A 49959-nucleotide genomic window follows, 5' to 3' on the forward strand; every position below is an offset into this window, starting at 1 on the left:
CTCTGGACCATGATCCAGCGCCGCCAAACCTTCAATCCCCTCACCAATGCTGCTTGACTTCCGCATTACGCAGCCTCCTTCGCCTCGGAGCCCTGGACCAGCGCGATAAAGGCGTCCTCCATCGTCGGGTCGGGCAGGTCTGGGCTTGTTACCTTGGCCTTCAGTTCGTCCGGCGAGCCGAGTGCGATCGACCGACCGCGATAGATCAGCGAGATCCGGTCGCAATACTCGGCCTCGTCCATGAAATGGGTGGTGACGAGCACGGTCACGCCCTTTTCGACCAGGCCGTTGATGTGGGTCCAGAATTCGCGCCGGGTGATCGGGTCGACGCCGGAGGTCGGCTCGTCGAGGAACAGGGCTTCCGGCTCGTGCAGCACCGCACAGGCGAGTGCCAGCCGCTGCTTCAGACCAAGCGGCAGGTCCTTTGCCGACATGTCGAGCAGGCGGGCGAAGCCGAAGATGTCGATCATCAGTTGGATCCGGTCGCGCTTGCGCGCGCCCGAAAGCCCATAGACGCCGGCGAAGAAATTCAGGTTCTGGGCAACGCTGAGATCGCCGTAGAGCGAGAACTTCTGGGCCATGTAGCCGAGGCGATTGCGCGCTTCGGCCGCATCGCGGCGCAGGTCGAAGCCGGCAACACGTCCTTCACCGGCCGTCGGCTTCAACAATCCGCACAGCATCTTGAAGGTTGTCGACTTGCCGGCGCCATTCGGCCCCAGAAGGCCAAAGATCTGGCCGCGTGGAATATCGAAGGTGATGGCGTCGGCTGCAGTGAAATCGCCGAAGCGCTTGGTTAGTCCGTGTGCTTCGATGACCGGCTTGCTTCCTTCGATTGCAAAGGGCTTTTGTGCTTCCGCGAGCTTCGAGCGGCCGCCCGGGCCGCCACCGAGCATGTCGATGAAGGCATCCTCAAAGCGCGGTGCAGCTGTCGTCACAGTGACAGCCGGCAGGCTGTCTTCCATCGTCGGCGGCTTGGCGTCGGGTTTCATCACCAGGCGGATGGCTTCGCCCTGGATGACGCCGTCGACGACCCCGTCTTCGTCGAGATAGCGTGCAAGCCCCTGCCGGCGGCCGCTCTTGATGCCGGAGATCTTGAAGACGCGATCGTCGACGCGGCCGGTGAGTTCGGCCGGGCTGCCTGAAAACAGCAGCTTGCCCTCGTTGAGCAAAAGCACGCTGTCGCAGGCTTCCGCCTCGTCCAGATAGGCGGTCGACCAGACGACACCGATGCCCTCGGCGGTCAGGTTTTCGACCATCTTCCACAGCTCCCGGCGCGAGATCGGGTCCACGCCGACACCCGGTTCATCAAGGAGCAGTAGCCGGGGCTTGCGCAAGAGAGCGCAGGCAAGGCCGAGCTTCTGTTTCATGCCGCCGGAGAGCTTGCCGGCGAGCCGAGCGGTGAAGCGCTTGAGGTCGGTGAATTCGAGCAACTCATCAAAGACGGCGGCGCGTTCCCCGAGCGGCAAGCCACGCAGATCGGCGTAGAGATCAAGGTTCTCCTGAACGGAAAGATCCTCATAGAGCCCGAAACGTTGCGGCATGTACCCGATCGAAGCCTGGATGTCGGCGGCGTGGCTGACCGTATCGAAACCGAGTACCTCGACCTTGCCCTCGTCCGGCACCATCAATCCGGTCATAAGACGGATGAGCGTGGTTTTGCCGGCGCCGTCGGGGCCGACGAGCCCGGTGATCCGCCCGCCGAGGATCTCGCCATTGATGTGATCGAGTGCAGGCGCGGCCTCGCCGAAGCACTTGACCACATCCGAGATCCGCACGAAGGGCGTATCGTTGTTCATCGGCTTGCCTCAGTCGTTTCCGGCAAATGCACCGTGACCGGCATGCCTTGCCTCAGATCCGGGCCGGGCTTGTCGACGATGATGCGCAGGCGGTAGACGAGATCCGTGCGCAGTTCCGGCGTTTCCACGGATTTCGGCGTGAATTCAGCAACCGGCGAGATGAAGCCGACCTTTGCCTTGTAGGGCCGATCCGGAGCACTGTCGGAGGTGACTTCGACCGTCATGCCCGGGTGGACGCGGCCGAGATCAGGCTCGGCGACATAGGCGCGGACCCAGACCGGCTCGTTGAGCGATACGACATAGATCATGTCCGACGGCGCAGCGATCGCGCCGACTTCCCGCACGCGGGAAAGGATCGTGCCTGCGTCCGGCGCAAGCAGGCGCGTGTCGGCTAGGGACGTGCGTGCACTCTCGAGCTTGGCTTCCGCCGCCCGTACCTGTGCTGCCGCTGCGTCAATGTCTTCGACCCGGCTGCCTTCTTCGAGCAGAGCCAGCGCTTCGCGCGCGGAGGTAGCGCGTGCTGCGGCTGCGGATCGCGTGGCGTTTGCCTCGTCGAGATTGGCCTGGGAAATCGTGCCGTTCGGGCGCAATTGGCGGGCGCGTTCGTAGGCCAGTTCGGCGTTTTCAAGATCGGCCAGGCGTTCGGCGTGGGCGGCGCGCGCCTGGGCGATCTCCGTTGGTCGGGAGCCGGCCTTCAGCTTGGCGAGGTTGGCCTTGAGCGCGCCGAGCTCAGCTTCGGCCGCTGAGACCGCCTGCTCGAAGGGAACGGGGTCAAGGGTTGCCAGGACGTCGCCGGGCTTGACCACGTCGCCTTCATCGACGGCGAGGCTGGCAATGCGGCCGCTGACGCGGAAACCGAGCGATACCTGCCGGATGTCGACATTACCATAGAGGACGGAGGTCCGTTCAGAGTCCATCCATCCGAGCTTGCGCGGGACATCGAACCACCAGGCACCAGCCGCGGCACCTGCAACAAGGAGGAGAGCGATCAGTGGCTTGTTCATCACCGTCCTGCCTTTTCGCTGCCAAGCGCTGCGACGAGGTCGGCGGCGTGGCGGCGCAAGATTTCGAGTTCATCGGGGCCGATGGTCTGCCACTCCATTTGTCTCAGCATCGCTGCATGGGCCATGCGGAAGACCAGAATGCTGCCGACGAAGGACATCGTTTTCAGCCGGACGTGCTCCGACTGAGCCGTTTCGCCGAGGATGGTGGCAATCAGTCTGCGGGCCATGCCGATCATGGGGCCCATCACGTTGGCATAGACCCGCTCGAAGGCTTCCGTTGGCTCCATCTGCTCGCGGATGATGAAGCGCGCCCAGCTTTCAGATTGGCGGCTGACGAAAAGTGCCACCATGCGCTGTGCCATCTGGGTCAGCAGTTCGCGCGCTTCTGTTGGCTCCATCGCCTTGCCGTCGTGGTCGATCTGGGCAAGACGCTCGATGATCGCGGTTCTAAGTTCGGCGACGTGGCCGAGGATCATCGACGCCAAGTGCTCGGCGGCGGCGATATAGAGGCCTTCTTTTCCCCCGAAATAATAGGGGATCGCCTGCAGGTTCACGCCGGCCGTTTCTGCGAGCAAACGCGTGCTGGCACCATCGAAGCCGTATCGGCCGAAGACGTCGATGGAACTCGTCAAAAGCTTCTCGCGGGTGATGTCGCCGCGGTCTTGCTTCGTTGGTTGGGGGGAGGTTTCTTTTTTCATCATGTCCTGAAATTACATCATTCCAATGATTAAGTCAATCGAATGAATTTTAGGCAGCTCTACTACAGACGCGGATGCTCCGTGAGCTGCGTCCAGCCGCCGGATGGGGCCAGGAAAACGTCGGTGTCCGAAGCGCTGCCTTACGCGACGTCGCGTTCATCGGCCCGCTCGAGGCGGCGCTGGAACAGGGCTGCGATCAGGTCGGATTGGGTGACGATGCCGACCAACCTATTGTTGGCATCAACGACGGGCATATGATGCAGCCCCATATCTGCCATCGGCGGCACGAGCTTGGCGATCATCGTCTCCGGCAGAGCCGATTGCACCTGACGGGTCATGAGGTCCGATACCAGCCGCGGAGCCTTCGCGCCAAGGCCGATGACATTTCCAAGGCTATGGCGCAACCCGCCTTGCGGCGTGAGCATGGCGTGCTTCATGAAGTCGGTCTGCGTGATGATGCCGACGAGACCGTCTTTCTCGGTGACAACCGGCAGGGCCTTGATGCGATGATTGAGCAACGTTTGCCACGCCTGGCGCAATGAAGTCTCAGGCGTCGCCGTGGCAACGTCGCGCGACATGACTTCAGCGCAGGTGATTTCGCCCGAACGACGGTTGAAGGCGCGAATCTGTGCCTGGTGGATCAGGGCGTCGAGTTCTTCCGGGCTGACATCGACCACTTCGCCGTATTGCGCCAGCACGGCCTGCAGGTCCTCAGGCACGATGCCGAGGCGTTGCATCGGCGCCGGGTCGGTGGTCCCGTGCGATGTTGGCGCCGGCGCAAGATGTGGATAGCGCCGGCCAGTGGCATTGTTGAACACCAGCGCGATGGCAAGGATCACGAACGAGTTGATCGCGACTGGAGAGAGAACGAACCAATATCCAGCGTCGTGGATTGCAGTGCCGCCGAGTACCGCCGTCAGTGCCACGGCGCCGCTTGGCGGATGAAGGCAGCCGAGCAGCAGCATCACGCCAATTGCCAGCCCCACGGCAACCGCGGCTGCAATGACCGGTTCCGGTATCAGAAGCGCAGCAGTCACACCGATCAACGACGAGACGAAATTGCCGCCAACAACCGACCAGGGCTGAGCGAGCGGGCTTGCCGGTGCCGCAAACAGCAGAACGGCCGAAGCGCCCATCGGCGCAATCAGGAGCGGCAGATTGGCGTTGGCGCCAAGTGCGTAGCTGCTGACAAATCCCGTAAGAAGGATGCCAAGAAGGGCGCCGAGCGACGAACGCAGGCGCTCAAGATGACTGACAGGAACGAGCGACGGAATGAAACGCTTGAGGTAGGCGCTGGTCTTCGACATGGGCACTCACGGCTGACGGAAGCTACCGATTGCCGAGGCCAATAGCATATGATGCGAAATTGGGCAGGAAATTCGCATCCAAAAAAGCTCGCCGGATTAAAATATATGCATTGCGCCTAAATTGGATGCGCGCGGTGGTCCGCAGCGCCATGCCCGTCAAGCTCCGGCTGCAGCCGAAAAATCGATGGAGATCTTCGTCCCGCGCTCGGGCGCGGTGTCGACGGCGACGGTCGCCTGATGAAGCTCGCTGATACGCTGCACGATCTTTAGACCAAGCCCGAGCTGGCCGGAGCTTTTGACATAGCCGAGGTCCTCGTGGTGTTCCGGTAAGTCGACAAGCCCTCGGCCATCGTCTTCGACGCTGACCACGGGCCCGGGTCCGCAGACGAGGATGATGCGCGTGCCGGGCGGGTTGTGCTTGACGGCGTTCTCGATCAGGTTGCGCAGCATGTTTTCAACGAGCGCCGGGATCACGGTGACAGGCGGTGTGCCGTCGTCGACGAACTCGATCGACTTGTCATGGTCGAAGACGAATGGCGCGATGGTCTCCGCAATGCTGGCGCCGATTTGCGACAGGCTGGCGCGCTGGTATGCCGAGGGGTCGACGGCATCGGCGCGGGCGAGCGACGTCAACTGCTCCAGGATGTGCGTCAATGCATCGAGGTCGCGTTCGGCATTGCGAGCCCTCGGATCGTCGATGCGGCTCAGTTCCATCTTGGCGATCGATACCGGCGTGCGGATCTCGTGCGCGATCGACGACGAGAACAGCTTCTGCGACTGGATGAGATCGGCGACACGCGAGAGCATGCGGTTGACGGCGGTCACCAGCAGCGCGATCTCCTGCGGCATGCGGGTCAGCGGCAGGCGCGCATTGCTGTCGCGCGGATCCAGCGCGTCAGCCGCCTTGGCGGCCATGGCAACAGGCTGCAACGCACTGCGGATCGACCAGATTGTTGCGCCGATCACGAGGCAGAACAGCAACGTCATCGGCACGATCATGGAATCGAACATTTCGTGCAGCAACGCGCTGTACATGAAGCCATGTGGGTCGTTGAGAATTGCCAGTTCGACAAGCACCGTCGTTCCAGCGCGTTCGAAGGTCTGTCCGCCGGCCACACTGAAAGGTTTGCCCGGGGCGATCAGACGTTTCCAGAAGCTGGGTGCGTCGACGCTGAGCGGCAGGAAATGCTGCGCGCACTCGGTCGTGCAGTTGGAATAGATGATGGCGCCCGCCGCCGTGCGGATCCGCAGATAGATCGGGCCGCCGTCGTCATGCCGATTGAGGTATCTTTCCCGCGTCTCGTGATCCGGAATATAGCGCACGGTTCCGTCGCGCAGCTGGATGTAGCTGGCAAGAGTTTCCGTCTCCTGCTGCAGCATGAGCACGCTCAGCTTGTCATCGTCGAACCAGTAATCGGCGAAGACGACGCCGATCTGAATTGCCATGGCGAGCAACGAAAACGCGACGATGCGGCGTGCGACAATACCGATCAGTGACGGATTGCCCCGCTTCATGAGGCCTGCCTCAGCAAGTAACCAATGCCACGCACGGTTTCGATCTGGACGCCGGTGTCGAGCCCTTGCAGACGCTTGCGCACGCGGGAAACGGCGAGCTCCAGGGCGTTGGGGCTGATCTCCTGGCCATATTCCGACAGTGCGGTTTCGAGCTTCCGCTTCGGCACGACGCGGCCGACTTCCCGCATCAGGATTTCGATCAAGGACCGTTCGCGCGGTGGCAGCGGCACGACTGTTCCGTCGCAGGTGAGGTCGGCCGTCGCCGGATCGTAGCGCAATGCGCCCGCTTCAAGCACCGGCTGCACGGCCTGGGGATTGCGCCGCAGCATCGCGCGGCATCGAGACAGCAGCTCGCGATGGTGAAACGGCTTGACGAGGTAGTCGTCGGCACCTGCATCGAGCCCGGCGATGCGCTCGTCGACGGACCCCTTTGCCGTGATGATGAGCACCGGCAATCCGGGGTGCTCCTGACGAATGCGGCGCAACAGGGACAAGCCGTCGCCGTCGGGCAGGCCGAGATCGAGCAGGATCAGGTCGTGCTCGCGGGCGGCGACTGCCGTCTCGGCGTCAGTGACCGTTGAAACGGCATCGAGCCGCCAGCCTGCGTCGCGCATGGTTTCTCCGACCAGTTCTACCAGTCGCGGACTGTCTTCAACCAGGAGCAGGCGCATTGATTCGTCTCGGTATTTGCAGGGACCGTGCCGACCATATGGGCTTTCACGGGGGCTGCCAACTCTTTCCAAACGGGGCCTACTCCCGCGCGCATCTGATGGCCAATCAGCAATCTTGACGGCGTTTCGACAGCTTACCCGGCGTATCTCGATGCTCGAGGAGGAGGCTGTACCGAACCGGGGGCGGCGGATGCGTCACCGCCTTCGATGAATGCCCGTAATCGCGCGGCCCGTTGGCTCAACGTGGTCACCGCAGGAGACCGCTGTTTTGATCCTTTTAAGAATTCGCCGGCCCGAGATCGGCGGCATTGCCCTCAGCGCTGTTGTAACCGCCTATCTGCTGCTGGTTACCAACCGGTCTTTCTGGACCCATGCCTTCGCCTATTTTGACGATTCCGCTGTCGCTCTGGTTTCGTTCGGAGCTGCGCTTTGCCTGTTGACCTTCGCCGGACTGACGTTGGCCTGTGTCCGCTACGTCATGAAGCCCGTCCTGATCTTCCTGATCTTGGTTTCGGCGTCCGCCTCCTATTTCATCGACACCTTCGGTGTGATCATCGACAAGGATATGATTGGCAATGCCGCCGCGACGACACAGGCGGAGGCCAGCCACCTTTTGACCCTCAGCCTTGCCGTGCACCTGTTCGTCTATGCCTTGTTGCCGTCGCTGTTCGTTGTCTGGGTCAAGGTCCGCCATCGCCGCTTCATGCGCAATGCCGCGATCAATTTCGCGGTTATCATTCCGTGCCTCTTGATCAGCGGCGCCCTGGTCTATTCCAATTTTGCGAGCGTCGCCTTCGTTATCCGTGAACACAAAGACCTGATGAAGCGCTTCAATCCGACGGGCCCGGTCTCGGCCGCGGTTCGCTATGCGACTTCGACCTACAAGGAGCGCAACATCGTTGTGCAAGCGCTCGGCACCGATGCCCGCCTGGGCGCGCGTATAGCCGCTGCCGGCAAGCCGGTGGTCGTGGTCGTCGTCGCCGGCGAGACCGCCCGCGCCATGAATTTTTCTCTCAACGGCTATGGGCGGGAAACCAATCCGGAACTGAAGGCGCTCGGCGTGGTGAACTACACCGACACCACGAGCTGCGGCACGGCGACCGCGATCTCGCTGCCTTGCATGTTCTCCGTCTACCCGCGCGAGGAGTACAGCGACTGGAAGGCACGTTCGACCGAGAACCTGATGAATGTGCTGACGCGCGCCGGCGTTTCCGCCACCTGGTGGGACAACAATACCGGCAGCAAGGGCATTGCCGACCTGATCAGCTTTGCCAGCATGACCAACCAGAAGAACAGCCCTTTGTGCAAGGACGGGGAGTGCCTGGACGAAATCTTCCTGGGCGAGCTCGACAAGAAGCTCGGCGCAACTACGAAGAGCAGCGTCATCGTGCTGCATCAGCTTGGCAGCCACGGCCCGTCCTATTATCTGCGCTATCCAGAGAAATTCCGGCGTTTCACGCCCGATTGCCGCACGCCTGAGCTGATGAATTGCTCGGTCGCGGAGATCACCAACGCCTATGACAACACCATCCTCTATACCGATCACGTGCTGGCAAGTGTTGCGCGCCTGTTGGAGAAGCACCAGGACCGCGTTGCCGGGGCGATGATCTACATGTCCGACCATGGTGAGTCGCTCGGCGAAAACGGCATCTATCTGCACGGCGCGCCCTATGCTATCGCCCCGCGCGAGCAGACCCAGGTGCCGTTCATCGCCTGGTTCTCAACGCCCTACCAGGCGGCGATGGGGGTCGATCCGGCCTGCCTTGCCAGGGACACGAGCCAGCCGAAGTCGCACGACAACCTCTTCCACACCGTGCTTGGCATGATGAATGTCGAGAGCAAGGTCTACGAGCGCGACCTCGATGCCTTTGCGAAGTGCACGGGGAAGATGCCCGGCGGCGAACCGGCGTTTCAGTCTGCCGACACTGCCAAGGATCTGCCTGCAAACGCCATGTCCACCAAGCCCGGCGCGCTCTAACGGGGGACCATGTGCCGGCGCGCACATATTCTTCTCGATCGCCGGAACAAATGCCGATCTCGGCGCTTCCTTTGATGCAGGTTAGCGATCGGCTGGCGGGCGGTGGTGGGCTTGCGCCCGTTCCCAACGCCCACCGTCAAAGGAGGGTCGGATGCGTGTCGTCGGTTTGCAAGTTTCCCCTGAACGGGCCGGATTTACCGTCGAATATGTCGGTGATGGCGGGCAAGTGGTGACGGTCACGTGCCCGCAGGATAGCGCCGGCGGGCTCAACCGGATGAACGCTGTCACAAAGGCACAAGAAATACTCGCTGCCGTGCTCGCCGCTGATTTGGACGAGACCTTTGGTAGCAGGGCGGTGCCTGGCGGCGGCGTGAGGGCGAACGCCCGCCGCGCCCACGACTATGACGCAATGGAAGAGCAACTCGAAGAGGGGCTGGAAGACACATTCCCGGCCAGCGATCCGGTTTCCATTGCCAGCTCGGCGATAGCCAAGGGCAATTCTCGGCGCTGACATGGGCACGGTGCGCTCCGCGAGCCCGGACTGGCTTTGCTGCCTTCGTCCGCGCCGCCCATAGAGAATCCGATTGTTACGTCACCCTTGGAGCGGGCCGGCAAGGCGGCATAGAGTAGGGCCAGGAGAAACATGCCATGGCCGTCCGAAATCTCACCTTCGCCGTCGGCGACATTCACGGTTGCCTCGATGAACTGCGCAGCTTGCTGGACCAGATCGAAGCCTACACAGCGACGGGCAGGGTGATCTTTCTCGGCGATCTGATCGACCGGGGGCCGAACAGCCGCGGCGTCGTCGAATTGATCATGGCAGGGCCGAAGAGGCCGGGCTGGATATGGTCGACGCTGAAGGGCAATCATGAAGAGATGCTGCTCGGAGCGGCAAGCGGCGAGAGCGACGTCGACTGGTGGCTGATGAATGGTGGCGAAGAGACACTGGCGTCCTATAGAGGCGTTGTTTCGGGGCGCCATCTGGCGTGGATGCAGAGCCTTCCACTGATCCTGGTCGAGCGCTTCCGCATCTTCGTTCACGCCGGCGTCGACGAGACCCAACCCCTTGAACGGCAGGACGCGGAGATCTTTCTCTGGATCCGGCGCCCTGACGACCATTCGGGCGACTACTGGGGGCGCCACCTTTGCCATGGGCATACGCCAAGCCGGGCCAATCCGCGAACCGTCGGCAACCGAACCAATGTCGATTCCGGCGCCGTATTTGGTGGGCCGTTGTCCTGTGCGGTCTTTGACGACGACACACCCGGCGGCCCGATCGACTTCCTGAAGACGAGCAGCAGGCTCGAGCGGGAATGAGCCGCGCGGGCTGGCGGTGTGGACCTGGGTCCTGAAAGGCCTGGGCGTGAATTGCTTGTGCGCGCGGCCATCAGGCTGTAGGTGTGCGTTCTCCGGCGTGCGAAGTGCAGACCGCCCGCCTCACCACAGCAGGGGATCGCCTTGGACGCCGTGCCTTCATCCGTTTTCACGAAGAATTTTGCCGCCCTGCTGTTTGACATGGACGGCACTCTGTTGAACTCCATGGCCGTAGTCGAGCGGGTCTGGGGCGCATGGGCAGAGCGCAATGGTCTCGATCGGGATGAATTCATCAAGACGGTTCATGGCGTGAGGGCCGTCGACACGATCCGCAACCTCGATCTGCCCGGCGTCGATCCCGAGCAGGAAGCCTATGATCTGGCTCTTGCCGAGATCGGCGACGTCGAGGGCATCATCGAAATCCCTGGCGCTGTTGCCTTCCTGAACTCCTTGCCGCCGGAGAGGTGGGCGATCGTCACGTCGGCGCCGCTCGACCTCGCCGTGCGCCGCCTGGCGGCCGCCGGCATCCCGACGCCGACGCTGATGATAACGGGCGAGGACGTCGCTATTGGCAAGCCCGATCCGCAGGGTTACCGTCTTGCGGCCGAGCGGCTCGGCGTGCGACCTGAGGATTGCCTGGTCTTCGAAGATGCGCCGGCAGGTATTCTCGCCGGTCTGGCAGCCGGTGCAGACGTCGTCGTCGTCACCGGTGCGCATGAGGCTGCCGCCGACACGCCGCATATGACGCTTGCCCGCTACCATGACATCGAGGCCGATATTGCAGGCGATGGCACGGTATCGCTGCGCCGCGCGATCTGAACTGACGCCTGAGTCGCTCTTCTTTCTTCTGATCTTCAAAGGCCCGCAGGTCGTACACCGACCTGCGGGCCTCCAAGCGCGCCTGATCAGGCGTTCAGCCAGCACTTCGTCAAGGCGTGGCCGCCCATCAGTTCGCCGTTCGGGTCGTCGACCCAGCCGCCGACCTTGTCATTCGTCGCGTCGATGTAGTTGTTGAACATCGGTACGATGACACCGCCTTCATCGCGCAGGATCATCGCTGCCTGGCGATAGAGCGCCTTGCGCTTGGCCTGGTCGAGTTCTGCGCGCGCCGCAAAGATCAGCTTGTCGAAGTCTTCGCGGAAGAAGCGGGTATCGTTCCACTCGGCCTTGGAGAGATAGGCGATCGAATAGACCTGGTCCTGAGTCGGTCTCCCGGTCCAGTAGGACATGCTGAACGGCTGCTTGTTCCAGACATCCGACCAGTAGCCGTCGCCGGGTTCGCGCTTCAGGTCGATGGTGATGCCGCATTTGGCCGCGCTCATCTGGAAGAGCTGCGCCGCGTCGACGGCGCCCGGGAATGCGACATCTGACGTCCGCAACAGCACCGAGCCGCTGTGCCCGGACTTCTTGTAGTGGAACTTCGCCTTGTCGGGGTCGAAGGCCCGCTGCTCGATGTCGTTGTCGAAGAGCGGATAACCCTTGATCATCGGCGTGTCGTTGCCGACGGTGCCGTAGCCGGCGAGCACCTTGGCAACCATCTCTTCCCGGTCGACCGCATACTTCAGCGCCAGGCGCAGATCGTTGTTGTCGAACGGGGTCGTGTTGCAATGGGCGATGAACACATAGTGTCCCTTGCCGGGCACGTTGCGGATGACGACGCCGGGCAGGCGGCTGATCAGCGCGACGACCTTCGGTTCGATGCGGTTGATCATGTGAATCTGGCCGCTCTGCAGGGCCGCCGTGCGGGCAGTCGAGTCGTTGATGACCACGATCTCGATCTGGTCGGCATGGCCCCGCTCGGCCGAGCCCCAGTAGCCTTCGTGACGCTCGGCGATATGCTTCACGCCAGGCTCGTTGGAAACGACCTTGTAGGGGCCGGTGCCGATGCCGGCCGTCGGGTCGTCCTTGCCGCCGTTCGGCTGGATCATCAGGTGGTAGTCGCTGACGACATAAGGCAGGTCGGCATTCGCCTGGCGCAGGGTGATGACGACATGGTCCCCGTCCGCCTTGATCGTCTCGAACTCCTGCACGAAAGGAAGTGCTGCCGACTTGGAATCGGCATCGCCGTGGCGCTCGAGCGTTGCCACGACGTCGGCCGGCGTCAGTTCCTTGCCGTTATGAAAGGTGACATCCTTGCGGATCTTGAAGCGCCAGGTCTTGGCATCCGGCGTTGCCTCGTAGGCCTCTGCCAGACGGTACTCGATTTCGCCGGTCGGCGAGACTTCGAGAAGCTGCTCCCCCCAGCAGCGCCCCAGTGTATAGGGGACCTGGCTCGCCCAGGTTGCGGGGTCGAGGCTGTTGGTCGATTCGCCGCCGACCAGGCCTGCCTTCAAGATTCCGCCTTTGACCGGACCGGCGGCGCGCGCCGCCTGACCGAGCAGCAGGTTTGCCGACGCGACGGTTACGCCGAGCGCTGCGGCGCGCCCGAGAAACTCCCTTCGCGACAGCCGACCCGCGGCAACCTGATGGCTCATGAATTCCAGTTCTCTTGGCATGGCTCACTCCCTCTCTTGTAAGACCCGCCCGGCGCACCGGTATCGTTGCAGGATATTGGAAGGAGAAGTGGCCAAGGGATTCTTGGCCCGCGACAGTTCGTGCCGCAGATCGACGAAGGAACGTCGTATCTTCGAACGCATTTGCGACCGGCGCGAAGAGCCGCTCAGTCTTTTCTGGCCAACGGCCGCCTTCTTGCAAGGGTCTCCGGCTCGCACTTGTCACTGCCGGCTGCGGTCACATCGCGATGTTTGCACACGGTTTATTCAGGCGCGATCGGTTCCGGCTTGGCACGCACGGGTTGCTTCGAAACGCGCCTGCACCCATGCGATAATATTGTATACAATAATGTTGATGTTTGTGTTCTCTTATCGTATGCAATTGAAAGGCGCGGCAATTTAAGGCTGGAGCCCATCGGTTTGGGAGGAGGCGTGTGGAGAGGAATCGCACGGCCCGAACCGGCAAGAACGAAGACAGCCAATGGGAGGGAAATCATGAAAAGCAGAATTCTGCAGCTTTGTGCGACGGTTGCCGGCATCGCTGTCGGACTGGTGGCGGCGACGAGCGCAAACGCCGCAACGACGCTCGAGACGGTGAAGGCGCGCGGCAAGCTCATCTGCGGCGTTTCGATGAGCACACCGGGTTTTGCCACCGCCGATGCGAAGGGCCATATGCAGGGCTTCGACGTCGACGTCTGCCGCGCCGTAGCATCGGCCGTGTTTGGCGACCCGGAGAAGGTCGACTTCGTCCTGACGAACATCAACACGCGCTTCCAGGCGCTTCAGTCCGGCGAAATCGACATGCTGTCGCGCCAGACGACCCACACTTTCTCGCGTGAAGTCTCGCTCGGTCTCGATTTCGGGCCGACCGTCTTCTACGACGGGCAGGGGCTGATGGTGCCGAAGTCGCTCGGCGTCAACAGCGCGAAGGAACTGACGGACGCGGCGATCTGCACGCTGCCCGGGACGACGACCGCCCAGAACCTCAGCGACTTCTTCCGCTCGATCGGCGGCAAATTCGAACTGGTCGTGTTTGAGAACCCGGACGAAAACCGCAACGCCTTCTTTTCAGGCCGCTGCGAGGCGATTTCGTCCGACCGTTCGGACCTTGCCTCGATCCGCGCGGTTGCCAACAACCCCGATGACTACGTGGTGCTGCCGGAAACGATCTCCAAGGAGCCGCTGGCCCCGTCCGTTCGCCAGAACGATTCCAACTGGCGCGATATCGTCTCCTGGTCCGTCTGGATGCTGATGGCAGCGGAAGAGCGCGGCATCACCCAGGCCAACGTCGACGAAATGGCGAAGAGCGAGGATCCGGAGATCCAGCGCATGCTCGGCGTCAGCGAGGAGCTCGGCAAGATGCTGAACCTCGACAACAAGTGGGGCTACAACATCATCAAGGGCGTCGGCAACTACGGCGAAGTGTTCGAACGCAACCTCGGCACCAAGACCGCACTTGGCCTGACGCGCGGCCCGAACACGCGCTGGAGCGAAGGTGGCCTGCTCTACGCACCGCCGTTCCGTTGAGGATTGACGGGCCCGCGCGCCGGCGCGGGCCCGCCTCCCCACATCCTGCCTAATGGATGGGTGCCATGCCCCTGTTTTATGATGCGCGCATCCGCGCCTATCTCTATCAAGCGATCGCTGTCGGTGCCGTCGTCTTCATTGCCTGGGTGATGTTCAGCACTGCCAGTGCCAATCTTGCCAAGCAGGACATCGCAACCGGCTTCGGATTCCTGGCGCGCCAGGCCGGCTTCGTGATTACGGAAGCCGCGATTGCCTACGAGCCGACCGATACGATCGGCCGGGCGATCCTCGTCGGTATCGCCAACACCGTCAAAGTCTCGCTGCTTGCAGCGCTCTTCGGGACTGTGTTCGGCCTTCTCGTCGGCATCGGGCGATTGTCGCACAATCCCGTGCTGTCGCGCCTGATGCTTGCTTATGTCGAAGCGCTGCGCAATGTGCCACTGCTTCTCTACCTGCTTCTCTGGTACTCGCTGATCATCTCCGCATTTCCGCCGGTCAAGCAGGCGATCGAGATGCTTCCCGGCGTCTTTCTTTCAAACAGTGGCTTGGTCATGCCGGCCTTGCACTGGCAGAGCGGATTTTCTGCGCTGACCGTTGCCCTCTTGGTCGGCACCACCGCGGCCATCCTTGTGGCACGTATCTTGGGGCGTCGGCGGGTCGTCACGGGCAAGGACATGCCCGTCGCCGCGTTCGCGGCGCTGGCGGTTGTGCTGCCAGTCGCAACAGCGCTGATGTTTGCCAACATCTCCGTGACCTGGGACGTGCCGGAACTCGGCCGCTTCCGCCTGAGCGGCGGTTATCATCTGCGTCCGGAGTTCGTCGCACTGCTGCTCGGGTTGACGTTAAGTGTGTCGGCTAACGTAGCGGAAATCGTCCGCGCCGGTATCCAGGCGGTGAGCAAGGGTCAGTGGGAGGCGGCGACCGCGCTTGGCCTGTCGCGCACACGCACCCTGAAGCTGGTGATCCTGCCGCAGGCGCTGCGGATCATCATTCCGCCGCTCACCAACACCTACCTGACCGTCTTCAAGAACAGTTCGCTCGCCATCGCCATCGGCTATCCGGACCTGGTGATGGTCTCGAACACGATCATGAACCAGACCGGTCAGGCAATCGAGGCCATCGCCATCTTCATGGGTGTCTATCTCGCTCTGTCGATCGCAATTTCGCTGGTCATGAACTGGTACAACGCGCAGGTTGCGTTGAGGGAGCGTTGAGCCATGGCCCAGGTTGAGACCCTCATGAGCGATGCTGTGCTCACCTCCAGCGGCGAGGCGCCGCCAGCCCGCAAGAACCGGTGGTTCAGCGCCTACTTCGGAACACCAGGCAACGCGTTGATCACCATCCTTTGCCTTGGCACGATCTTTGCCGTTGCCAAGCTGGCGATCGGCTGGCTGTTCGTCGATGCGACGTTTTCCGGCACGCCGGCCGAATGCAAGGCGACGAGTGGCGCCTGTTGGCCATTCCTGTCGGCGAAGATGCGCTACATCTTCTTCGGCTTCTATCCGTTCGAGGAGCAATGGCGGCCGCTCGCGGCGATGCTGTTGTTCCTTGCCGCCTGTATCGTCTCGATGGTTCCGAAGATCTGGGGGCGTGGCCTGCTGGTCGCCTGGATCGTTTGCATCCTGCCGACGCTCTACGTCTTGATGGCGGGTGGCTTCTTCGGTCTGAGCGTCGTGCCGACGACACAATGGGGCGGGCTACCGCTCTCCTTCATGCTGTCGTTCATTGGGCTTGCCTGCGCGCTTCCGCTGGGCATTGCGCTGGCGCTTGCCCGCGCGTCCAGCCTTCCGGCGATCCGCGTCCTCGGCGTTGGCTTCATCGAGATCGTGCGCGGCGTGCCGCTGATCAGCATCCTGTTCATGGCAACAGTGATGCTGCCCCTGTTCATGCCTGACGGGCTCACCATCGACAAACTTATCCGGGCGCAGGTGGCCATAGTCCTCTTTGCCGCTGCCTATATCGCCGAGATCGTGCGCGGTGGCCTGCAGGCCGTTCCCAAGGGACAGGTGGAAGCCGGACATTCGCTCGGGCTGCACTATTGGCAGATCATGCGCAAGATCGTGCTGCCGCAGGCGCTAAAGAAGGTGATCCCGCCGCTGGTCAGCCTGTTCATCGGCTTCTTCCAGGATACGACACTGGTGACCATCGTCGGCCTGCTGGACTTCCTCGACACCGTCCGCACCGCCATGCGCGACCCGCAATGGCAGGGCATAGCGGTGCTGGAGGGCTATGTTTTCGCAGCCGTTGTGTACTTTGTTTTCAGCGCTCTTATGGGTGCTTACAGCCGTTTCCTTGAGCAACACTTCAGGACCACGCATGACTAACGAGATCCACGTCATCCGCAAGGCGCAGACCGTCGTCGCCTTCGACAGCACGCGCAATGGTCACGTCTATCTCAACGACGCCGATGTTGCCTATGACGGCCGGGGCTTCGTCCATGTCGGCGGCCAGTACGACGGGCCTTTCGCCAGCGAGAGTTCCGGTCGCGACCGGATGATCATGCCTGGCTTTGTCAACGTGCATTGCCACTCGGGCGAGGAGCCGATCTCGAAGGGCATCTTTGAAGACATGGGCACGGCCGCTCTTTGGGGCAATGCGCTCTATGAATACTCCAACCTGCTCGAAATCGATGATGATGCGATCGAAGCGTCGCTGACGGTCATGGTCGGCGACCTCATGCGCTGTGGCGTCACCACGCTACTCGACATCGCCGGACCGCACGCAAGCTGGCTGCCGACGTTTGCCAAGAGCGGCGCACGCGCTTTCGTCGCCCCGGGGTTCCGCGAAGCCCAGTGGCATGTGGAAGACAGCCGCCGGCTCGATTTCCGCTGGGACAAGGCGAGGGGGCGCGAAGCCTTCGCCCGCGCACTTGAGGTTGTCGACATCGCGGCCGCGCATCCGTCCGGCCGTCTTGGCGGCGTCGTTGCGCCCTCCCAGATCGAAACCTGCTCGCCAGAACTGCTGCAGGATGCCGTTGCCGCGGCTCGCAAGCGGGGCATGCCGACCACCATCCATGCCGCCCAAACGATGACCGAGCATGAGGAACTGCTGCGCCGGCACGGATTGACGGCCGTGCAGTATCTCGAGAGCCTCGGCCTGCTCGGCAAGGACTTGATCCTCGGGCATTGCATCTTCGTCGACAGTCATTCCTGGACCCGCCAGCGAACGGAGATCGACCTCAGGCTTCTGGCTGATCGCCAGACGACAGTCGCCCATTGCCCGGTGACTTTCTCGCGCAGCGGGATGGCGCTGGAGTCCGTCGGGCGCTATCGGCGCGCCGGCGTCAACGTCGCCTTGGGAACCGACAGCTATCCCTTCAACATGCTCGAGGAAATGCGTCAGGCGATGATCTGTGCCCGGCTGTCGGGCAAGTCCGTTTTCGACGTCGCGACTGGTGACATCCTGGAGGCTGCGACCATTGCCGGCGCACGGGCACTCGGCCGCAGCGATCTCGGCCGCATCTCTGTCGGGGCCAAGGCGGATTTCCTCGTCGTCGATCTCAGGCATCACGCGATGCAGCCTGTCTATGATCCGCTGCGCAGCCTTCTGCATTGCGCCGCGGAGCGGGCGATCGAGGGGGTCTATGTCGACGGTACCTGTGTCGTCAGCGGCGGACGGCCGACCCTGATCGACTATGACGGAGCGCTTGCCGCTCTGCAGGCGGCGCAGGATTACGCCTGTCGCAAGGCGCCGCAGAACGATCCGAAGGGTCGCTCGATGCGGATGCTTGCGCCTTTGTCGTTACCGCAGGGCACTAGCCCGGCGGCCGACTGGAATCTGTCACGATAGCAGGCGATGGGCAGCGACGGCGCAAATCAGCGGCATTAGGTAATAAAGTCGCACAAAGCCGTCGTACGCCACTGAATCAAAAGAGCAATTCCAGAAATTTCCCCAACTTGGAGATGCTGAGGGTGAGGTGCAGACATCGGCCGCGTCTACTTGCATCCCTGGACTTTGAGTCGGACCTCGTCCGAAGAACGCCAGCGACAGCGGACCCAGTGTACCTGCAAACCGTTCTGGCCACCCTTCGCGTTGAAAGACCTCGCCGATGAAATAAATAGAATGCGGGTTTTGTTGGCAAGTAAGGTTCGGGTCGCATAGTAAATCGAGATCGGACCGGCATCCGCGTACCATGCAGGTATCAAACGGACGAGGTCACCGTTCTCCAGGTAGGGCAATGTGTCCGGTTTCGCGATCATGGCGACGCCAAGCCCCAGAACCGCAGCCGCTCGCATTGCGGCCGGGTCGTTGACGACGATCCTTTTGGCGCGGTTCTCACAAGCCTGCATAGTCGGTAAAGGCAACGCCCAGTCAGGCTCCCGTCGGCTCAGCCGGCGGTTTGAAACGGTTAGCGCCTCATCCTACCTTATGAGTATCGGAATGCCTTGTTTCGGGTGAACGTTGCCTCGCAGTTGGAACATTGAAATGGCTGTCGAATTGATGTAAACAAATTTTAGTTAGGAAGAACAGTATGAGCTACAGGGTCGCCCATCTTGATTCGCGCAAACGCGCTCTCGAAAAGAAAGAGAGCCGCGAACGGGATCAGGCGCGCCTGAACAACGGTTCGGTAAGCCCTTCTCAGTTGCGCCGTGAGAACTCCGCGTTTGCTGCACTTCCCCTTCATCGTTACAAGATGGTTGCTATCGGCGGCAAGGCTTTGGCGAACTCCTGAGAGAGAGCCAAGGATGATCATCGAAGACGACGAAGATGCCGATCCCCATCTCACGGCAGAAGAAGTTCAGACGCTCCTCGGGTTTGTCCAACGCTTCCGCCCCATCATCGTCGGCGGGCAGGCGATCAATATTTGGGCCGAACTTTATCACGGCATGGACGAGGAACTCGACGCTCTCGGCGAGCTTACGAGCAAGGACCTAGATTTCTACCACAATCGGGGTGCCGAGCGCGCGCTTGCCGAAAGTCTGGAAAACGGGCTCCTCGAAATACCCAATGGTGACAACCACACCCCCAACGCGGCTGTCGTCAAAGGTAAGCTCGGGGGACGTGATATCGTGGTCGACTTCCTCGCCCAGATCAAAGGCGTCGAGGATAAATCCCTCCTCGAAAACTCCATCACGTTTGCGGATGCAGAAAACCCCGAGGCTATTTCGATCACCTTGATGCATCCGCTGGATTGCGTTCGGAGCCGCCTGAGTAACATCAACATGCTTGGTCGCCGAAGTGACCACTCGTTGCGGCAAGCCGTCGCGAGCCTTCTGATCCTGGACTGCTACATCGATGATCAGCTATCCAACCCTGAGGACAGGCCCGCCTTAAAACGGGCTCTCACCGCTCTCAGAGAGCTTGAGTACATCATTCGCGGCATGCACATAGGAAAACCAACCGAGCAGGAATTTGGCGACCAACTCAGTCCGGTTTCGATCCTCCGGAAGTACCGTGAAGACGAGCGCCTCGATGTCCGTTTGCGGGAATTCCAGCTTCAAGGGATTTTAGGCAGACTGGAAGGCAAGCAGGACGTCTCTGAACGGCGTCGCGAACGTGAGCGTGATCGTGTCGCTCGCGGCGGAGACCCCGACCCAGGGGCATCAGGACCGAGGTTCGGCTAGCTCTGAACAGGTTCGGATTGCAGATGTTGGCTTCATTTATCGGTCCGCTCCAACACCGAAGAGCTCGCACGAGCTTATGACGGAAGTTGCCTGATCCAATCGTCGAACCCAGCGTTTGAGGCCCGCACTTACAGTATCCGTTTCCGGTCTCCCGTCTGAGTTCAGAACGCAACAGCCAAGCAAACAAGAAGAAGCGCGCGCCGCGCAAGGATGGCCGCGACGATGAACAGACCAAGGTTGATGTTGGCAGCATCCGAAAGGATGGTCACGACCTCGATCGGCGGCAGATGTGCGAGCCCCGAGGCCACGAGCAACAGGATTAGATCTCGGAATCGACCGAGGCCTTCAGGTGTTCGAAAGTATCGAGCTTGCCGTAGAATTCCAGGAGCGGCTTTGCGAGCGTATCGAAGGCGAAGTGCCGAGATACCAGCCGGCAATGCCGCCGAGCACCGAGGCGACGCTCGCCACCAGCGCGTACGCCACGCCCGCCCTGGGGTGCGTCAGTGACATCGGGATGAGAAGTAGGTCGGCGCGGACCGAAAAGGTCGAGCTTTCGACGAAGGCGATCATGCCGAGCCAGACAATGGCGGTCTCTCGCGTGGCGAGCGACATTGTCCAATCATAGTGGCGATGGAGCATACGTTACGGTTCGCTGTTGAAGACAGGCCTCTCTATCGTCGCGCGAGCTAGCTGTAGATGTGACCGCCAGCCAGTAGTCGCGACATTTTCGGCATTCCTAAGAAACATTCAGCCAGATGTTGGCGCGGGCTGTAGGGTATACCCGAACGACTTTGCTCTTCGCTCGAGATTGGTGAGGACGCGTCGACGGTAATTCTCCTCGTAGTGGGAGGCTCCCGGATCGCTGTATTCCATACCGTGCCGCAGGGCGTTGTAGAACAAGACGGCTATTTTGCGGGCCGTGGCAGTGACCGCCTTGGCCTTGCCGACGCGCGCCGACAGACGCCGATAGAATGCCCCCAACGCGGTCTGAGTGCGCCCAACCGCAACCGCGGCAAGTCGCAGTAGCGCCGCGGCCCGGCCGGACATTTTTGCATGCAAGGCGGCGTCACGTCATTGCTAGGCGAGCGCTAGGCGCGCATAGCGGCCTGGCGGTTGTCCGACGTGGCGGCTGAACGCGGTACTGAAGGTGCTGGCCGAACGGTAGCCGACACGCTCGGCAATCGCCGCCAGATCGACATCACGCTGCCGCAACAGATCCTTGGCAAGCGCCATGCGCCAGACCAGAAGGTACTCCATCGGCGGCACCCCGACGGCACGGGTGAAGCGATCGAAAAACACCGAGCGCGACAGCGCCGCGTCGCTTGCAAGCTCGGCCACGGTCCAAGGGTGGGCCGGATCAGCGTGGATTGCACGGATTGCGGTCGCCAACCGAGGGTCGCCCAGCCCGCGCAACAGGCCGGGCGTGGCGCCTTCGCCCTGGATGGACCGAAGTGCTTCGACGAGCAGGATTTCCACCAGGCGGCCGAGAACCAGGTCGCGACCCGGGCGCTCGTTGCTCGCCTCGTCACCCATCAGGCGCACCAGTGTCGAAAGGCGTTCTATGCCGCGAAGGTGCACCAGCGTCGGCAACAGCGACACGAGCAGCCCAGCATCGGGAGACTCGAGTAGGAAGTATCCGCCGAGCAGGCGTACATCCGGTTCACCGTCGGCCCTGCCGTGGCGAACCTCGTCCACCGGTGCCGACGTTACCTTGGGATCGATGAAGGTTGGCTGCACCGGCTCGAAACCCGAAAGCGTGAAGCCCGGGGTGGTTGGCAGCAAGACGAAATCGCCGGCTTGAAGCGTGACCGGCGCCGTGCCGTCGACGACGAGCCGGCAGGAACCGGCAACGACCGTGCAAAAACTCGGCTGTCCGAACTCCGAATAGCGAACGGCCCAGCGACCAGCGCCGCTGATGCCTTTGGTAAAGACCGTTTTCGGTCGCAAAAGTTGAATGAGTTGTGAGAGTGGATCGGCCATTTCAGGACGATAGCAAACTAAAATAGGACTGCAAGCCGTAGTTCGTCCTGAGTGGGCAGGGTATCCCGTTTGCATCAACGCAACTGAGGACATTTCCATGAAGACCGTACTGATTACTGGCTGCTCTTCCGGTTACGGCCTGGAGACGGCACGACGCTTCCACGCCGAGGGCTGGAACGTGATCGCGACGATGCGCACTCCGCGGCGCGACATCTTGCCGAAGTCCGAGCGCGTGCGGGTGCTGGCGCTCGATGTCACGAGCCCCGAGAGCATTGCGACCGCGATTGAAGAGGCCGGACCGATCGATGTCCTCGTCAACAATGCCGGCGTAGGCGTGGTGGGGGCCTTCGAGGCGACGCCGATGTCCCACATTCGCAAGGTCTTTGATACCAACACCTTCGGGGTGATGGCGATGACGCAGGCCGTCATCCCGCAACTTCGCTCCCGCAGGTCCGGTGTGATCGTCAACGTCACCTCCAGCGTGACGCTTGCGGCCATGCCGCTTGCCGCGGCCTATACAGCCAGCAAGACCGCGATCACCGGGTTTAGCGGCTCGCTTGCCCATGAGCTCGGAGCCTTTGACGTACGCGTGAAACTGGTTGAGCCCGGTTACGCTCCGACCACGCGTTTCGCGCACAACACGGCGGTGCGCGTCGAAGACCTGATCCCGGAGACCTATGCCGAGTTTGCCGCTCCGATCTTCGAACAGTTCGCCAAGCCGACCCTGGTGACGACGGAGGCGGACGTTGCCGAAGCCGTGTGGCGGGCCGCGAACGATACGACGGGCCAGCTCCGCTTTCCCGCCGGAGCCGATGCGGTCGCGCTGGCCAAGGCGGGCTGAGGAGACCGTGACATCAAGCCGTCAGGCGGAGGCGGGCACGCGGTGCAGCCTGCCTTTCCGCTCCCGGTTCGTCCCCTAAGGTTCGGAAACGCTCGACCAGATCGAACAGTCCGGACGCCTGGCCTGAGAGCCGATGGGTCATGGCTGTGCTCTCTTCGACCATGGCATTGTTCTGCTGCGTCACGCCGTCGAGCGAATGCATGGTCTCGTTGATGTGCTGCAGGTCGTTTGCCTGGTCACGAGCATCGCCGGCGATCTGCTGCGTCTGTTCGTTGATCGCGTGGATCTGGCCGGAGATTTCGTCAAGTGCATCCCCCGCTGCCCGGACGAGGGAAACGCCCTTCGCCACCTCGTCGGCCGAGGTGGTAATGATCGCCTTGATCTCGCGGGCAGCCAGCGCGGACTTCTGCGCCAGTTCCCGCACCTCATGGGCGACGACGGCAAAGCCCTTGCCAGCCTCGCCGGCGCGGGCAGCCTCCACCCCGGCGTTCAGCGCCAAGAGGTTGGTCTGGAACGCGATGTCGTTGATCGTGCCGATGATCTGCGAGATCGCCACCGAACCCTTCTCGATCTGGGCCATGGCACCGACGGCGTTCATCACGACCTGGCCGGATCGGTCGGAACTGGCTTTTGCCGCGGCTGCGATCCGGGTTGCCGACGAGGCATGTTCGGCAGTGCGCTCGACGGTAGCGGTAATCGCGCTCAGGGCTGCGGTCGCTTCTTCCAGCGTCGCCGCCTGGTGTTCCGTGCGCTTGGCAAGCTGGCCGATGGCGTCCCGCATTTCGCCGGTCTCGCCGTCGATATGGGCGCTTCGCGCCTTGACGTCGCCAAGGGTGACGGCGAGGCTTTCGAGCGACAGGTTGAAGTCCGATCGCAACCGGTCGAAACCGGCACCGAAAGGCTGGCCGATGCGTGCCGTCAGGTCGCCCTGCGCCAGCCGTTCAAGGCCGATCGCCAGGCTCTCGACAGCTTCGTTGATCTGGCGCGACATTTCGGTCTGGTTCGCCTCGCGCATCTGGCGTTCGTCCTCGATCATGGTTCGGGTGCAGGCCGCCTCGGTCTCGAGGCGGTTGCGATCGATGAGCGCGTCGCGGAAGACAAGCACCGAACGGGCCATGTCGCCGATTTCATCCTTGCGGCTGCGCCCGACGCCGGCGATCGCCGTATCGCCACCGGCAAGCCTGCTCATGTCCGCAACGAGGCCGGTGATCGGCCGTGTCATCCGGCACGAGTACCAGACGGCGGCCGCCAGTGCGGCGACAAGCACGGCAAGGGCTGTTGCCAGGGTCCAGTTACGCAGGGCCGTGACGGCGGCAAATGCCTCGCGTGACGTCATGACGGCAGCCACGCTCCAGCGTGTGCCGAAGGCATCGAGACCGGTCGCGGCGATCTGCGCTTCCTCACCGCGGAAATCGTCGAGCCTGCTGCTGGCGATGGCATTGGCTTCGGGCTGGGCGTCAAGGCTGACGCGTGCCTTGAGCACGTCGCTATCCGACGTCGCGGGGCTTTCGGAGAGGAAGAATCCGTCGCCGTTGATGAGGATCGTCTCGCCAGTTTCGCCGAGGCCGGTTCTGTTGCCGATGATCTCGCCAATGCGTGCGTCCGGCATTTCGAGGATCAACGTGCCGATCTTGCCGTCGATCGATTCCAGCGGGGTGGCGATGAAGGCCGCGGCACTGCCGCCAAGTGGCGCATAGGCCTCGTAGGATGCAAAGGCGAGCTTGCTCTTGTCGGTGCCTTCGGCCGTTTCCTTGAAGATGCGGCCGAGGCCCGTATCTTTCCAGGTCCCGTCCTTGAGGTTGACGGCAAAGTCGCCCTTCTTGTTGAGGGAGTAGACGACGTCGCCGCTGAGATTGGCGAGCAGCACATCGCGGTAGCCATGCGCTTCGGCAAAGCGGCGGAAGAAGGGATGATAGCGCGCATGCAAGGTGTCGTAGTCGTCGATGCCGGCGGAACTGTAGAGGGCGCGTTGGTCTTCGGTATTGGGGTTGCCGCTCACGTAGCGCCGCTGCAGCTCTCTTTCTGCCGCATCACCGATCTTGGCGGCAGCGCCGTTGAGATCGCTGAGCGCCTTGGCGACGGATTTCTGCGCCTGCAGATTGCGCAGGTCGTTTTCGACGGTCGTCAGGTAGTGGCGAAGCTCATTGCGGCGCGCATCGGCAAGGGCCTCGAGCTTCTCCACCGCCGCGCGCGCTGACATGCTACCGCTGACGGTGAGGCTGGCGAGACTGGTCGCGGCAATCGAGAAGGCAGCAAGAGCCGCCGCGGCGAGGGGGAGCTTCGCGGACAAACGCATAACAAACACCGGGCTTGAAGGAGGAGGGCCATGCCAAAGGCTGGTCGCGACGCGTCATGCGCCCGGCGGGGCGAGCGCCCGCGCAGAGAGTTATACGGCCTCAGGTTACAGTTTGATGACAGCGGGATGACATCCGCAAAGAATGCGGTGGAGCAGGGCGGAAGTCCTGCGTTTACCGTGACAACGTCCCTGCCAGGAAGATCTCGGCGCAACTTTCGGCCCGGGTTGCGATCGTCGTCTCATCGATGCTGGCGACGCGTCGCATCATCACGGCACGCTGGGGCTCCATCGCCATCATGCCGCGCAGCATGTCCGCCGCCATGTGTGGGTCGGCGACGACGAGGCGCCCTTGCACCACCTGCTTTTTAAGCCAACGCTCCAGTGTGGCGTTTGTCCGCTCGATCGCCTGTTCCCAGAACGTGGCGGCGATCTCCGGAAAGCGTTCCGCCTCGGCGAGTACAAGGCGGATGATGGCGATCGTGTCCACCGAAAGCACGAGGTGCCCATAGGCTGCGAGCAATCGTACCAGCGCGGTCTTCACGTCGACTGCGTCAAGGTTCTCCTCGTCCGCTTCGAGCACGAACTCGGCGATCCGGAGCGAAATGACGCGCTCGAACAGATCGGCCTTGGTTGGAAACAGGCGGTAAAGGGTCTTGGTGGAAACGCCGGAATTGCGCGCGATCACGTTGATGTTCGCAGCCTCGTAGCCAAGGTCGCAGAATTGCCGTTCTGCCGAAAGGATGATGACACGCCGGGTGTCGTCGTCGCAACGGACCTGGGGCCGGCCACGGGGGCGCGGCGTCTTCTGCTTTTCAAGCATGGCGGCTTTCCAAATTCACTTCTGGAAAGTGTTAGTGATTGAACACATGGAAAGCAAGTGCTTTCCTAAATATCTCCTGTCCGGAGATCCAGGCGGCATCAGATATTGCCGCCCGCAGGAACACGCCTTAGCTTTATGTCATGGCGACGTCGAAACTTGCGGCCTATCGCTCGAAACGGGATTTTTCCAGGACGCCGGAGCCTGCGGGGCGCTCGGGCGGCGAAGGGAACCGCTTTGTCGTCCACAAGCATCACGCAACGGCTGACCATTATGACCTCAGGCTGCAGGTGGGGGACGTCCTGAAAAGCTGGGCGGTCCCGAGGGGGCCGTCGCTCAACCCCGCCGACAAACGCTTGGCGGTCGAGACCGAGGACCATCCGCTCGACTATATCGACTTCGAGGGCGTCATCCCCGAAGGCGAATACGGGGGCGGGCCGATGATCGTCTGGGATGCCGGCGTCTGGGCGCCCATGGACGATATCGACAAGAGCCTGAGGACCGGGGCTTTCAAGTTTCGTCTTGCCGGAGAGAAACTCAACGGCGGCTGGATGCTAACGCGTCTGAAGCCGAAACCGGGCGAGGAGGATCAGCGCAATTGGCTGCTGTTCAAGGAACACGATCCGGCCGCCGACCCGACAGTCGATATCCTGGCGTCGCGCCCTGAAAGCGTTAAGAGCGGCCGGCGGATCGAGGACCTGGTCGAACAACCGAAGAAACCGGCAAAGCCGACCGTTCTCAGGCCCGGCGCATTGCCCGGTGCAGTCAGGGGGGCAAAGCCGGAACGGATCGAGCCGCAACTTGCCAGCCCGGTTGCGAAGCCCCCCGGCGCACCACTGGAGAAGGCGAAGTGGCTGCACGAGATCAAGTTTGATGGCTACCGGACGATGGCGGATATCTCTAACGGCAAGGTGCGATTGATCACGCGCAGCGGTCTCGACTGGACGAAGCGCTACAGTGACCTGCCGGAGGCTTTTCAGAAGCTGCCCTGTCGCGAGGCCCTTATCGACGGCGAGATCGTCGTTTTGGATGACAAGGGCATCAGTCGTTTTGCCCTGCTGCAAGACGCGCTTTCAACCGGGACCGACGGAAAGCTCGTCTTCTATGCATTCGACATCGTCTATCTGGACGGATGGAACCTGGCCGAGGTGCCGCTGGAAAAGCGCAAACGGCTGTTGGAGCAGGTGCTCGGCTGGCAGCTATCGAGCCGTTCGGCGATCCAGTTCAGCGACCATGTCGAAGGCGACGGGCGCGGTCTTTACGAGCAAGCTTCGGAACTGGGTCTGGAGGGCATCGTGTCGAAACGGGCCGCGGCGCCCTATCGCAGCGGCCGTACCCAGACCTGGACCAAGACAAAGGCGCTGAAGAACGAGGACTTCGTGATCGCCGGATACACCACCTCCGAGGCGGCCGAGGGCCTTGCAGCACTTGCTCTCGGTGAATGGGTGGGTGACGAACTGCACTATCGTGGCAAGGTCGGAACCGGCTTTGACGCTGAAACTGCAGCGCGACTGCTTGAACGACTTGAAGGGCTGCGCGGCGACGCAATCGCACTCGAAGGCGCGCCCAAGGAAATCCTCTGGGTGCGCCCGGTGTTAAGCGCCCGTATCCACTATTCCAATCGTACGGCCGACAACCTCCTTCGCCATGCGGTCTTCAAAGGCCTTCGCGATGTTGAGCTTTCGGCCCCCAGGCTTGCGCCGCGCAAGCGGCTGATCACCGATGCCGATCTTGCCAGCATCCAGGTCACCAATGCCGACCGTCGCGTGTTCGGCAGATCCGGGCCGACCAAACTCGACATTGCCGTCTACTATGCTCTCGTCGGCGACTTCATGCTGCCTCATCTCCTCGGCCGACCGGTGTCGCTCTTTCGCTGCCCGACGGGCAAGCCTGCCGATTGCTTCTTTCAGCGTCATCCCTTCACCGGCATGCCCGCCTCGATCGTTAGCTTTCAGTCGACCAACTCAGAGGGCGAGACCAAATCCTACCTCTCGATCGAAGGCACGAAAGGGTACTTGGCGCTCGCCCAGTTCGGCGTCATCGAGCTCCATAGCTGGGGCACCAAGCGCGAGCGGCTCGAAACGCCCGATCGTATCGTCTTCGACCTTGATCCCGGCGACGGCATCACCTGGCGTGACGTGGTCGAGGCAGCCGTGCATATCCGCGGCGAACTGGAAACGCTGGGCCTTGTTCCCTTCGTGAAAACCTCGGGCGGCCGTGGAATTCATGTCGTCGTCCCGGTGACGCCCAAACTCAATTGGAAGAAGACACACCAGGCGACGAGTGCAATCGCGTCGCGCCTTGCCGAGACAGCGCCGCAGACATTCACCACCACCATGGGCAAGGAGAACCGCGTCAAGCGTATCTTCATCGACTACCACCGCAATGCGCGTGGACATACGGCGGCGGCCCCCTATTCACTTAGGGCGCGCACAAATCTGCCCGCCTCGACGCCGCTCAACTGGGCGGATCTTGAGACTATCGACGCTCCAGAGGATTTGAACTATTCTTCGCTGCCTGGTCTTCTGGATACTTTCGGCGATCCCTGGGCCGATATCGACGCCTTTGCCAAGGATTTGCCGCTTCTGTCCGAAACGAGGACGTAATGCGTTTGGCCGCGTAGGAGACGATCATGGCGCCCAGGGCAAGTTGGAAAGGTTATCTCAAACTCAGTCTCGTCAGTTGCCCCGTCAGGCTCTATCCGGCGACCAGCTCGAGCGAACGCATCAGCTTCAATCAGCTTCACAAGGATACGCACAACCGGATCAACATGAAGCCGGTCGACCCGGAGCTCGGTCTCGTCGAGCGCTCGGACCTGGTCAAGGGGTACGAGTATGAAGACAAGAAGTACATCATCATTGAGGACGCGGACCTCGATAGCGTCAAGATCGAGTCCAACCACACGATGAACATCGAGGCCTTTGTCGACGAAGGCTCAGTCGACGTCATCTACCAGGACGCTCCATACTACCTCGCGCCCGATGGTGCGATGGCCGAGGAGACCTTCGTCGTACTGCGCGAAGCGCTGAAACGGACCGGCAAGCTCGCCATCGCCCGGCTGGTGCTTTCGAGCCGTGAACGCATTGTTACGATCGGCGCGCGCGAAACCGGTATGTTCGTGTGTGTGTTGAGAAATCCGAGCGAAGTGCGCGGAACAGCTGAATATTTCGGCAACATCCCTGTCGGTCATGCCGACCCGGAGATGCTGCAACTGGCAGAGGCGCTGATCCAGCAGAAACTGACCGTCTTCGATCCGAAAAACTACGAGGACCGCTACGAGATCGCGCTGATGAAGATGATCCGCGAAAAGCTGAAAGGCCACAAGCCGATCATTGCGGCAGCGCCGGAACGTGGCAATGTCATAAACCTGATGGACGCCCTCAAGGCGAGCCTGTCCCAGTCGAAGCCGCCCGCGAAAAGCAAGACGAAGGCCGAACCGGCTGCAAAGGAAGCAGCCAAGGCTGCGGCACCGGCCGCTGCCAAACGCACGGCGGCAAAGACGCCTGCGAAGAAGAAAGCATGATGGCGGTTGCAGGTCAGACTTTCGGTATCGTCGGAGCGCTTGCGGCTTTCCCGCGCCGGCTTGCGGCACGGGAGGTCGAACGGCAGTTCGGGCACCTGAGGCGCGGCATCACGCGCCAGACAACCTATCTCGTCTTCGGGCGACGGCTACTGGCAACGTCAGGCGATGCCGAGATCGAAGCCCGTTTCGATTCAGAGCGCGCCGCAGGGCGATGGATCATCAGCGAGAACGGCTTTCTTCGTCTCCTGGGGCTCATGCCGGTCCCGGCGGCCTCGGCGCTCACGCGGCAATCGCTGATCGATCAGGCGAGGCTCCCCGCGCGTGTCTTCGATCTGCTGTCGTTGTTCGATGCCTTCGAACATGACAGCGAACCCTATTCGTTTCGCGATCTGATCCTTGCCCGCAAATATGCGGAGCTCATCGCCTGCGGGGCCAGTTGGAGCGCGATTGCCCGGTCCGTGCACCGCTCCGGGCAGGTTGCGTCGCTGACCGCACTTTCGCTGCATCACGAAGGGCGTGATGCGATCTATGCGCGCAGCATCGAAGGCAAGAGCGAACTGGATGGGCAGTTGCTTTTCGACCTTGCAACAGTCGATGATGCCGAGCTGGAGGACCTGTTTGCACTTGCCGAGGAGGCAGAGGCGAATGGCGACTACGAGGTGGCCGCCGGCTTTTATCAGCGTTATCTGGCGATGGACCGGACAGATTCGGTTGCCGCCTTCAATCGGGCCAATTGCCTGAGGGCAGCGGGGCAGGCGCTGGACGCGGCGCATGATTACGCGCGCGCGATCAAGCTCGATCCATCGTTCGTCGAGGCCTGGTTTAATCTTGCCGGGTTGATGAGTGAGCGCGGTCGGATCGATGCGGCGCGAAGGCATCTGAAAAAGGCGATCGATCTCGACGCAGATTACGCGGATGCGGTGTTCAATCTGGCGAAACTGGAATTCGATGCCGGCGACCTCGCTGAGGCGCGGCGCTGGTGGAGCCGCTATCTGGAACTCGACAGCGTCAGCGAATGGGCGCGGACGGCAGAGCGTGGCGTGCAATATGTCGATCTGCACCTGCGTCCAAGAACGGTGGGCTGAAATGGGCGACAAGTTCCTGTTCGATGGGCCATTGGATGCGCCTGTGACCGTCCTGCTCGCTCACGGCGCCGGCGCGCCGATGGATTCCGCCTCGATGAACGCAACCGCCAAGGCACTTGCTGCGGCCGGGTTCCGCGTTGCCCGATTTGAGTTCGGCTACATGGCGTCGCGCCGGGCTTCCGACGGTCGCAAGCCCCCGCCGCGCGCCGAAACCCTCAATCCGGAGTATGTGGCCGCTGTCGAGGAACTGGGTGCCAAGGGCCCGTTGATCATTGGCGGCAAGTCGATGGGTGGGCGAGTTGCGAGCATGGTTGCCGACGATCTCCACGCGGCCGGCAAGATCGCCGGACTGCTCTGCCTCGGCTACCCATTTCATCCACCGGCCAAGCCCGAGCAGTTACGCACCAAGCACCTGGCCACGCTCGAGACGCCGACCTTGATCTGCCAGGGGACGCGCGACGAATTCGGTACCCGAGAGGAGGTTCCTGCCTATACGCTTTCGGATGCGATCGAGGTTTTGTGGCTCGAGGATGGCGACCACGACCTGAAGCCGCGTAAAAGCATCTCCGGCTTTTCAACCGCCGATCACCTGAAGACGGTCGCAGACGCTGTTTCCGCCTGGGCCGCACGGCTGACGCCATAAAGCCGCTGCGACATGAAGATCGCCACGTTCAACATCAATGGCATCGTCAAGCGGCTGGAGAACCTCATCGCCTGGCTCGAACAGGCAAAACCCGACGTCGTCTGCCTGCAGGAGTTGAAAGCGGCGGACGGCCAGTTTCCGCGCGATGCGATCGAGGCGGCCGGCTATGGCGCAGTGTGGAAAGGGCAGTCGGCGTGGAACGGCGTCGCGATCCTTGCCCGCGACAGTGAGCCGGTGCTGACCCGCGTCGGGCTTGCCGGCGATCCGTCAGACAAGCAGAGCCGGTACATCGAGGCAGCGGTCAGCGGCATACTCGTCGCGTGCCTTTATGCACCCAACGGCAATCCGCAGCCAGGGCCGAAATTCGACTACAAGCTGGCCTGGCACGATCGCCTCTTGCGCCATGCTTCAGAACTTTATGGCGCTGATCTACCGGTCGTTCTGGCGGGCGACTACAACGTCGTGCCAGAGCCGCGCGACATCTACCCGACGCGCTCATACGACGACAACGCGCTCGTCCAGCCGCAAAGCCGCGAAGCTTTCCGAAGGCTGCTCAGCCAAGGCTGGCTCGACGCACTGCGCAAGGTTCATCCGCAGGAGCAGCTTTTCACCTTCTGGGACTATCGCCGCAACCGGTGGCAGCGCGATGCCGGTCTGCGACTGGATCACATCCTGCTCAGCCGAAAGCTCTCAGGCAAGCTTACTGCGTCTGGCGTCGACCGTCAGGTTCGGGGCGTGGAAGGGGCGAGCGATCATGCGCCGGTATGGATCAGACTGCGCGATTGACGCGCCGCGATAGATGAACGCTGAGGCGGTGAACCCGCGCGCAACGATGAGTGCCGATATCATCGACCCGTCTCCGGGCATCGAGCGTCTGTCTTATTCCGTCGCGCCGCGCGCCACGCGCCGGCAGTCAACACGAATTGCCGGCGGAATTGTCGGGCCGGACAATCTCCAGGGTCGCTGAATACGGCGCATTCCAGCATGTGAGGGCGGGCGGAATGCTCTGGCCATCGCCTTCATTTCCCATCTGTTTTTGAGATGACGCGATCGAATAAGTCTATTTGTCAAATCGATGGGCGATCGACATTGTCCCGACCCGAGGAGAAACACTTTTAGGACATCGCCGTGGAATACAATCGCTTTGGCCAGACCGGCCTGAAGACGTCATCCCTTTGCCTTGGCACCATGGGTCTCGGTTCTTCCAAGTGGAAGGGCTGGGTTCTCGACGAGGGCCGGTCCGTTCCGGTTCTGAAGGCGGCCCTGGACGCCGGCATCAATTTCTTCGACATGGCGGACTGGTACTCGACCGGGCTCAATGAGCGCGTCGTCGGCCGCACCCTGCTTTCGATGACCAGCCGCGAGAACCTGGTGCTCACCACCAAGGCTTTCTACGCCATGAGCGACAGCCCGAACGACCAGGGCCTTTCGCGCAAGCACCTGATGAAGTCGATCGACCGTTCGCTCACGCAAATGGGTACCGACTACGTCGATATCTACATGGTCCACGCCTTCGATCCGGAAACGCCGATCGAGGAGACCATGTCGGCGCTGCACGACATCGTCAAATCCGGCAAGGCCCGCTATCTCGGCGCCTCGACCATGTATGCCTGGCAGTTCGCCAAGATGAACCATGTGGCCGAGAAGAACGGCTGGACGCCCTTCATCAACATGCAGTGCCAGTATTCGCTGCTCTACCGCGAGGAAGAGCGCGAGATGATGCCCTACTGCAAGGACGAAGGCATTGCCGTCACGACGTTCTCGCCTTTGGCGCGCGGCTATCTTGCCGGCGGCGGCTCTGCACCGCGTATCGCCCATGATCTCTATCTCGACTGGTTCGGCGACGAGATCGACCGGGAGATTGCCAACAGGGTCAACGAGCTTGCACGCAAGTACGGCAAGACCGCGAGCCAGATCGCCCAGGCCTGGGTCATAGGCTCTGGCAACAGTACAGTGCCGATCTTTGGTGCGGAAAGCGCCGAGCAGGTCGAAGCTGCCCTAGACGCGGCAAAGATCGTGCTCGACGCCTCCGATCGTGCCTATCTCGAAGAACCCTACCGGCCGCGCGACATGATCAACGACTACAACCCGGTCCGCCGTCCTCGCGCGCTTTCCGCGCCGGCCGCCACGCTCGCCGTCGCGTCCTGATCGCTTTTCTCATTTCGGAGACTACCCATGCTTTTCATCGGCGAAGGTTTCGAGGGCTCCGGCCCGAATGCTGCGCATATCAATCTCTATCTCGGCCCGAAGGATGGTCCGATCGCCGGTGCTCTGGCGACCGCGGCGGCAAGCCCGGGCCCCGGCCACCTGCCGTTCCAGGCGATTTTGAAGCCGAACCTGCCGGCAAAGCCGGTGACACTGTTCATCGCCAAGGCGGTACTGCAGCCCGGTACCCATGAGACCATGACCTGGGGTCCCGCCCAGGCCGGCGTGGCTGCCGGCATCACCGCCGCTCTGCTCGACGGCACGCTGCCGGCAGAGGCCGAGGACGATTGGCTGGCGATTGCCGCCGTCTGGGTGAACCCGACGGCCGACGACGCCGAAGCGGTCTATGCTCATAACCGGACAGCGACCCACATGGCGGCCAAGCGCGCGCTGACACGCAACTGGCCGTCGCGCGAAGAGCTGAAGCAGGGCTTGCTCACGGTCGGCAATCCGTTCTTCACGCCGAAGGCTGCCTGAACGATGCAGCTTGTAGAACGCCGAGCCCTGGTGGGCGGAGTGTGGCAGGACGCCACTTACGAAAAGCGGTTCTCCGTCGTCAATCCTGCCGACGGGAGCGAGATCGCCCGCGTCGCAGATTGCGGAGCCACGGAGGCGCAACAGGCACTCGATGCGGCGGAAGTGGCCTTCCGCGCATGGAAGCAGACGACGGCCGCACAACGCTCCGAAGTTCTCAGGCGTTGGGCCGGGCTGATGCTCGCGCGACAGGAGGAGCTCGCCCAGCTCCTTACCGCCGAGCAGGGCAAGCCGCTCGCCGAAGCCCGTGGCGAAGTCGCCTACGCTGCCGGTTTCCTGACGTGGTTTGCCGAGGAGGGACGCCGCTCGCATGGCGGCGTCGTGCCGCCGCATCGCAGTGATGCCCGTATCGTCGTGATGAAAGAACCGGTTGGCGTCGTCGCCGCGGTCACGCCGTGGAACTTCCCGCTGGCGATGATCACCCGCAAGATCGGCCCGGCGCTCGCTGCCGGCTGCACCATCGTCATCAAGCCAGCCGAAGACACCCCGCTCTCGGCATTGGCGCTCGCCCGCCTCGGTGAAGAGGCCGGCGTTCCCGCTGGCGTCGTCAACATCGTCACGACGAAATCTCCCGCCGATGTCGTTGGCGTCTGGATGGCAAGCCCGGTCGTGCGCAAGTTCTCCTTCACCGGTTCGACGGCGACGGGAAAACTGCTGATGCGCCAATGCGCCGATACGGTAAAACGCGTCAGCCTCGAACTCGGAGGCAACGCGCCGCTGATCGTTTTTGATGATGCCGATATCGAGCTTGCGGTTCGCGGAACGATCGCCTCGAAGTTCCGCAACACCGGGCAGACCTGCGTCTGCGCCAACCGCATCCTGGTCGAGGACGGTATTTACGATCGTTACGCCGCCGCACTCACCGAGGCGGTCGCCGCGATGAAGGTTGGACCCGGCATAGAAGATGGGGCAGCGCAGGGCCCGCTGATCAATGCGGCGGCGCTGACGAAGGTCGAGCGGCATGTCGCGGACGCGACGGCCAAGGGTGCGCGCGTGTTGACGGGCGGCAAGCCGCATCAGCGAGGCGGGCTGTTCTATGCGCCGACGGTGCTGAGAGACGTGACGCCGGACATGGCGCTCGCGCAGGAAGAGACCTTCGGGCCGGTGGCCGGTCTCTTCCGCTTTCGTGGCGAAGCAGAGGCGATTGCCCTTGCCAACGCAACGGAAACAGGGCTTTCGGCCTATTTCTTCACCCGCGACATCGGCCGCGCCTGGCGCGTTGCCGCCGCGCTCGAAGCCGGCATGGTCGGCATCAATGAGGGGGTGATTTCGACTGAAGTCGCACCCTTTGGCGGGATAAAGCAATCGGGTCTCGGTCGTGAAGGCGCGAGCGAAGGCCTCGATGAGTATTTGGAAAGCAAATACGTGCTCTTCGGAGGGCTTGCCGTACAGTAAGCCCACCCTCCGCTAAGAACAGAAAGGATCCGATCATGGATCGCCGCCGCCTTCCGCTCAATGCCCTGCGCGCCTTCGAGGCCGTAGCGCACTACAACAGCTTCACCGACGCTGCGAATGCGCTGAACATTTCGCAGAGCGCGCTCTCGCGACATGTCATCGGGCTCGAGGAAGCACTCGGCCACAAGCTGTTCGAGCGGGGGCACAAGTCGATCGCGCTCACGGTGGAAGGCAGGGCGCTGCTTGCCGGGGTGGTCAAGGGGTTCGACCGGATCGAACAGGCGCTGAGGGAGGTCGGCCAGAGCGAGGGGCAGAAACGCAAGCTGCGCATCAACCTGCCGCCGAGCTTCGCCATGAAGCTCACCGTGCCGTTGCTCACCGACTTCCGGCGCAGCTTCCCCGAGGTGCTGCTCGAAGTCTCCACGCCCTATGGTGGCCCGAACAGCGAATTCGACCTTGCCGTCGTTTATACCCGGCCGACCGTCGACGAGTGGATCACCGATCTCCTGTGGGAAGAGCGCCCGACGATCCTTTGCCACCCGGACCTGGTGCGTAACGGCCCGCCAGATATCGGCGCCTTCATCGCGGAGAACGAAATCGTCCACATCAAGATCGTCGATCTCGATCCACATCACATGTGGCAGCGGTTCGTGCTGCAAAACGGTGTCTCGGATGTTGCGACCTCTCGTGGCGTCACCTTCGACAGCGCAAGCCTCGCTGTCCAATACGTGCTTTCGGGGCATGGTCTCGTGCTCGTCGACCCGGTGCTCTTTCGAGACGAAATCGAGAGCGGTCGGCTCGTGGCACCCTTCGAGGCCGACTACTACGAAGGCTTTGGCTACTACCTGAAGATCGACGCCGACGGGCTGGCGGACCCGCTGATCGCCGGCTTCCGCTCGTGGCTCATCAGCCGGTTCAGAAACAACGGTCGGCCGAACGGCCACCGAAGAGGATTGCGTGTGATCGGTGGCACCGACACCGCCTAAAAAATCAATTCCTGGAGGAGGAAACATGAAAGATCTGAAGACAAACAGTGACCGGCCGCTCCATTCGTCCGTCAAGGACCTCGTCGAGCAGGTCCGCTCGGGAGCAATTGACCGGCGTTCGTTCCTGCGCGCCAGCGCTTGGCTTGGGGTCTCCGTTGCATCTGCCAGCGTCTTTGCCGGCATGAAGGGCGAGGCATTTGCTCAAACGGAAACGCCCGTTGACGGCGGCACGCTGCGTTTTGCCTGCCAGATCCAGGAACTGACCGATCCGATGCTTTCGAGCTGGATCGAGGCTTCCAACCTCTATCGCAACAGCCTCGAATTCCTGACCTATGTCGATGCCGACAACATCACCCATCCCTATCTCGCCAAGAGCTGGACGCCGTCGGAGGACCTGAAGGTCTGGGACTTTGAACTGGACGAACGCGCCAAGTGGTCGAACGGCGACGCCTTCACGCCCGAGGATGTGATCTTCAACATCGAGCGCTGGATCGCGCCGGATTCCCAGTCGTCGAACAAGACCGCATTCTCCGCCGTCGAGAAGGTCGAAAAAACAGGTGACCACAGCGTGCGCATCACGCTGTCGCGTGGTGTGTCCTCGCTGCCGGAGCAGCTCTATTCCTACACCTGCCCGATGGTGCATCGCAATTTCGTCAAGGACGGTGCGAACTGGCCCGCGAACCCGATCGGAACCGGCCCGTTCAAGCTCGAAAGCTTCGAGGTCGGCCGCCAGGCGGTGTTTACCAAGCGGGCCGACTATTGGGGAACGCCTGCTCATCTCGATGAGATCCACTACATCGACATGGGCACGGATGTGACCACGCATCTGGCGGCGCTCGCCAGCGGCCAGATCGACGTCATCTATCGCGCCAGCATCGCCGAATATGACCTGATGAAATCGCTGCCGAACATCCAGGTGCTGAAGGCCAACCCTGCGCACACGCTGGTCATGCGCATGCAGGTCGACGCAAAGCCGTTCGACGACGTTCGTGTCCGCAAGGCGATCCAGCTTGCAGCCGACAACAAGCAGATGCTCGACGTCGCCTATCGCGGCGAAGGCGTGATCGGCGCGAACGTGCATGTCTCGCCGACGCAGCCGGACTATTTCCCACTGGAGCCGGTGACGCGCGACGTCGAGAGGGCCAAGGCCCTGCTTGCCGAGGCCGGGTATAAGGACGGCCTCGATATCGAGCTCACGCTCGGCAACACGCAAGGCAAATGGGAACAGGACACCGCTCAGGTGTTGCAGCAGAACCTGGCCGAAGCCGGCATCCGACTGAAGCTCAACGTGCTTCCGGCGTCGCAGTACTGGCCGGTCTGGGACAAGGTTCCCTTTGGCCTGACCTACTGGGCCCATCGTCCGCTCGGCTCGATGACGCTGGATCTTGCCTATCGTTCGGGTGGCGCTTGGAACGAAAGCCATTTCGCCAGCAAGGAGTTTGATGCAGCCCTCGACAAGGCGATGGCGGTGGTCGATCCGGCAAAGCGCAGCGAAGCCATGCGTGAGGTCGAGCAGATCCTCCAGGACAATGCCGTCATGGTGCAGGCCTATTGGCCGAGCCGCTTCTGCGCGACGTCCATGAAGGTGAGAAATTACAAGCTGCACCCGGCGGACTACTTCCGCATGGACGGCATCTGGCTCGCCCAGGCGTAATTTCGTTGAGGGGCCGCAGGTTCTGCGGCCCTCATTCCACCCGGCCCTCATTCTATCCGGCAAGGAGTGGTTCCCCGTGACCCTGATCCTTTTTATCGTCCGTAAGCTCGGCGGCGCGGCGGCGGCCATGCTGACCGTGTCGTTCCTTGTATATATGGCGCTTGAGGTCAACGTCGAGGACGTTGCCGTCAAGGTGCTCGGCCAGTTCTCGACGGACGCGCAGCGCGCCGCCTGGCTGACGGCCAACGGCTATGACGATCCGTTCCTTATCCGCTATGGCCGCTGGCTGTGGTCCTTCGTGTCAGGAAACTGGGGCGAATCCACCTATTACCGCGCGCCGGTGATCGATCTTGTTCCCGATCGGCTGGCCGCTTCCGGCCTTCTTGCCGGCGGCGCGCTGCTGGTGATGGTGCCCGTCGGGCTCTTCGCCGGCCTTCTTGCGGGTATGCGGCCGGGCTCGCTCATTGATCGCGCCGTCTCGCTGCTGTCGATCGTCACCACCTCGATCCCGGACTTCGCTTCAGCCGTCTTCCTGTCCGCCGTGTTCGTCTTCTGGCTCAACTGGCTGCCGGGCGCGAGCACCATGCTCTCCGGTTTCTCCTTCAGCGAGATGGTGCTTCCGGTGCTCGTGCTTGCCTTCTATTCGACCGGTTACCTGGCGCGCGTGACACGCGCTTCGATGGTGGAGGTCATGGGCACGCACTATGTCCGCACCGCGCGTCTCAAAGGAGCAAGCCCGGCCCGCATCGTCTGGCGCCACGCCCTTAGAAATGCGCTGATCACCCCGGTCACCGTCATCATGCTGCAACTGCCGTGGCTGCTCTCGGGCGTCATCGTCGTCGAGGTCTTCTACGCCTACAAGGGCTTCGGCACGCTGCTCTATGATGCCGCCCTCAACAGCGACATCCGCCTCGTCGAAGCCTGCGCCATGGTCAGCGTTCTGGTCGTCGTTGCCACCCAGATCCTCTCCGACATCGCCTACGGCTGGCTGAACCCGCGTGTTTCACTGCTCGAAGCGGCCATGGGCAGCAAATAGGTCACGTCATGCGCAAATTCTTCCTGCCCTATCTTTCCAGCCCCATCACTGTCGTCGGCGGTTTGCTCAGCCTCGGCTGGCTGCTCATCGCGCTGCTTGCACCGGTCCTTGCTCCCTACGACCCGATCAAGACCCTGATGCCGCTTGCCAAGCCCGGCGCGCTCAATCCGGCCGGCGGCACATTCTGGCTCGGCACGGACATGCTCGGCCGCGATATTCTTTCGCGGCTGATCTACGGTGCCCGCACGGTTGTGGTCTTTGCGACGCTTGCAACGCTGACAGCCTATCTCGTCGGAGTGGTGCTCGGTCTTATCGCCGGGTATCGCGGCGGCCGCTTGGACGCGGTGCTGTCCTACTTCGCCAACGTCGTACTCTCCTTTCCGGTGCTGGTGCTCTACATCGTCATCATCGTGGTGATCGGCTCCTCGCCCTTCAACATCATCCTCGCGGTGACCTTTGGCAGCGCGCCGGCAATTTTCCGCATCGTGCGCGGCATCACCATCGATGTGGCGAGCCGTGACTACGTGGCGGCGGCAATCACCCAGGGCGAGAGCGCCTGGCGCATCATGCTCTTCGACATCCTGCCCAATGCCAGTGGTCCGCTTGCCGTCGATTTCTGCCTGCGCCTTGGCTACACGGCAATCACCATCGGCACGCTCGGATTCCTTGGCCTCGGTCTGCCACCACCGACGCCGGATTGGGGCACCATGGTCAACGAGGGTCGCGGCATGGCGATCGCTTTTCCGCACCTCGTGATCTTTCCCTGCCTTGCAATCTCCTCGCTGATGCTCGGGCTCAGCCTGCTGGCGGATGGATTGCGGGAAGTTTCCGACGCACAAGGACGGCGCGCATGACAACGCAAGAAAGACAACCGATCCTCAAGGTCGAAAACCTGAGTGTCACCCTGCCGAAGGGCTCCGACCGCCCCTTCGCGGTCAACAATGTCAGCTTCAATCTCAGCCCCGGGGAGATCCTCTGCGTCGTCGGTGAATCCGGTTCCGGCAAGTCGGTGCTGTCGAGTGCTTTGATGGGCGCGGTCCCCGAGGGGCTGAAGGTTGCAGGCGGGCATGTCCTGCTTGAGGGGAAGGACCTGACACGCCTGTCGGAGAAGGCGTTTCGCGCCATTCGCGGCCGCGACATTGCGATGATCTTCCAGGAGCCGATGGCCTCGCTCAATCCGGCAATGACAGTGGCGGCGCAGATCGAGGAAGTCTTCCTCCTGCATTCCGACTTTGATGCCCGCGAGCGGGCGAAGCGGGCGCGCGATCTGGTCGTGGCGATGCGGTTGCCGAACCCGGACCGCATCCTCAAGTCCTTCCCGCATCAGCTCTCGGGTGGCCAGTGCCAGCGCGTGGTGATTGCCATGGCGCTTGCCATGAGCCCACGTGTTCTCATCGCCGACGAGCCGACGACGGCGCTCGACGTGACCACCCAGGCGCAGGTGCTGAAGCTGATCGGTGAACTGCGCGACGTGCATGGCCACGGCATCGTTTTCATCACCCACGACTTCGGCGTCGTCGCCGACATTGCCGATCGGGTCGCGGTGATGAAACATGGCGAGATCGTCGAGATCGGGGAGGCGAAGCAGGTGCTGACGGCACCCCAGCATCCCTACACCCAGGCGCTGATCGCCGCCGTTCCGAGCCTTGATCCGCATGATCGGCCGACGGCGCCAGAAGCAGAGCCCGTCCTTGCCGTGCGTGGATTGCATCATTCCTATGGTGCGTTGGCCGTACTCAAAGATATCGATCTCAGCCTTGCCCCGGGCCGTGTCGTTTCGATCGTCGGGGAATCCGGTTGCGGAAAATCCACGCTTGCCAAGGCGATGATCCGCCTGATCGATGCGAGAGGTGGGCGTGTGGAGGTGGCCGGTACCGACCTCCGCGTCTTGCCCGCCAAGAAGCTCGAAAAGTACCGCCGCACCATCCAGATGATCTTTCAGGATCCGTTCGGCTCGCTCAATCCACGCCGCAGGGTCGGCCCGATGATCGCGCGCGCAGCAAGGCTGGCCGGTGCAAGCTCCGCCGAGGCGCGCCGCCGTACCGAGGAACTGCTCGACCTCGTCGGCCTGCACAAGAGCGCCTATTGGCGCAAGCCGAGCGCCTTTTCCGGCGGTCAGCGGCAGCGGATCGGCATCGCCCGGGCGCTTGCCATGCAGCCGGATGTGCTGATCGCCGACGAAAGCGTCTCGGCCCTTGACGTTTCTGTGCAGGCGCAGGTGCTGGCGCTGTTGCGCGACCTGCAGGAGCGGCTGCAACTCGCCATCGTCTTCATCACGCACGACCTCAGGGTCGCAGCCCAGATCAGCGATGAGATCGTGGTGATGCAGAAGGGCGAGATCGTCGAACGGGGAACGGCAGCAAAGGTGCTGCAACAGCCGAGCCATCCCTACACGAGAACCTTGCTGGAGGCAGCACCGGGCCGCAGCACGTTCTAGGGCGCCATGCGTCCATATGAACGCGCAAAGGTCGCTCTGGGAGGGGCTGCTCTCGAGCACTCCGGCGCTTCGGTGAGAAGGCGATGAAAAAGCAGTTGCATTGGCTGGTCCCGGTCGCGCACAGTCCGGGCCAGTCAAACGAACACGAGCGTGCCCGGCATGTCGTGCCGGCAAGCGGATATGATCATGTCTCTCTCCAAGGCCCTTAGTCTCATGCCGCGGCGCAAGCTTACGCGCGGTCCGACGCCGATCGAGCGTCTGGAGCGCATCGAGGATGCATTGGGTGCCGCGGCAAAAGGCATCAGGCTTTACGCCAAGCGCGACGATCAGATGACGCTCGGTGGTGGTGGCAACAAGCTCAGAAAGCTCGAGTTTCTGCTCGGCGATGCGGCGGCGAAGGGGGCCGACACGCTGATCGCCACCGGTGGCCGGCAGTCGAACTTTGCGCGTCTTGCTGCCGCGACAGCGGCGAAGTTTGGCCTGTCTTGCGAACTGGTGCTGGCGCCGATGGTGCCGCGGGATGGTGCGGAATATGACAGAAACGGTAATGTACTGCTCGATGACCTGTTCGGGGCGCGTATTCACCACCTGCCGCAGGGCGTCGACGCAACGACGTTGGCGAATGAGCGGGCGGCAGAACTTAGCCAGGCCGGGCGCGTCGCCTATGTCGCAACACTGGGTGGCTCGTCGGCCGTCGGGTGTGTCGGCTATGCGGCGTGCGCGCTTGAGATCCAGGAACAAGCGACGGAATTGGGCCACGATTTCACATCGGTTGTGGTTCCCAATGGCAGTTCCGGGATGCAAGCCGGATTGGTCGCGGGATATCGGGCGCTCGGTCTTGATCCACGGCGCGTGCACGGCCACTCGGTGCTTGCACCGGCCGAAAAGGCGAAGATCGCGACTGTCGAGCGAGCCAACGATGCCCTCGCACTGCTCGGCCTCGAGCCCTCGGTGGCGTTGGACGAGGTGACTGTTTCCGGGGATCAGCTCGGTCCCGGATATGGCATTCCGACACAAGCGATGGTCGATGCCGTGCGGCTGATGGCGAGCCGTGAGGGGCTGCTGCTTGATCCTGTCTACAGCGGCAAGGCATTCGCAGGCCTGCTTGAAGACATTGCCGCGGGCCAATACGGCGCCGGCGACAATGTGCTCTTCATCATGACCGGCGGCAGCCCCGGGCTCTACGCCTATGCGAGCCATTTTCTCGGAGCGGAACGCGGCTCGCCCGACGTTCGAGAACGGTAACCGGTTTCTCACATCGGGGCTCAACGATTGAGCGGTGGTGTTTCCGCCGCGCGGTGACGTCAGGCGCCGCCACCGATGAGCCATCGGTGAAACCTGTTGCACTGAGATACACAAGACCTCCCGACAGGACACATCCGCGATACGTCAAGATGGTCCTCTGCCGCGCATGTCAAGCGCGATCGCTGCCACAAGGCTTCGGTCCAGTGCGGAGAGACGATGATGCTGCTTTTTGTTGTAGCCTACCTCGCAGGTGTGCTGACGATCGTCAGTCCCTGCATCCTGCCGGTTCTGCCGTTCGTGTTCGCCCGGGCCGGCCAACCATTTTCCACCAGCATTCTACCGATGCTGCTCGCCAAGATCGTCACCTTCGCCGGCGTTGCCTCCTTGGCCGCGCTCGGCGGCAACTGGGTGGTGCAGGCCAACGAGTACGGTCGCTACGCCGCGATTGCGCTGCTTGCCGTTTTCGGGGTTACTTTGCTGTCGACGCGCGCGGCGACCTTTGTCACCGGTCCCCTCGTCGCTCTCGGCAACCGGCTTTCGAGGAAAGCAGCGACCGGGGAGCCGGGAAGCATCAGCGGCGCCATTCTGCTCGGCGTTGCCACCGGGTTGCTCTGGGCGCCTTGTGCCGGCCCTGTTCTCGGCCTGGTTCTGACCGGGGCTGCGCTTAACGGGGCAAGCGCGCAGACAACGCTCTTACTCGCAGCCTACGCGGCGGGCGCGGCAACATCGCTGGCGCTGGCCGTGCTTGCCGGAGCACGGGTGTTCTCAGCCATGAAGCGTTTCCTCGGCGTCGGCGACCGTATCCGCCAGGGCCTGGGTGTCGCGGTTCTGGCCGGCGTGGCGGCGATCGCCCTCGGGCTCGATACCGGCCTGCTGGCGCGTCTTTCCTATGCGAGCACGGCAGGCGTCGAGCAGTCGATCCTCGATCGGCTGCGTGGCATCGGAGCACCCAAGGACGTCGCAAGCACCCGGATGACGCTCGCCGCAAAGGACACGCGACCGGTGGACTACCGCAGCGATCTGCCGGTGGAAGGCACGTTCCCTTCGCTTGACGGCGCGGTGCAATGGCTGAACTCCAAACCGCTGACGCCGGCGGAGCTTCGCGGCAAGGTCGTTCTCGTCGACTTCTGGACCTACTCCTGCATCAACTGCATCCGGACGATCCCCTATGTCCGGGCCTGGGCGGAGAAGTACAAGGATCAAGGTCTCGTCGTCATCGGTGTACACGCACCGGAATTTGCCTTCGAGAAACAGATCGAAAACGTCGAGCAGGCGGTTCGTGACTTCAAGATCACCTATCCCGTTGCGATCGACAATGATTTCGCCATCTGGCGCGCATTTTCCAACAGCTACTGGCCAGCCCACTACTTCATCGATGCCGAGGGGCAGATCCGTTACACCCATTTCGGTGAGGGCGACTACGAAGGCTCCGAGCGCGTGATCCAGGACCTTCTGGCGGAGGCGGCCGGCAAGAAGAAGGCCGAAGGCGGCCTGGTCAAGCCCGGCGCAAACGGTGCGGAAGCCGCACCCGATCTCGGCCGGCTCGGTTCCGGCGAGACCTATGTCGGCTACGAGCGGGCCGAGAACTTCGTGTCGCCGGAAGGCGTCTCGGCTGACAGCGCCCAGCTTTACTCTGTCGCGCAGCCACGCCTCAATGAATGGGGGCTCAGCGGCAACTGGACTGTCGGCGCCGAACAGGCGCGCGTCAACGAGGCCGGCGGTGGGATCACCTACCGGTTCCGCGCCCGCGACCTGCATCTGGTGCTCGGACCGGGCGCGGGCGGCAAGCCGGTGCCCTTCCAGGTCACGGTCGATGGGGCGCCACCCGGAGCAGACCACGGCTCGGATATCGACGCCGCCGGCAAGGGCACAATCTCGGAGACACGTCTTTACCAGCTCGTGCGCCAGCACGATGACGCACGGGAGCGGACGTTCGAGATCCGCTTCCTTGAGCCCGGCGCAGAAGCTTTCGTTTTCACCTTCGGATGAGTGTGCGAGATGATCGACAAGAAACACCAACGAGGGCGGCGATCTTCCGCCCTTGGCCAACGCTTCCTCGTCGCCGCGGCCCTGGCTGCAGGCGGGCTGATGCTCGCCTTCAACGGACAGTCGGCAGCAGAAGATGCGAGACCCATACCCAAACCGCGCCATGATGTCGCGCCGACAGAGACGCGCCAGACGGCGGTGTTTGCCGGCGGATGCTTCTGGGGCGTGCAGGCTGTGTTTCAGCATGTCGTGGGCGTTACGAGCGCCACTTCCGGCTATGCCGGTGGCAGCGCTGAGACCGCGACCTACGAACTGACGGAAACCGGCACCACCGGGCATGCCGAGGCAGTGCAGGTTACTTTCGATCCGAAGCAGGTGAGCTACGGCCAACTGCTGCAGATCTATTTCTCCGTCGCGCATGATCCAACGGAGATCGGCGGGCAGGGACCCGACATCGGTCCGCAATATCGCTCGGCGATATTTCCGCGCAACGAAGAGCAGGCCAAGGTTGCTTCCGATTACATTGCGCAACTGAATGCCGCCGATGTCTTTCACCGCGAAATTGCGACGACGATAGAGAGCGGCAAGGCGTTCTACCGGGCCGAGGCGTATCACCAGGACTACGTCTACAACAACCCGCGGCAGCCCTACGTTGCGATCTATGAACAGCCAAAAATAGGTGCGCTGCAGCGTCTGTTCCTCCGCCTCTATCAGGAGAAGCCGGTGCTGGTCGCCGACACCGCATCCTAGCTGGCCGGACCGAGTGATCGCCCGGTTGTTCGGGACAATGAGCCTGAGTCCCGGCGCCAGTACATGCGCATACAGTTTCGGCGGTATCCGAACACGGCGGAGATACGCCCGGCTGTGACACTGGATATGGGGCCCGAGTTCAACAGCCCCAACAGAAGAGGAGCAATCCATGCGTATTCTCATAACGGGCTTCGCCGTGGCGGCGTTGGCCGTCGCGCCCTGTGCCTGGGACAGCGATCCGAGGGAGCCTTCCGCCATCGCGGCGCTCTTTGGCGACCGGGTGCTTGCAGCCCAGTCGCCGGGCACCATCGCCGATCAAGGCGGAGCATTCCTCGAGGACACGCCGAACCAAGCGTCGGCTTCCGCTGTCCCGAAGCAATGAGTGTCGCCGCGATCGGCGTCACGCCTTCACAACTTGGAGTCTGTGCCAGACCTGGGCCCGGCGTTTCGAGTGACCGAAACCACCTTTCGAGGAGGAAAGTGAATGCTTGAGAAACTGAAAGAACAGCAGACGACAGGGGCGCAGACGGTCTTCGTCAACGAGTTGACCAACGGCATCCTCGATCCAACAGCCCCAATGCTGGGGCCGGTTGCCGATGGTGGCATCATCATTGCGAATACCGCGCCCGGTTGCTGGGGGCCGATGATCACGCCTGAAATTCGTGGCGGGCACGAGGTAACAAGGCCGGTGGCGGTCGCCGGCGCCGAGGTCGGTGATGCCATTGCCATCCGCATCCGCTCCCTGGTCGTCACCTCGGCGGCATCTGCGTCGGGAAATGATGAGCCGGTCGCCGGTCGCTTCAACGGCGATCCCTTCTGCGCCGCCGTTTGCCCCGGCTGTGGCGCGGCGTGGCCGCGGACACGGGTTGAAGGCATTGGACCAACGGCGATCCGTTGCGAAACCTGCGGCGCGGACGCAACGCCTTTTGTCTTCACCAACGGCTACACGATTGCCTTCGATGATGAACGCCAGGTCGGCCTGACCGTCGGCAAATCCGTCGCGGAGGCCTTCGCCAAGGACGCGGATCGACTGATGGCGCTACCAGACAGCTCGATCCAGAACCCGATCCTGACCTTTGCACCTACCGATCTTGTCGGCGTCGCGACCCGTTTGCGGCCGTTTCTCGGACAATTGGGCACAACGCCGTCGAAGGCGATGCCGGACTCGCACAATGCCGGCGATTTCGGCCAGTTCTTGACCGATGCCCCGCACAGCTACTCGCTGACTGCGGATGAACTCGTTCAGCACAAGACCGATGGCCATATGGATGTGAACACCGTTCGCGAGGGGGCGATCCTGATCTGCCCGGTCAAGGTACCCGGTGGCGGCATCTACATGGGCGACATGCATGCGCTCCAGGGTGATGGCGAGATCGCCGGCCATACCTGTGATGTCTCCGGTACGGTGACCTTGGAGGTCCATGTCATCAAGGGACTGGCGATCGATGGGCCGATCCTGCTTCCGGTGCTCGACGACGTGCCATTCCTTGCCCGTCCTCTGAGCGAGGCCGAGCGCACCAGGGTTGAGGCGCTTGCCCGCAAGCACGGCGTGCGCGATGTCGAGACCGACGCACCGGTCACCTTCATCGGCACCGGTGGCAACCTCAACGAGGCAACGACGAATGGACTGGAGCGTGCCGCAGAACTGCTCGGCCTAAGTGTTCCTGAAGTGATGAACCGCGCGACCATCGCCGGGGCGATCGAGATCGGCCGCCATCCGGGCGTCGCACGGGTGACGTTTCGCGTACCGCTTCGCCTGCTCGACGCCAGGGGTCTCGGGTCGTTCGCCCGCGGGCACTACAATCTCTGAACCCCCGCCACAGTCGCCGTGTGGGACGAGGCAAGCGCAAACATGGACGGGGCCAGCGGCCCCGTTTCCCTTTGTTGTCCGCAGCGTGATCGCCACCACGCGCCTGGTTTTCGTATCCGTGCGCGTCAGAGCCGGCTCCACAAACATTGCGATACAGAGACAGCGCCCTTCGGACACATGTCGGATACGCCGGCGCCGGATAGTCACGGCGAAGTTCGGGCCGCGTACCGATTTCTGCCGTGGGCATGAGGTCGGCGCGTCGTCCGTGAAAGCTGGAGTTCGCCTGAATCCATCGACGACTGGCCGTCGCCGATCAAAAACAAGGAGAGTGAGCATGTCCGGAATATTGTCGTTGATTGGCAAGCGTTATCGTCTTGCAACCTCTGCCCTGGCGATCGGGATCTTGTTGCTCGGCGCCAACGCCTTCGCCGGGAGTGCCGCCCAACCGGGAGGAGCTCAAATCGTCGCTCAGGCAACCCTCAACAGTACTTCGTCTTCGAAGCCGGTGGCGGATGAAGCCATACGTCCGTTCCAGTTCCACGCGAGCGACGAGGCGCTTGCCGAACTCAAGCAGCGCATCGAGGCGACCAAGTGGCCGAACCGGGAGCTGGTCAGTGACGGTAGCCAAGGGGTGCAGCTTGCGACGATGCAGAAGCTCGCCGAATACTGGGCAACCAAGTACGACTGGCGCCGGGTCGAAAAGAAGCTCAATGACCTGCCGCAGTTCGTGACCACCATCGACGGTGTCGACATTCATTTCATTCACGTGCGCTCGAAGCACAAGAATGCGCTGCCAGTCATCGTTACCCATGGCTGGCCTGGTTCGATCATCGAGCAGCTGAAGATCATCGACCCATTGACCAACCCGACGGCCTACGGCGGCACCGAAGCCGATGCCTTCGACGTCATTATACCGTCGCTCCCCGGTCATGGCTTCTCCGGCAAGCCTGAGGAGCGCGGCTGGGATCCGGTACGCATCGCGCGGGCCTGGGGCGTCTTGATGAAGCGGCTGGGTTACACCCAGTATGTCGCTCAAGGGGGCGACTGGGGCGATGCGGTGACCGAGCAGATGGCGGTCCAGGCTCCAGCGGGATTGCTTGGTATCCACACCAATATGCCGGCGACAGTTCCGGCCGAGATCCAGAAGGCACTGGATGCCGGTGGTCCTCAGCCACGCAATCTTACAGCCGACGAGCGCCGCGCCTATGACCAGCTCGACTTCTTCTACAAGAACGGGCTCTCCTACGCCCTGGAGATGAGCAAGCGTCCGCAGACGCTCTATGCCATCGAGGATTCGCCGATCGGCCTCGCAAGCTGGATGCTCGACCACGACGCGCGCAGCTACGAGCTCATCGCCCGCGTCTTTGACGGCGGGAAGGAGGGGCTAAGCCGTGACGACGTGCTCGACAACGTCACGCTCTACTGGCTGACCAACACCGCCGTGTCTTCGGCCCGGCTCTACTGGGAGAACAAGCTCGCCTTCTTCGCTCCAAAGGGCATTACGATCCCGGTTGCGGTCAGTGCGTTTCCCGACGAACTCTACCAGGCGCCACGATCCTGGGCGGAAAAGGCGTTCCCCAACCTGATCCACTACAACCGCTTGGCCAAGGGCGGGCATTTTGCTGCCTGGGAACAACCGGACGTCTTCGTGAAGGAATTGCGCGCGTCGTTCAAGTCGCTGCGCCAACCGGGCTAGCGGGAAGGCACGCACGCCCTTAGCACAGCACGCGGCGGCGCACCCTTGCCGCCGCGCCATTCCAAACGCCATTCATGTATGGCGTAAAATGCCGGATATATGACATTTGAGACGCCGCAGTCGTGACCTACCATAGAGGCTCCAAACTCAACCTAACGGAGCTTGAAAATGAGCAGGAATTCCAAAGGTACCGCACTGATCACCGGCGCGTCCTCGGGCATCGGCGCGATTTACGCTGATCGTCTGGCGCGCAGGGGCTACGATCTGATCCTCGTCGCTCGCAACCGCGAGCGCCTGAATCAACTCGCGGCGCGCCTTGCCGACGAGACCGGCCGTGCGATCGAAGTCGTCGCGGCCGATCTCGGCAACAGGGCCGACGTCAAGCGCATCGAAGCCCTGCTTCAAGGCGATGCGAGCATCACGATGCTGGTCAACAATGCCGGTGTCGGCGCAACGGCGCCGCTCCTGGCGTCCGATGTCGACAAGATGGAGGAGATGATCGCGCTGAACGTGAATGCAGTCACGCGCCTGACCTATGCGGCGGCGCCCGGCTTTGTCGCCCGCGGCCACGGGACGATCGTCAACATCGCCTCGATCGTCGGCGTGGCGCCTGAACTGTTGAACGGCGTCTACGGGGGAAGCAAAGCCTTCGTGCTTGCCCTTACTTTGTCGCTGCAGAAAGAACTTGCCGACAAGAATATTCGCATTCAGGCTGTGCTGCCCGGTGCGACGGCGACTGATTTCTGGGGCATCGCCGGCACGCCGCTTGAACACGTGCCAAGCGAGATCGTGATGCGGGCTGAGGATATGGTGGATGCCGCCCTTTCCGGCCTCGATCACGGCGAACTGATCACCATTCCGTCGCTGCCGGAGGCTTCCGATTGGGAGACCTTTGAGGCCGCACGGCAGAGACTCATGCCTAACCTCTCCCGAAGCGTGCCTGCTGCTCGCTACCGGGTTGGGGCCTGACGTTCGGGCGTCGGCGCCCTCTATGTCGCAGTTCGGGAACGGGCCTTCGTGGAGACACGGGAGTTCGCTCCGGCCTGCGGCCAGTCGACCCGAAAAGAGAGTGCGCCACTTAGGCGCCATCAAAACCGCAAGGAGGTGGCATGAAAGAGACCGCGTCCGCTGAGAGAACGGATCACTGAGATGCCGGTGATGATTGAGGGACAGC

The 49959-nt window shown here is 62.4% G+C and carries 41 protein-coding genes and 3 pseudogenes; 31 read left to right on the forward strand and 13 right to left on the reverse strand.

Annotated elements, in window-relative coordinates:
• Window positions 1–65 precede the first annotated feature (65 nt).
• The 6 genes from MKZ91_RS29120 to MKZ91_RS29145 all read right to left on the reverse strand — a co-directional run bounded on the left by MKZ91_RS29120 (window position 66) and on the right by MKZ91_RS29145 (window position 6991).
• On the reverse strand, window positions 66–1796 hold the full coding sequence (locus MKZ91_RS29120; RefSeq protein WP_336174506.1) for an ATP-binding cassette domain-containing protein: 1731 nt from the start codon (window positions 1794–1796) through the stop codon (window positions 66–68).
• On the reverse strand, window positions 1793–2800 hold the full coding sequence (gene hlyD, locus MKZ91_RS29125; RefSeq protein WP_336174507.1) for a secretion protein HlyD: 1008 nt from the start codon (window positions 2798–2800) through the stop codon (window positions 1793–1795). The genes MKZ91_RS29120 and hlyD overlap by 4 nt, the downstream gene beginning before the upstream one ends.
• Window positions 2800–3498: a CerR family C-terminal domain-containing protein gene (locus MKZ91_RS29130; RefSeq protein ID WP_336174547.1), complete on the reverse strand. Its 699-nt coding sequence runs from the start codon at window positions 3496–3498 to the stop codon at window positions 2800–2802. The genes hlyD and MKZ91_RS29130 overlap by 1 nt, the downstream gene beginning before the upstream one ends.
• A gap of 140 nt (window positions 3499–3638) precedes the next feature.
• Window positions 3639–4805: an HPP family protein gene (locus tag MKZ91_RS29135; RefSeq protein WP_336174508.1), complete on the reverse strand. Its 1167-nt coding sequence runs from the start codon at window positions 4803–4805 to the stop codon at window positions 3639–3641.
• A 156-nt stretch (window positions 4806–4961) separates the two neighbouring features.
• Entirely contained in the window at window positions 4962–6320 is a 1359-nt protein-coding gene (locus MKZ91_RS29140; RefSeq protein WP_336174509.1) for a sensor histidine kinase, read from the reverse strand.
• A complete protein-coding gene (locus MKZ91_RS29145) occupies window positions 6317–6991 on the reverse strand; it encodes a response regulator transcription factor (protein ID WP_336174510.1) in 675 nt (224 codons plus the stop codon). Before MKZ91_RS29145 ends, MKZ91_RS29140 begins: the two co-directional genes overlap by 4 nt.
• 268 nt (window positions 6992–7259) lie before the next feature.
• On the opposite strand from MKZ91_RS29145, the gene MKZ91_RS29150 reads away from it, so the two are divergent.
• The 4 genes from MKZ91_RS29150 (at window position 7260) to MKZ91_RS29165 (ending at window position 11102) form a co-directional block, all read left to right on the forward strand.
• Window positions 7260–8969, forward strand: coding sequence for a phosphoethanolamine transferase (locus MKZ91_RS29150; RefSeq protein WP_336174511.1), 1710 nt, complete (start codon window positions 7260–7262; stop codon window positions 8967–8969).
• Window positions 8970–9120: 151 nt separating this feature from the next.
• Complete coding sequence (locus tag MKZ91_RS29155; RefSeq protein WP_336174512.1) at window positions 9121–9480, forward strand: hypothetical protein; 360 nt, start codon at window positions 9121–9123, stop codon at window positions 9478–9480.
• 137 nt (window positions 9481–9617) lie between these two features.
• Window positions 9618–10286 carry a metallophosphoesterase family protein gene (locus MKZ91_RS29160; protein WP_336174513.1) on the forward strand — a complete coding sequence of 223 codons (669 nt, stop codon included), beginning with the start codon at window positions 9618–9620 and terminating at the stop codon, window positions 10284–10286.
• 141 nt (window positions 10287–10427) lie between these two features.
• Window positions 10428–11102: an HAD family hydrolase gene (locus tag MKZ91_RS29165; protein ID WP_336174514.1), complete on the forward strand. Its 675-nt coding sequence runs from the start codon at window positions 10428–10430 to the stop codon at window positions 11100–11102.
• An 86-nt stretch (window positions 11103–11188) separates the two neighbouring features.
• Here MKZ91_RS29165 and MKZ91_RS29170 read toward each other — a convergent pair whose 3' ends face one another.
• Window positions 11189–12778 carry an ABC transporter substrate-binding protein gene (locus MKZ91_RS29170; RefSeq protein WP_336174515.1) on the reverse strand — a complete coding sequence of 530 codons (1590 nt, stop codon included), beginning with the start codon at window positions 12776–12778 and terminating at the stop codon, window positions 11189–11191.
• A 492-nt stretch (window positions 12779–13270) separates the two neighbouring features.
• On the opposite strand from MKZ91_RS29170, the gene MKZ91_RS29175 reads away from it, so the two are divergent.
• The 4 genes from MKZ91_RS29175 to MKZ91_RS29190 all read left to right on the forward strand — a co-directional run bounded on the left by MKZ91_RS29175 (window position 13271) and on the right by MKZ91_RS29190 (window position 18091).
• The gene (locus MKZ91_RS29175; protein ID WP_336174516.1) at window positions 13271–14302 is read left to right on the forward strand and encodes an amino acid ABC transporter substrate-binding protein; all 1032 of its coding nucleotides are present in this window, start codon (window positions 13271–13273) and stop codon (window positions 14300–14302) included.
• Between the two features lie 65 nt (window positions 14303–14367).
• A complete protein-coding gene (locus MKZ91_RS29180) occupies window positions 14368–15516 on the forward strand; it encodes an amino acid ABC transporter permease (protein ID WP_336174518.1) in 1149 nt (382 codons plus the stop codon).
• A gap of 24 nt (window positions 15517–15540) precedes the next feature.
• The gene (locus MKZ91_RS29185) at window positions 15541–16626 is read left to right on the forward strand and encodes an amino acid ABC transporter permease (protein ID WP_336174519.1); all 1086 of its coding nucleotides are present in this window, start codon (window positions 15541–15543) and stop codon (window positions 16624–16626) included.
• A complete protein-coding gene (locus tag MKZ91_RS29190; protein ID WP_336174520.1) occupies window positions 16619–18091 on the forward strand; it encodes an amidohydrolase family protein in 1473 nt (490 codons plus the stop codon). The genes MKZ91_RS29185 and MKZ91_RS29190 overlap by 8 nt, the downstream gene beginning before the upstream one ends.
• A 204-nt stretch (window positions 18092–18295) precedes the next feature.
• On the opposite strand, the pseudogene MKZ91_RS29195 reads toward MKZ91_RS29190, so the two are convergent.
• Window positions 18296–18567: pseudogene (locus tag MKZ91_RS29195) on the reverse strand (LysR family transcriptional regulator); the annotation flags it as partial.
• A 206-nt stretch (window positions 18568–18773) separates the two neighbouring features.
• Between MKZ91_RS29195 and MKZ91_RS29200 the strand changes: the two are divergent.
• Both MKZ91_RS29200 and MKZ91_RS29205 read left to right on the forward strand, forming a co-directional pair.
• The gene (locus MKZ91_RS29200; protein WP_336174521.1) at window positions 18774–18974 is read left to right on the forward strand and encodes a hypothetical protein; all 201 of its coding nucleotides are present in this window, start codon (window positions 18774–18776) and stop codon (window positions 18972–18974) included.
• A gap of 13 nt (window positions 18975–18987) precedes the next feature.
• Window positions 18988–19866: a hypothetical protein gene (locus tag MKZ91_RS29205; protein ID WP_336174522.1), complete on the forward strand. Its 879-nt coding sequence runs from the start codon at window positions 18988–18990 to the stop codon at window positions 19864–19866.
• A gap of 166 nt (window positions 19867–20032) precedes the next feature.
• Here MKZ91_RS29205 and MKZ91_RS29210 read toward each other — a convergent pair.
• From MKZ91_RS29210 to MKZ91_RS29220, 3 genes and pseudogenes are all read right to left on the reverse strand, one after another.
• Window positions 20033–20505, reverse strand: a pseudogene (locus MKZ91_RS29210) (YqaA family protein); the annotation flags it as partial.
• A gap of 108 nt (window positions 20506–20613) precedes the next feature.
• Window positions 20614–20916 (reverse strand): annotated as a pseudogene (locus tag MKZ91_RS29215) (IS110 family transposase); the annotation flags it as partial.
• Between the two features lie 27 nt (window positions 20917–20943).
• Window positions 20944–21846 (reverse strand): AraC family transcriptional regulator, encoded by a 903-nt coding sequence (locus MKZ91_RS29220; RefSeq protein ID WP_336174523.1) that lies wholly within the window; start codon window positions 21844–21846, stop codon window positions 20944–20946.
• A 97-nt stretch (window positions 21847–21943) separates the two neighbouring features.
• Between MKZ91_RS29220 and MKZ91_RS29225 the strand changes: the two genes are divergently transcribed.
• Window positions 21944–22687: an SDR family oxidoreductase gene (locus MKZ91_RS29225; protein WP_336174524.1), complete on the forward strand. Its 744-nt coding sequence runs from the start codon at window positions 21944–21946 to the stop codon at window positions 22685–22687.
• A gap of 13 nt (window positions 22688–22700) precedes the next feature.
• Here MKZ91_RS29225 and MKZ91_RS29230 read toward each other — a convergent pair whose 3' ends face one another.
• Together MKZ91_RS29230 and MKZ91_RS29235 are read right to left on the reverse strand one after the other, a co-directional pair.
• Window positions 22701–24983, reverse strand: a complete 2283-nt coding sequence (locus MKZ91_RS29230; RefSeq protein ID WP_336174525.1) for a methyl-accepting chemotaxis protein — start codon at window positions 24981–24983, stop codon at window positions 22701–22703.
• A gap of 172 nt (window positions 24984–25155) precedes the next feature.
• Window positions 25156–25803, reverse strand: a complete 648-nt coding sequence (locus MKZ91_RS29235; RefSeq protein ID WP_336174526.1) for a TetR/AcrR family transcriptional regulator — start codon at window positions 25801–25803, stop codon at window positions 25156–25158.
• Window positions 25804–25943: 140 nt separating this feature from the next.
• On the opposite strand from MKZ91_RS29235, the gene ligD reads away from it, so the two are divergent.
• The 20 genes from ligD to MKZ91_RS29335 all read left to right on the forward strand — a co-directional run bounded on the left by ligD (window position 25944) and on the right by MKZ91_RS29335 (window position 49754).
• Window positions 25944–28406: a DNA ligase D gene (gene ligD / locus MKZ91_RS29240; protein ID WP_336174527.1), complete on the forward strand. Its 2463-nt coding sequence runs from the start codon at window positions 25944–25946 to the stop codon at window positions 28404–28406.
• A 26-nt stretch (window positions 28407–28432) separates the two neighbouring features.
• Window positions 28433–29323, forward strand: a complete 891-nt coding sequence (ku, locus tag MKZ91_RS29245; RefSeq protein WP_336174528.1) for a non-homologous end joining protein Ku — start codon at window positions 28433–28435, stop codon at window positions 29321–29323.
• Window positions 29323–30408, forward strand: coding sequence for a tetratricopeptide repeat protein (locus MKZ91_RS29250; protein WP_336174529.1), 1086 nt, complete (start codon window positions 29323–29325; stop codon window positions 30406–30408). Before ku ends, MKZ91_RS29250 begins: the two co-directional genes overlap by 1 nt.
• A 1-nt stretch (window position 30409) precedes the next feature.
• A complete protein-coding gene (locus tag MKZ91_RS29255) occupies window positions 30410–31051 on the forward strand; it encodes an alpha/beta hydrolase family protein (protein WP_336174530.1) in 642 nt (213 codons plus the stop codon).
• A gap of 12 nt (window positions 31052–31063) precedes the next feature.
• Complete coding sequence (gene xth, locus MKZ91_RS29260) at window positions 31064–31837, forward strand: exodeoxyribonuclease III (protein ID WP_336174531.1); 774 nt, start codon at window positions 31064–31066, stop codon at window positions 31835–31837.
• Between the two features lie 342 nt (window positions 31838–32179).
• Window positions 32180–33199, forward strand: a complete 1020-nt coding sequence (locus tag MKZ91_RS29265; RefSeq protein WP_336174532.1) for an aldo/keto reductase — start codon at window positions 32180–32182, stop codon at window positions 33197–33199.
• Between the two features lie 27 nt (window positions 33200–33226).
• Entirely contained in the window at window positions 33227–33733 is a 507-nt protein-coding gene (gene fae, locus MKZ91_RS29270; protein ID WP_336174533.1) for a formaldehyde-activating enzyme, read from the forward strand.
• A gap of 3 nt (window positions 33734–33736) precedes the next feature.
• The gene (locus MKZ91_RS29275; protein WP_336174534.1) at window positions 33737–35185 is read left to right on the forward strand and encodes an NAD-dependent succinate-semialdehyde dehydrogenase; all 1449 of its coding nucleotides are present in this window, start codon (window positions 33737–33739) and stop codon (window positions 35183–35185) included.
• 35 nt (window positions 35186–35220) lie between these two features.
• Window positions 35221–36171, forward strand: coding sequence for a LysR substrate-binding domain-containing protein (locus MKZ91_RS29280; protein ID WP_336174535.1), 951 nt, complete (start codon window positions 35221–35223; stop codon window positions 36169–36171).
• Between the two features lie 25 nt (window positions 36172–36196).
• Window positions 36197–37825: an ABC transporter substrate-binding protein gene (locus MKZ91_RS29285; protein WP_336174536.1), complete on the forward strand. Its 1629-nt coding sequence runs from the start codon at window positions 36197–36199 to the stop codon at window positions 37823–37825.
• Between the two features lie 76 nt (window positions 37826–37901).
• On the forward strand, window positions 37902–38861 hold the full coding sequence (locus MKZ91_RS29290) for an ABC transporter permease (RefSeq protein WP_336174537.1): 960 nt from the start codon (window positions 37902–37904) through the stop codon (window positions 38859–38861).
• A gap of 8 nt (window positions 38862–38869) precedes the next feature.
• Window positions 38870–39715 carry an ABC transporter permease gene (locus MKZ91_RS29295; protein WP_336174538.1) on the forward strand — a complete coding sequence of 282 codons (846 nt, stop codon included), beginning with the start codon at window positions 38870–38872 and terminating at the stop codon, window positions 39713–39715.
• Window positions 39712–41298 carry an ABC transporter ATP-binding protein gene (locus MKZ91_RS29300; protein WP_336174539.1) on the forward strand — a complete coding sequence of 529 codons (1587 nt, stop codon included), beginning with the start codon at window positions 39712–39714 and terminating at the stop codon, window positions 41296–41298. The genes MKZ91_RS29295 and MKZ91_RS29300 overlap by 4 nt, the downstream gene beginning before the upstream one ends.
• A gap of 186 nt (window positions 41299–41484) precedes the next feature.
• On the forward strand, window positions 41485–42543 hold the full coding sequence (locus tag MKZ91_RS29305) for a D-cysteine desulfhydrase family protein (RefSeq protein ID WP_336174540.1): 1059 nt from the start codon (window positions 41485–41487) through the stop codon (window positions 42541–42543).
• Window positions 42544–42762: 219 nt separating this feature from the next.
• On the forward strand, window positions 42763–44532 hold the full coding sequence (locus MKZ91_RS29310; RefSeq protein ID WP_336174541.1) for a cytochrome c biogenesis protein DipZ: 1770 nt from the start codon (window positions 42763–42765) through the stop codon (window positions 44530–44532).
• Between the two features lie 9 nt (window positions 44533–44541).
• On the forward strand, window positions 44542–45279 hold the full coding sequence (gene msrA, locus MKZ91_RS29315; RefSeq protein ID WP_336174542.1) for a peptide-methionine (S)-S-oxide reductase MsrA: 738 nt from the start codon (window positions 44542–44544) through the stop codon (window positions 45277–45279).
• A gap of 169 nt (window positions 45280–45448) precedes the next feature.
• A complete protein-coding gene (locus MKZ91_RS29320; protein WP_336174543.1) occupies window positions 45449–45661 on the forward strand; it encodes a hypothetical protein in 213 nt (70 codons plus the stop codon).
• A gap of 102 nt (window positions 45662–45763) precedes the next feature.
• Window positions 45764–47089, forward strand: coding sequence for an acetamidase/formamidase family protein (locus MKZ91_RS29325; protein ID WP_336174544.1), 1326 nt, complete (start codon window positions 45764–45766; stop codon window positions 47087–47089).
• 334 nt (window positions 47090–47423) lie between these two features.
• Window positions 47424–48785 (forward strand): epoxide hydrolase family protein, encoded by a 1362-nt coding sequence (locus MKZ91_RS29330; RefSeq protein WP_336174545.1) that lies wholly within the window; start codon window positions 47424–47426, stop codon window positions 48783–48785.
• A gap of 168 nt (window positions 48786–48953) precedes the next feature.
• A complete protein-coding gene (locus tag MKZ91_RS29335) occupies window positions 48954–49754 on the forward strand; it encodes an SDR family NAD(P)-dependent oxidoreductase (protein ID WP_336174546.1) in 801 nt (266 codons plus the stop codon).
• Window positions 49755–49959: the final 205 nt, after the last annotated feature.

Source organism: Ensifer sp. MJa1 (genome assembly GCF_037026475.1).
Classification (GTDB): domain Bacteria; phylum Pseudomonadota; class Alphaproteobacteria; order Rhizobiales; family Rhizobiaceae; genus Ensifer.

Coding starts and splice junctions, on each gene's coding strand:
- MKZ91_RS29120 (WP_336174506.1), bottom strand. CDS start 1,796: ATGAACAACGATACGCCCTTCGTGCGGATCTCGGATGTGGTCAAGTGC.
- hlyD (WP_336174507.1), bottom strand. CDS start 2,800: ATGAACAAGCCACTGATCGCTCTCCTCCTTGTTGCAGGTGCCGCGGCT.
- MKZ91_RS29130 (WP_336174547.1), bottom strand. CDS start 3,498: ATGAAAAAAGAAACCTCCCCCCAACCAACGAAGCAAGACCGCGGCGAC.
- MKZ91_RS29135 (WP_336174508.1), bottom strand. CDS start 4,805: ATGTCGAAGACCAGCGCCTACCTCAAGCGTTTCATTCCGTCGCTCGTT.
- MKZ91_RS29140 (WP_336174509.1), bottom strand. CDS start 6,320: ATGAAGCGGGGCAATCCGTCACTGATCGGTATTGTCGCACGCCGCATC.
- MKZ91_RS29145 (WP_336174510.1), bottom strand. CDS start 6,991: ATGCGCCTGCTCCTGGTTGAAGACAGTCCGCGACTGGTAGAACTGGTC.
- MKZ91_RS29155 (WP_336174512.1), top strand. CDS start 9,121: ATGCGTGTCGTCGGTTTGCAAGTTTCCCCTGAACGGGCCGGATTTACC.
- MKZ91_RS29160 (WP_336174513.1), top strand. CDS start 9,618: ATGGCCGTCCGAAATCTCACCTTCGCCGTCGGCGACATTCACGGTTGC.
- MKZ91_RS29170 (WP_336174515.1), bottom strand. CDS start 12,778: ATGCCAAGAGAACTGGAATTCATGAGCCATCAGGTTGCCGCGGGTCGG.
- MKZ91_RS29175 (WP_336174516.1), top strand. CDS start 13,271: ATGAAAAGCAGAATTCTGCAGCTTTGTGCGACGGTTGCCGGCATCGCT.
- MKZ91_RS29180 (WP_336174518.1), top strand. CDS start 14,368: ATGCCCCTGTTTTATGATGCGCGCATCCGCGCCTATCTCTATCAAGCG.
- MKZ91_RS29185 (WP_336174519.1), top strand. CDS start 15,541: ATGAGCGATGCTGTGCTCACCTCCAGCGGCGAGGCGCCGCCAGCCCGC.
- MKZ91_RS29190 (WP_336174520.1), top strand. CDS start 16,619: ATGACTAACGAGATCCACGTCATCCGCAAGGCGCAGACCGTCGTCGCC.
- MKZ91_RS29200 (WP_336174521.1), top strand. CDS start 18,774: ATGAGCTACAGGGTCGCCCATCTTGATTCGCGCAAACGCGCTCTCGAA.
- MKZ91_RS29205 (WP_336174522.1), top strand. CDS start 18,988: ATGATCATCGAAGACGACGAAGATGCCGATCCCCATCTCACGGCAGAA.
- MKZ91_RS29220 (WP_336174523.1), bottom strand. CDS start 21,846: ATGGCCGATCCACTCTCACAACTCATTCAACTTTTGCGACCGAAAACG.
- MKZ91_RS29225 (WP_336174524.1), top strand. CDS start 21,944: ATGAAGACCGTACTGATTACTGGCTGCTCTTCCGGTTACGGCCTGGAG.
- MKZ91_RS29230 (WP_336174525.1), bottom strand. CDS start 24,983: ATGCGTTTGTCCGCGAAGCTCCCCCTCGCCGCGGCGGCTCTTGCTGCC.
- MKZ91_RS29235 (WP_336174526.1), bottom strand. CDS start 25,803: ATGCTTGAAAAGCAGAAGACGCCGCGCCCCCGTGGCCGGCCCCAGGTC.
- ligD (WP_336174527.1), top strand. CDS start 25,944: ATGGCGACGTCGAAACTTGCGGCCTATCGCTCGAAACGGGATTTTTCC.
- ku (WP_336174528.1), top strand. CDS start 28,433: ATGGCGCCCAGGGCAAGTTGGAAAGGTTATCTCAAACTCAGTCTCGTC.
- MKZ91_RS29250 (WP_336174529.1), top strand. CDS start 29,323: ATGGCGGTTGCAGGTCAGACTTTCGGTATCGTCGGAGCGCTTGCGGCT.
- MKZ91_RS29255 (WP_336174530.1), top strand. CDS start 30,410: ATGGGCGACAAGTTCCTGTTCGATGGGCCATTGGATGCGCCTGTGACC.
- xth (WP_336174531.1), top strand. CDS start 31,064: ATGAAGATCGCCACGTTCAACATCAATGGCATCGTCAAGCGGCTGGAG.
- fae (WP_336174533.1), top strand. CDS start 33,227: ATGCTTTTCATCGGCGAAGGTTTCGAGGGCTCCGGCCCGAATGCTGCG.
- MKZ91_RS29275 (WP_336174534.1), top strand. CDS start 33,737: ATGCAGCTTGTAGAACGCCGAGCCCTGGTGGGCGGAGTGTGGCAGGAC.
- MKZ91_RS29280 (WP_336174535.1), top strand. CDS start 35,221: ATGGATCGCCGCCGCCTTCCGCTCAATGCCCTGCGCGCCTTCGAGGCC.
- MKZ91_RS29285 (WP_336174536.1), top strand. CDS start 36,197: ATGAAAGATCTGAAGACAAACAGTGACCGGCCGCTCCATTCGTCCGTC.
- MKZ91_RS29295 (WP_336174538.1), top strand. CDS start 38,870: ATGCGCAAATTCTTCCTGCCCTATCTTTCCAGCCCCATCACTGTCGTC.
- MKZ91_RS29300 (WP_336174539.1), top strand. CDS start 39,712: ATGACAACGCAAGAAAGACAACCGATCCTCAAGGTCGAAAACCTGAGT.
- MKZ91_RS29305 (WP_336174540.1), top strand. CDS start 41,485: ATGTCTCTCTCCAAGGCCCTTAGTCTCATGCCGCGGCGCAAGCTTACG.
- MKZ91_RS29310 (WP_336174541.1), top strand. CDS start 42,763: ATGCTGCTTTTTGTTGTAGCCTACCTCGCAGGTGTGCTGACGATCGTC.
- msrA (WP_336174542.1), top strand. CDS start 44,542: ATGATCGACAAGAAACACCAACGAGGGCGGCGATCTTCCGCCCTTGGC.
- MKZ91_RS29320 (WP_336174543.1), top strand. CDS start 45,449: ATGCGTATTCTCATAACGGGCTTCGCCGTGGCGGCGTTGGCCGTCGCG.
- MKZ91_RS29325 (WP_336174544.1), top strand. CDS start 45,764: ATGCTTGAGAAACTGAAAGAACAGCAGACGACAGGGGCGCAGACGGTC.
- MKZ91_RS29330 (WP_336174545.1), top strand. CDS start 47,424: ATGTCCGGAATATTGTCGTTGATTGGCAAGCGTTATCGTCTTGCAACC.
- MKZ91_RS29335 (WP_336174546.1), top strand. CDS start 48,954: ATGAGCAGGAATTCCAAAGGTACCGCACTGATCACCGGCGCGTCCTCG.